We start from the raw sequence: 56,750 nt of genomic DNA on the forward strand, positions 1-56,750 counted from the left end.
AGACGACAACCGTGCCCTCCCCTTCGGCCTTGATGTCGGCGATCGGTGCCTTGCTCAGAAGTCCGGCCTTGTCCTTGGCGATCTTCAGTGCTGCGACAACCGCTTCGGCCGTCAGCGCGGTGCCATCCTGGAACTTGACGCCCGGCTGCAGCTCGAAGCGCCAGGTCAGGCCGTCCTCGCTGACCGTCCAGCTCTGGGCGAGTGCGGGAACCGGATTGCCATCCTTGTCCGCCTCGACCAGGGTTTCGACGATCCCCATGCGCAGAAATATGTCGCCTGACTTGGACGGATCGAGACCGCCGATCTCGAAGGGAGCGACGATGTCGACGACACCATCGTCCGCCATGGTGGGTGCGGCACCGGCAAGCAGAAGCGCGAGTGAGGCTGCGAAGATATTCCTGAACATGAGGACCACCTATAATGTTATAAAGTTACGCTCCTCTACTCAAAGCTTTTCGCGCTGTCCAGTGCTGCAACGCACCAACCCACAAGCGGGCAGTGACTTGACGATTTTCAAACTTGCCTGCGCGCACGGAAATCCGTTGCACAGCAAGGGCCGAGGGGGTATTTCGCAGACCATGACCGAACACACTTCAGCCCCCCACCCTGAGACAACCGGCGCCTTTTGCGTCGCCGCCCTCTATCACTTTGCCAAGTTCCCGCGCTTCGAAAGCTTCCAGGAGCCACTCGAGACCCTTTGCAAAACAGAAGGCGTCAAGGGCACGCTGCTGATTGCCCATGAAGGCATCAACGGCACCATCGCCGGCACAGACGCCGCGATCGCCAAGGTGCTTGCCTACATTCGTAGCCAGCCGGAATTCTCGAACCTGGAGCACAAGGAAAGCCGGGCCTCCAAGATGCCCTTCCTGCGCATGAAGGTTCGGCTGAAAAAGGAAATCGTCACCATGGGCGTCGAGGACATCGACCCCAACGAGATCGTCGGTACCTATGTCGATCCGAAGGACTGGAACGATCTGATCTCCGATCCCGAGACCATCGTCATCGACACCCGCAACGATTACGAGACGGCGATCGGCATCTTCCGCGGCGCCGTCGACCCGAACACCAAGACGTTTCGCGAGTTTCCAGACTGGGTGAAGAACAATCCCGGCCTGCACAACAAGCCGAAGATCGCCATGTATTGCACCGGCGGCATCCGCTGCGAGAAGGCGACGGCCTTCATGAAGCAGCAGGGTTTTGAGGAGGTCTACCACCTCAAGGGCGGCATCCTGAAATATCTGGAGGAAGTGCCGGAAGAACAGAGCCTCTGGGACGGCGCCTGCTTCGTTTTTGACGAGCGGGTCTCTGTGACCCATGGCCTGAAAGAGGGCGATCACAGGCTCTGCCATGCCTGCCGCAGCCCGATCACGGCAGAGGAACTCACCCATCCGCATTACGAGGAAGGCGTCTCCTGCAGCCATTGCTATCCCGAACGCAGCGAAGCCGACCGGGACCGCTATCGTCAGCGTCAATTGCAGATCGCGCTCGCACGGAAGCGTGGCGAAAAGCACATCGGCGGCTGAAAGCCGCCGATGGAATGTTTGGCCTGATCAGCCGGAGATCGTATCTCCGCGCTTCCAGTCTTTGCGGCCCCAGTTTCTGAGCCGCATGCGCGGTGCGACCACCAGCGCGAAGAAGGGGGCAGCGGCAAAGGCGGCGATGACCACCAGCGGCAGCAGGACCTTGGCGTGAGCAGCCAAAGCCGGGATCGACAGCACGAGAATGGCGCCGGCTCCGAAGATCACGGCATTGATCATCATGCTGCAGACAATTCTGAGCCAGGTGTCTGTGGTGAACATGGAATGTCTCCTTTCTGCAAGGAGAAGGCGCAAGCCCGGCAATCGGTTCCCAAAGGCGTTTACGGCGCTCAGGCCGAAGCACCGCCATCGCGGCCGCCGGCAAAGGCGAGTTCGGCAGCCTTGGCCCGCAATTCCATCGGTCTCAGCATCAGCGACGCGATCTCTTCGGGCGACTGCGGACGCCCGAAGAGATAGCCCTGCAACTGGTCACAGCCGGCAATCCGGAGGATGACGGCCTGCTGCTCGGTTTCGACGCCTTCGGCCGTAACGGGGATGCCAAGTGAGCGGGCCAACGCCACGGTCGCCTGCAGCATTTCGACCGCCCGATGGCCGCGATCGAGCGATTGAACGAGCGACCGGTCAATCTTCATCCGGTCGAAGCCGAACTGCCTAAGATAACCAACACTAGAGAAGCCCGCGCCGAAATCATCAAGCGCGATCCTGAGGCCGAGCGACCGTAGCCGGTCCATGGCGAGCCGTGCCCGCTCGGGGCTCTGGATGAAATAGGTCTCAGTCATTTCCAGGACGACACGACCAGGTTCGATGCGCGCCTCCTCGAAGGTCGCGGCGACATGATCGACAAAGGCCGGATCGCGGAACTGGCCGGGAGAAACGTTGACCGAAAGCTTCAGCTCCGGCCAGTGGCCGAGCTGGCGCAGCGCCTGGCTGAGAACGCAGAGGCCGAGCTGGTCGATCAGGCCGCTGGTCTCGGCGATCGGAATGAAGACATCCGGCGACACCGGCCCATGTCCCCTGCGCGTCCAGCGCGCCAGCGCCTCGACGCTGACAAGGGCAAAGGTCTTGGCATCGACGACCGGTTGGTAGACGACCTCGATCTCGCCGCGAGCAATCGCCTCGCGCAGATCGATTTCCATCTGATTGCGGCTCTGCCGCTCCTCGTCCATGCGAGGATCGTAAACCGTCCAGCGGCCCCGGCCACCATCCTTTGACGAATACATGGCCATGTCGGCGCGCCGGGTCAGTTCACCGCCATCGACAAGACCGCCCTCGGAAACGCAGATGCCGATGCTGCATCCGACAACGACAGTGCGTTCGCCCAGAAGCACCGGCTCGTCGAAGAAGGCGATGATCGAGCTTGCGAGTGAAAGGGCTCGCTCCTGCGCATTGTTGCCCGTCAGCACGATGCCGAACTCGTCGCCGCCGATCCGGGCAAGTGCCGAAGCATCCCCGACAAGAACCGAGAGGCCGGCTGCGACCGCGCGGATGAGCCGGTCCCCCGTCGCATGGCCATAGGCGTCGTTCACCTCCTTGAAGCCATCCAGATCGAGATAGAGCAGGACGACGTCTTCGTTGGCGTCGCGCCCGCGTCGCACCTGATCCTCGAGCAACTGGGTGAGGCCGGCTCGGTTGAGAAGTCCGCTGAGGCGGTCGGTCTGGGCGAGTTTGACGGCATTGGCTTCATCCGCCCGCACACGGCGCAACTCGGCATTGCCGATGATCACAAGCAGAACAGCATAGATGGTGACAATGATAAGCGCTGCCTTGATCAGGGGCGCGACCTGCTCGCGGCTCTGGTCACCCGGCGCACGCGGCTTCCAGGCCAGCGCAGCGATGTTTTCGCCGGACGGAGCAGCGATGGTGACTGCAGTGGTCGCGGAGGATGGCGGCGTCAGCACAAGACCGGGCAGCACGTAGGCCTCCGAGAGGCGTTCTACGGTCGCGGGTGTCAAATGCCGAATGAAGGCAAGATAGACATAGTCCGCACGAGGCCTATCGATCTCGCCGGATTTCGGCCGGATCAGCGCCACACCCGCCGAACCGATGCCCTTCTGCGTACGGATGAACCCAAGCGCCTGCGGCACACGTCCACTCAGACCGTAGTGAACCTTTTCGAAGAGCCCCATCAGCGCCGGCGTCAGATAGCCGCTGCCATCTCCCTCGACGGGGTGCCCATCGGAATAGGCCATCATCGGACGACCCTCGGCATCGAGCACGATCGCGACGTCGAACAGGTCGCTGTCGAAGGTCATGTCGCCGAAATTGCTGATCATCCAGGCCATGTCCTTGTGGACATAGGCATTGGTCGCGGCATCATCCCAGGCGGTGTAGTCGAGCAGTGTCGCGCCCAGTTGATGTTCGAAGGTCTGGACGGCGCCGACGAGCGTTTCGCGCGAGCGTTCCTCGTCCAGATGATTGGCGTAGCTCGCGACGCGATCGAGCGCGGTCATCACGATCGAGGCTACCATCATCGCCAAGGTCGCGAATACGACAAGCAAGACTGCGACCGCCACCCGTCGGGTGGCAAGTGGCCGTAGCCGTCTGTCGAAATGGTGAAGCCGCATACGATTTACCCAAGGCTGAAGCCACACCTTGCGTCGAAATGTGTTCAATTTGACTTAACACACTGAAGAGCATGCAGAATAACCAACCACCTGAATATCCTGATATGCAATGAAAAAGGACCCCGGTTTCCCGGAGCCCTTTGAAGGTCGGCCTGGAGGTACCGACACGGATAGACGGATGGTCAGTCGACGACGGACACGAACTCATCCCTCGGACGACGCACCTTCTTCAGTCCGGCAAGCCAGTCGCCTTCGGCGGCGCGATAGCCGAGCGGCAAGATTGTCACCGAGCGCAGACCCTTTTCACGCAAGCCCAGGATCTCGTCGAGCTTGGCCGCATCGAAACCTTCCATCGGGGTGGCATCGACGCCTTCGAAGGCGGCAGCAGCAACGGACATGCCAAAGCCGATATAGACCTGGCGGGCGGCATGCTCGAAGTTCACGTCCGCATCGCGGCCCGGATACATGCCGAGCAGCATCTGGCGATAGTTTTCGAAGCCCTCGTTCTTGAAGCCGCGCTCGTCATTGGTGAGGTCGAACATGTGGTTGATACGCTCGACCGTGTAGTTGTCCCAGGCGGCGAAGACGAGAAGATGCGAACCTTCGGTCACCTGTGCCTGGTTCCAGGCGATTTCCTGGATCTTGGCACGGACGTCCTTGTTGGTGACGACGATGACTTCGAAGGGCTGCAACCCGCTGGAGGTCGGTGCGAGACGCGCCGCCTCGACAATGCGCTCGACCTTGTCCTCGGACACGGACTTGGACGGGTCCATCTTCTTGGTGGCGTAACGCCAGTTCAGCTTTTCAATCAATGCGGACATCGTGTCGCTCCTGTTTCAACCCTCAAGGCGCCACGGGAGTAGGCACGGCCGATCGGGTCTGGTATAAATTCGTAACCAGGCCTAGATATGGAACCGGAAAATTTGTGCAAGAAGGCACATGTTTGATACCAGGTTACACCGATGGAACGATTGGAACCGCCATGTGCGACAATTATGATCCGAACAAGTGCCAGACCGTCAGCGAAATGCTGGCGAGGCTAGGCGACAAATGGACGGTTCTGGTCATCATGATGCTCGGCGACGGGCCGCAACGCTTTTCCGACCTCAAGCGTTCAGTGGTCGGCATATCGCAGCGCATGCTGACATTGACACTGCGTGCCCTGGAACGCGACGGCATCGTCGAGCGCACGGTGCACCCAACCGTGCCGCCAAAGGTCGAATATGCGCTGACCGATCTCGGCCGCTCTTTCGGCGAGCCGATCCGGGCACTCGGCGGCTGGGTCTTCACCCATCACGAGCGCATCCAGACGGCCCGGGCCGAGTTCGACCTGCGCAACGAGGTGGATGCCGGCAACAAGCTGATCAAGCTCGGCTGATCACCTAGACGTGCGGGGGCGAAAAGCCCCCCTGCCCGGTCAATCCGCCTTAAAGTTCCCCTTCGGAAACTCGAGCGCCAGATCCCGATACCACTTGCCGCTCTTCTTGATCGTGCGGACCTGGGTGTCGTAATCCACATGCACGAGGCCGAAGCGCATCTTGTAGCCTTCCGCCCATTCGAAATTGTCCATCAGCGACCAGGCGAAATAACCCTGCATCGGATATCCCCCAGCGATCAGGTCGGCGACCTTGTCGAGATGTTCGGCATAGTAATCGAGGCGCGGCTGATCTTCGACCTCACCACCCTCGACCTCCATGTTGTAGCAGGCGCCGTTCTCGGTGATGTAGCAGGGTGGCAGTTCGTAACGGGCATAGAGCCGCTCAACGAGCGACTTCAGCGCCGGCGCGTAGACCTCCCAGCCGATATCAGTCTTGACCTTGGAAACCGGCGGCGCGCCCACCGTGGCCGGGAATTCCGCACCCGGCGTCGGATCATTGGCCACACGCATCGGCGTGTAGTAGTTGAGCCCCCACCAGTCGAGCTTCTGGTTGATGATGGCGAGATCGCCGTCCTCGATCTTGGGCATGCGATGGCCAAGCGCCGAGAGGAACTCGGCCGGGTATTCGCCCTTGAAGACCGGATCGAAGAAGACGCCGTTGTGGAACTGATGCGCCCGCTCGGCCGCAGCGCGGTCTTCAGCGCTGTCGGAACCCGGCAGCGTCTCATGCGCGTTCAAGACCAGCCCGACCGGCACTTTCGGCGCCACTTCGCGGATCGCCTGGACGGAAAGCCCATGGGCGAGATTGGTATAATGCAGTGCATGAAGGGCTGCATCCATGCAGCGCTCGCCGGGGGCGTGAATGCCGTAGAGATGGCTGAGCCAGACCGAGCACCAGGGCTCGTTGAAGGTTGCGACCGCATCCAGTCGATCGCCGAGCCGTTCCATGACGACCTTGGTGTAGCGCTGAAACGCCTGCGCCGTCGACCGCGCTGTCCAGCCACCCTCGCCCATCAGCGCGAGCGGTAGATCCCAATGGTAAAGCGTCGCATAAGCCTTGATGCCGCGTGCCTTCAGCCCGTCGACGAGCTTGTCGTAGAAATCGAGTCCCTTCTCGTTGATCGGACCGGTGCCTTCGGGAATGATGCGCGGCCAGGCGATCGAGAAGCGATAGCCGGTCACGCCCATGTCCTTGATCAGGTCGAGATCGCTTTCCCACCTGTTGTAGTGATCGCAGGCGACATCGCCATTATGCCGCCCGAACACCCGACCCGGCATGTTGGAGAAGGCATCCCAGATCGAGGGCTTACGCCCATCCGCCTTCGACGCCCCTTCGATCTGGAAGGAGGCGGTGGCGACACCGAACAGGAAATCACCAGGAAAACGGGCGGCAAGCGTCTTGGGATCGATCATCGACAGGTCCTTCGTCTCGGTCCGGGCGGGCGTGCCGCCTTCGGAAATATCGCAAGCGGTTTAGAACAAAGCCGAGACCGGGTGAAGACGGTGCGGCGAAAAAACTGAAACGTTGCAGTTCTCCGAGCCTCCTCGCGGCGGCGAGACATACCAGCGCTGGGTCTGCAGAAGGACTGCGTCACTTCCTCTCCCCTCAGGGAGAGGGTCGCCGAGCGAAGCGGAGGTGGGGTGAGGGGCCCGATTGGCAAGGCGTTCGATGCAAAACCATACGCTTCGCACCCCCTCATCCGGCGCTACGCGCCACCTTCTACCCGCTGGGGAGAAGAGGGAGAAACCCGCAAACGCCTCCCCCACCGCTCGCCTCAAGGGGGAAGGTGAACCTTACACCTTCACCCAACCACCATTCTTCTTCGAAGACTCGATGCACGCCTCGACAAAGGCGACACCCTTCACGCCGTCATCCACGGTCGGATAGACCACCGCCGCATCGACCGCAGTCCCGGCCTTTGCCGCATTGATGGCGTGAGCCGCTTCCGTGTAGATCGTCGCGAACGCTTCGAGATAGCCTTCCGGATGCCCGGACGGGATCCGGGTGACGCGGGCCGCAGCCGCATTCGCCCCTGCCCCGCCGCGCGTGATCAGCTGCTTCGGTTCGCCGAGACGCGTGAACCACAGATAGTTCGGATCGGCCTGCGTCCATTCGATGCCGGCCTTGGTGCCGTAGATGCGAACCTTCAGCCCGTTTTCATTGCCGGTCGCCACCTGGCTGCACCACAGCATGCCCTTGGCGCCACCCTTGAAGCGCAGCATCACATGGGCGTTGTCATCGAGACGTCGGCCCTCGACGAAGGTGTGCACGTCGGCGGCCAGCTCGTCGAGTTCGAGGCCCGAGATGAAGGAGCCGAGGTTGTAGGCATGGGTGCCGATGTCCCCGGTCGAACCGCCAGCACCGGACTGTGCCGGATCAGTGCGCCAGACGGCCTGTTTCGCACCGGTCTGTTCGACGGGTTCCGCCAGCCAATCCTGCGGATATTCCATCTGCACCAGTCTGATGTCGCCGAGCTCGCCGGACGCGACGAGTTCACGCGCATGGCGAACCATCGGATAGCCAGTATAGTTATGCGTCAGGATAAACAGGGCCTTGGCCTGGTCGGCAATGGCCTTGAGCGCCTTGGCGTCTTCGAGATTGGATGTCAGCGGCTTGTCGCAGATGACATGGATACCCTTTTCGAGAAAAGCCTTGGCGGCGGCGAAATGCACGTGGTTCGGCGTCACGATCGACACCGCCTGGATGCCGTCTTCCCGCGCTGCTTCCTTCTCAGCCATCTCCTGGAAGGAGCCATAGCACCGCTCCGGATCAAGCCCGAGATCACGGCCCGAAGCGAGTGACTTTTCCGGCGTCGACGACAGAGCGCCGGCAACCAGATCATAGTGGTCGTCCAGCCGGGCCGCCATTCTGTGCACCGCGCCGATAAAGGCGCCTTGCCCGCCGCCGACCATGCCCAACCGGATCTTCGGTGTCCGCTCGCCCGTTTTGCTCGCTTCGATCGCCATGATGCGTCCTCCTTCTTTAAGCTGCGTCTGGAGTTCACGCTCCAGATCCGTTAGACTGACATCCGTAAAGAAGGATGCCCTGACAGTGAACAACTGAGATCCGCCTCTTCTGAGGCAAAGCATTTGAAGCCGGTGTCAGCGATTGACGCGACGCCGAAGCCAAGCTTTTTCAAGGATCTCAACCATGCCTTTTCTCGACCCGAGACAACCCCATCCCATCACGCTCGCCGATGGCACGCCTTATCGCGAGACCGTCCAGCTTGCCGCCGTCATCGATCATCCGCGCATGGAGGTCGGCGACTTCAGCTACTTCACCCATTCCGGCAGAGCGGAAGAAACGGCGCAAATTCTTGCGCCCTACCTCTATCCCTTCAGCCAGGAACGGCTGGTCATCGGCCGCTTCGTGCAGATCGCCCGGGAGGCGATCATCATCACCAGTTCGGCCAACCACGCCATGACGGGTATCACGACTTATCCCTTCCGCGTCTTCAGCCCCGAGACCATTGATGGCTATCAGGACCTGCCCTTCCATGACACCGTTGTCGGCCACGACGTCTGGATTGGCCATGGCGCAACGATCATGCCGGGGGTCACAATCGGTTCTGGCGCGATCATTGCCGCCCGCGCCGTCGTCACCCGCGATGTGCCGCCCTACGCCATCGTCGGCGGCAATCCGGCAACCGTGATCCGCATGCGCTTCACGGATGAAGAGATCACCGATCTGCTCACCCTCGCTTGGTGGGACTGGCCGCTCGACAGGATCGAACGCGCCCTGCCCCACCTCGAGAGCGGCGACATCGCCGCCCTCAAGAAGGTCTAATCTCAGAGACCCAGCATCCGGCGGTTTGCGGCATCGTCCGTGCCGCCGGAGGCGAAGTCGTCGAAGGCCTTCTCGGTGACGCGGATGATATGCGCCCGGACGAAATCCGCACCCTCGCGGGCGCCGTCTTCCGGATGCTTCAGCGCGCATTCCCATTCGACAACGGCCCAGCCGTCGAAATCGTTCGCGGCCATCTTCGAGAAGATCGCACCGAAATCGACCTGACCGTCACCGAGCGAGCGGAAGCGCCCTGCCCTGTTGACCCAGCCCTGGTAGCCGCCATAGACGCCTTGTCGGCCGGTCGGATTGAATTCCGCGTCCTTGACGTGGAACATCTTGATCCGGTCCTTGTAGATGTCGATGTTGTCGAGATAGTCGAGGCACTGCAGCACATAGTGCGAGGGGTCATAGAGCATGTTGGCGCGAGAATGGTTCTTCACCCGCTCGAGGAACATCTCGAAGGTGACCCCGTCATGCAGGTCTTCACCCGGATGGATCTCGTAGCAAACGTCGACACCCTGCTCCTCGGCATAATCGAGGATCGGCAGCCAGCGGCGCGCCAGTTCGTCAAACGCTGTCTCGACGAGACCGGCCGGGCGCTGCGGCCACGGGTAGATATAGGGCCAGGCGAGCGCGCCCGAGAAGGTCGCATGCGCCTTGATGCCGAGATTGCGGGAGGCTTTCAGCGCATATTTGACCTGCTGCACGGCCCATTCCTGGCGCGCCTTCGGATTGCCGCGCACTTCCGGTGCCGCAAAGCCGTCAAAGGCTTCGTCATAGGCCGGATGAACCGCAACCAGCTGGCCCTGAAGGTGGGTGGAGAGTTCGGTGATTTCGACGCCGTTCGCCCGCGCCACACCGGAAAGCTCGTCGCAATAATCCTTGGATTCGGCGGCCTTTTTCAGGTCCATCAGCTGGCCGGCCCAGGTTGGCACCTGCACGCCTTCATAGCCCTTGTCAGCGGCCCATTTGGTAATCCCATCCCAGGTATTGAATGGCGCGGCATCACCCGCAAACTGACCGAGAAAGATCGCCGGTCCCTTGATCGTCTTCATGAATTCTCCTCCCTGAGATCCCTGCAACGTTTCCGTAAACGATTACAGGAGATGGATTTTCGACACAACCGCAATGATGCCTGTGGTGAAAAGTCTGCCCGGGAAAAACCCGGGCAGACCGATTGCGCTTAAATCTTCCGGGATCAGAACGGCGAATCCGGGAAGTAGTAGCCTTCCGCGTTTTCAGGTGTGATCAGCGTCGCATCCAGCGTGTAGGTGCCATGCACCGGAACGCTGTCGTAGAGGGCGGCAGCCGTCATTTCCAGCGCAGTACCGACCATCGACGGCGGGTAGAGAACGTTGACCGGGACCATCTTGTCGCCGTCCATAACCTTCTTGATCATGTCCTTCGAACCGGCACCACCGATGATATACTGGATATCGGTACGGCCGGCCTGTTCGATCGCCTGCAACACGCCGACGGCCATGTCGTCGTCCTGGCACCAGACCACATCGATCTTCGGATACTTGGTCAGATAGTCCTGCATGACCTTGAAGGCATCGTCGCGGTTCCAGTTGCCGAACTGGCGGTCGAGGATCTTGACGTTGGAGCCTTCGATACCCTTGTCGAAACCGTCCTGGCGCTGCTGATCGATCGGGATCGGCATGCCGCGGATGACGACGACTTCGGCGTCCGGCGTCGTCTCGGCGATGTACTTGCCGGCGACTTCACCGAGAGCCGGGTTGTTGCCGGCGACATAGAGATCGCGGACGGTGTTGTCGTTGACCGACGGTGCGCGGTCGACGAGCGCGACGAACTTGCCGCTGTCCTTGATCTGCCGGATGGCGTTGACCAGCGGATCCGGATCCGTCGGCAGGATGACGAGCGCATCGATGCCCTGCGTCGCAAGATCCTGCACGGCATTCGCCTGGCTGGACGGATCGGCAGAGGTCTTGACGACGACGTTGAGGCCCGGATGACGCTCCATCAGCTGCTTGGCGATACGTTCGGCATGATAGATCACACCCGATGTCCAGCCGTGTGTTGCAGCCGGGATCGAGACGCCGATCGTCTTGGTGTCCTGGGCCTGCGCCACGCCGAAGATCGACACGAGCGCGGTCATGGCGACAGCCATGCCCATAAGTTTCTTATGCATTGGTTTCCTCCCAAAGTGACGAGGGTCGAGTTCGAACGGACCGGGCGACCCTCCTGCCCGGCCGTTTCCTTACGCCTTGCGCGCCAGCGATCGCTGGACGAGCATCGCGATGATGATGATCGTGCCCTGGATGGCGCCGATCAGATATTCGGAGATGAAATTCGAGAGCAGCATGATGTTGCCGACAAGCTCGAGAATGAAGGCGCCGCAGATCGTGCCCCAGACACGCCCCGCCCCGCCTTTCAGCGCCGTACCGCCGACGACAACCGCAGTGATCGCCTGCAACTCCCAGAGAATGCCCGTTGTCGCCGAGGTAGAGCCGAGGCGCGGAACGTAGAGGAGCACGGCGATGGCGACGCAAAGCCCCTGGATGACAAAGGCGATTGTGCGCACCCGGTCGACAGCGATGCCCGAATAGCGGGCCACATCCCGGTTCGACCCGACGGCCACCACATGACGACCGTAGCGCGTGCGATAGAGAACGACGGCAGCAATCGCGGTCACGACAAGGATGATGACGATCGGTACGGGAATACCGAGGATCGAGCCGAAATACACGGGGCGATACAACGCCTGTTGCTCGGCATCGCGCAGCGTGATCGCGCCGCCCTGGGAGAGCCACGTCGTCAGACCGCGATAGATGCCCATGGTCCCGAGAGTGGCGATGAAGGGCTCGATCTTGCCGACAGTGGTGATCAACCCGTTTGCGAGACCGCAGAGCGAACCGATGATGATGGCAAGCGCCATGGCCGCGGCGATCATCAGGCCAGGATCGGCAATCGCGCCGGAATTCATGAAGAGGATCATGAGACTGGCGACAAAGGCCACCATCGAACCGACGGAGAGATCGAGGTCGCCCGAGGAGATGACGAAAGTCGCGCCAACGGCGATGATCGCAATGAAGGCAGAGCGGGTTGCGACATTGGCGAGATTGGTGAGGCCAATGAAGTTCGGGTTCACCAGCGCACCGATGATCAGAAGGATCAGCAGCGCAGCAAAGGGTGCGACGGCACGCAGGTCCACATCGCGAAAGGTGCGGCGTGGACGGCCAGGTGTGTTCGTTTCAGTCTCGGCAGTCATGGTCTTCCCGTCTCCTCCCACGCACCCCAGCCTAGAGGTCGCGCACCCTGAAGTCTTCGTTTTCAAGCCCGGTCTTGCCGCCAGGCTGTTGCATTTACCTAGCTCGCCATCTGCCGTTTCAGGCCGGCGGCGTAGCGCATGATCGTTTGTTCGTTGATGTCCTCGCCCTCGAGCAGACCGACCATGTGTCCCTCGCGCATCACGGCCACCCGCGTGCAAAGACCGATCACCTCGGGCATCTCAGAGGAGATGACGATGATCGAGCGTCCCTCGCGGGCGAGCGCTGCGATGAAATGATAGATCTGCTGCTTGGTGCCGACATCGATGCCGCGTGTCGGCTCATCAATGATGATGATCTGGGGCTCGACTTCCATGATCTTGGCAAGCAGCAGCTTCTGCTGGTTGCCGCCTGACATGCGCCCCACTCTCACCTTGTCGTCGCGCACGCGGATATCGAAGCGGCGCTTTGCACGCGCCATCGCCTTCGCCTCGCTGCCGGGATCGAGGTAGCCGTGGCGCACATGATTGTCCATCGACTGCAGCGTCAGGTTGGCCGTCATGCCCTCGCCAAGCAACAGGCCCTTGCCCTTGCGGTCTTTGGTCATGTAGGCGAGCCCGCGCCGGTTCGCTTCGCGGAAATCACCGGCGTTAAGCACGGCACCCTTGAGCCTGACCTCGCCGGACAGACGCGGACGCAGACCCGCCACCGCCTCCATCAGCTCGGTGCGGCCTGACCCGATCAGGCCGGAAAAGCCGAGCACTTCGCCACGCTTCAGCTCGAAGCTGGCGTTCTTCACAAACCCTGTCGTTAAATCCCGCACGGAAAGCACGATCTCTTCGTCGACATTGGGTTCATGCTTGGTCGGATAGAGGCTCGACAATTCACGACCAACCATCAGCTGGGCAATCGCCTCGCTGTCGAGCGCTGACGTCGGGGCGGTCTTGACCCACTGGCCGTCGCGCAGCACCGTCACCCTGTCGGTGAGCTCCATCACTTCGTCCAGCTTGTGGGAAACGAAGACGAAGCTCGTTCCACGCGCCCGCAGTTTGCGCACCTGATCGAACAACACTTCGGTTTCGTCACGCGACAGAACGGCCGTCGGCTCGTCCATGAAGACAATGCGCGCCTTGCGGCTGATCGCCTTGGCAATCTCGACCATCTGCTTGTCGGCAACCGCCAACGAACTGATCAGTGCATTCTCGTCGATCCTGGAGCCGAGCTGGTCGAGCACACGCCGCGCCTCCGCCCGCATTGTTGCGCGGTCGAGCAGACCGAAGCGCGTGACTTCGCGACCGAGAAACAGGCTCTCCGTGACGGTCAGATGGTCGGCAAGATTGAATTCCTGGTGGATGAGCACGATGCCGAGTGCCTCAGCCGCTCCATTGGCTGGCAGCGTCACGGGCTCGCCGTCCAGCAGGATGCGACCGGCAGTTGCCTGCTCGAAACCTGAGAGTATTTTCACCAGCGTCGATTTGCCAGCACCATTCTCGCCCATGAGCGCGTGAACCTCGCCCGGCAAGACGTCGAAGTCCACGCTGAACAGCACCTGGACTTCGCCAAATGATTTGGAAATTCGCTCCGCCACGAGCACGGGTGTCCGCGCCTCGCCCCCAGCCAATGTCATGCAATCCTCCCCAGCGGCTCCTCAACCGCCATGCCATTTGTGTAAACCTTTACATGCCCGATGTAAAGGTTTACATCATCACATCACGGAGAGTTTTTGTTCCCTTTCCGCTTTCGCAGCTGAGGCTGGGAATGTAAGGTCTCCAACGATTCCAGACGGATAGGGGATAAGGGCGCGTGCCGGACACAGCACCAGCGACGATCGAGGACGTGGCGCGCATCGCGGAAGTGTCGATCGCGACGGTCAGTCGTGCGATCCACACCCCCGACAAGGTGGCGAAATCGACCCGCCAGCGGGTGAACCAAGCGATTGCCATCACCGGCTACACGACCAATGCCATGGCGCGCTCGCTGCGCATGGGCCGGTCGAACATGATCCTGATCCTCGCCCCCGATATCGGTGATCCGAACTTTTCCTCGACCCTCATCGGGCTGGAAAACGAGGCGCGTGCCCATGGCTTCGGCGTCCTGATCGGTCACACCCAGAACGACCCCGAACGCGGGCTGGAATATCTGAAATTCTTAAGCTCCGGCCAGGCGACGGGCCTGGTACTCTTCACCGGCCACGAACCCTTCGGCCATCAGGTGGTCGGCCAGCGGCTTCCCCCCTCCGTCGCCGTCTTCGAACCGGTGTTCGGCTCGAAGATCTCCTATGTCGGCGTCGATGATGTGGCCGGCGCCCGCAAGGCGGCTGAACATCTGCTGTCAGCTGGCCACCGCGCAATCGCCTTCATCGGCGACAGCAAGACGCGGCTTGGCCACCAGCGCCGCCGCCAGGGGTTCGACAAGGCGCTCGATGCCGCCCGCATCCCGCCGAACCAGCGCTTCGTGCTGGAAGGCGAAGGCACGATCGAAAGCGGACGACTTGCCGTCGAGCAGCTCTTCATGCGCGATCAGCTTCCGACAGCCTTCATGTGCGTCAATGATGCGACCGCCGTCGGAGTGATCAACGGCCTGACCGCCCGCGGCTACGACCTGCCGCATGATTTCTCCGTCATCGGCTTCGACGACGTGCCCCAGGCGACCTATGTGAACCCCGCGCTCACGACCATCCGCCAGCCCCGCACGGCGATTGGCCGCCAGGCCATGTCGCTGCTCATCAAGTCACTCGCCGAGCGACCGACAGAGCGCCAGGAAATCCTGCTGATGCCGGACCTGATCGTGCGCGGCTCGGTGACCGGACCGGCCAAACGCTAGCCTCGCCGTCTCGCGTCACCTGGTGCCGATGGACCCATCTTCGGTCTGGGCCGTTGACCGACATACCCCTATATTGGCAGTTCGAAAGCCCGCCTCTGCCTCAGCAACCGGAAACCCCAGATGAGTGTCGCCTTCACCAAGGAAGAAAGTTCGGAAACCGCCGCAGAAACCCATCTGCCGGACCGCCCGATCTCGCCCCATCCGAACCTGGTGACGGCGACAGGCCTGAAGCTCCTGCAGGCTCAGGCGGATGAGGCCCGCGCCGCCTATCTGGCGGCACAGGTGGTCGAGGACATCAACGAGCGTCGACGCCAGTCGGCCGTGCCCTATCGTGATCTCAAATACCTGACGGAGCGGCTGCACACCGCCCAGGTGATCCCGGATCCGGTCGACAACACGGTCGTTGCCTTTGGTAGCAAGGTCACCTTCGAACGCGATGACGGCCGCGTGCAGACATACCGGATCGTCGGTGAGGACGAGGCGGACCCAAAGACGGGCTCGATCTCCTTTGTCTCGCCGGTCGCAAGCCAGCTGATGGGAAAGAGTGTGGGCGATGTGGTGACGGTCGGCGACCAGGAGCTAGAGATCACGGCAATCGCTTGAAGGCCGGCCGTCGAGCGACGTGTTCACCATCGTCATCCTCGGGCTCGTCCCGAGGATCTATTGCCGCCTGCCGGAACCTCGACTCTTCGGGCAACTGCCGAGCCCGCCCGGCCTTCCTGAATCGTCCAAGGCGCGACCACCCTTGGTAGATCCTCGGGACAAGCACGAGGATGACGGCCGTGCAGGAATGCAAAAGGCCGGGACGCTTTCGCGCCCCGGCCCCAATCGCACTTAAACCCTCAGATCAAACGTAGCGATTGACCACGTTTTCCAGCAGTTCCTGCTTGCCGGACACAGGCTGCGGGTTGACGTTCTGGGCTTCGACGCGGGCAGCGATGGCGTCGAGGCTTTCTTCGCCGCGCAGCATCTTCTGGTTCTCGGCCTTGTCCCAACCGGCATAACGCGAGCCAAGCGGGCCGGACAGCGCCTTGTCTTCCACCATCTTGGCAGCAGCCTTCAGGCCGCGGGCGCAGCAGTCCATACCGCCGATATGGCCGATCAGCAGGTCTTCGGCGTCGAGCGACTGACGGCGCAGCTTGGCGTCGAAGTTGGTGCCACCCGTCGTGAAGCCGCCGGCCTGCAGGACCTGGTAATAGGCCAGCGCCATTTCCGGGACATTGTTCGGGAACTGGTCGGTATCCCAGCCGGACTGGTAGTCGTTGCGGTTCATGTCGATCGAACCGAAGATGCCGAGCGCATTGGCGAGCGCCAGCTCGTGCTCGAAGGAGTGGCCGGCGAGGATCGCGTGGCCCTGCTCGATGTTGACCTTCACTTCGTTTTCGAGGCCGTAACGCTTCAGGAAGCCATAAACGGTCGCGACGTCGTAGTCATACTGGTGCTTCGACGGCTCCTGCGGCTTCGGCTCGATCAGGATCGCGCCCTTGAAGCCGATCTTGTGCTTGTATTCGACGACGAGGTTGAGGAAACGGCCCATCTGGTCGAGTTCGCGTCCGAGGTCGGTGTTGAGCAGTGTCTCATAGCCTTCGCGGCCGCCCCACAGCACATAGTTCTCGCCGCCGAGCTTCAGCGTCGCGTCCATGCAGGTCTTTACGGTCGCAGCAGCGAAGGCAAAGACGTCAGGATCCGGGTTGGTGGCTGCACCCGACATATAGCGGCGATGCGAGAACATGTTCGCCGTGCCCCAGAGAAGCTTGACGCCGGTCTCTTCCTGCTTCCCAGCAAAGTAGTCGACGATCTCGTTGAGGTTCTTCGTGTTCTCGGCGAAGCTATTGCCTTCGGGGCGAACATCGGCGTCGTGGAAGCAGTAATAGGGCGTGCCGAGCAGCTGGAAGAATTCGAAGGCAACATCGGCCTTCATCTTCGCCGCAGCCATCGTATCTTCGAACCACGGACGCTCAAACGTGTTGCCGCCGAACGGGTCGGTGCCCGGCCAGACGAAGGTGTGCCAATAGGCAACCGCAAACCGCAGATGGTCTTCCATGCGCTTGCCAAGGACGACTTCGTCCGGATTGTAGTGGCGGAAGGCCAGCGGGTTTGCGCTGCCTTCGCCTTCATATTTGATCTTCTGGATATTGCCGAAGAAACCTGTGCTCATGGGTAGTCCTCCTTGGTGTGTTTGTGTTTCCACCCTCCCCTTGAGGGGGAGGGTCGGACCGTAAGGTCCGGGGTGGGTTGATTGCCGTGCAGCCCCTCATCCCCGGCGCAATGGCATTGCGCCTGACCTGCCGGCACCTTCTCCCCGTGAACGGGGAGAAGGACATGCGCCGCCGCTGTTACCGTCCCCTCTCCCCGCCTGCGGGGAGAGGGTCAGGGTGAGGGGCAAATCTTTCAAATCCCCCGGATCGCCGGATAAAGCGCCCGGTAGCGTCCATAGGCTGCCTCGTAAGCAGAGCTGAGCGCCTTGACCGGCTCGACCGTCTCCGCCGTCTCCGGCGCGGTGCAAACCGACAGCGGGTCCGCACCCGTGGCCGCAATCAGTCCGAGCCTTGCCGCCCCGAAGGCAGCACCGAAATCGCCGTCGGCGGGAATGTCGACCGGCATATCAAGCGCGGTGGCGATCGAAGACAGCCAGTAGCGGGAACGCGAGCCGCCGCCGATCGCCGTCACCCGGTCGATCTTCGTGCCGGCAGACTTCAGCGCCTCCAAGCTGTCGCGGATGGCGAAGGTCACGCCTTCCAGCACGGCCTGGGTCAGCACGACGCGATCGCTTTCATGGCCGAGCCCGATAAAGGCGCCCCGGATCTTCGCGTCATTATGCGGTGTGCGTTCACCCGAGAGATAGGGCAGGAAGGTGACGCCCGTCGGCGCCTTGAGTGCGTCGCCGAGTTCGCTGGTAAGCTCCCCGGCCGACTTGCCGGTCACGCCGGAATGCCAGTTGAGAGCGTCGGTCGCCGACAGGATGACACCCATCTGGTGCCAGGTCTTGGGCAGCGCATGGCAGAACGCATGCACGGCACTTTCCGGCTTCGGCAGATAGGAGCCGTTGGCGGCAAAAAGGACACCCGACGTGCCAAGCGAGACAAAGGCCTGACCTTCGGCGACGGTACCCATGCCGCAGGCTGACGCCGCGTTGTCCCCTGCCCCGCCGGCAACCACCACGTCAGAGCCGAGGCCCCATTTCTCAGCCAGTTCGGCGCGCAATGTGCCAGCGCGATCGGTGCCCTCGACGAGACCCGGCATCTGCTCGACGGTCAACCCCGTTGCCTCCAGCAGTTCCGGAGACCAGGCACGCTTGCCGGTATCGAGCCAGCTGGTGCCGGCCGAATCCGACATGTCGGAGAGATATTCCCCCGTCAGCCAGAGACGCAGGTAATCCTTCGGCAGAAGAACCTTGGCGACCTTGGCAAAGGTCTCAGGTTCGTTGTTCTTCACCCAGGCGAGTTTCGGGGCTGTAAAGCCTGGGAAAACGATATTGCCGGTGAGCGCCCGGAAGCGCGGATCGGCATCGAGGCTTGCCGCTTCCGCATGGCTTCGGGTGTCGTTCCAGAGAATGCAGGGCCTGAGCACCCGATCCTTGGCGTCGATGAGCGTTGCACCATGCATATGGCCGGATAGGCCGATGCCCTTCACCGCGGCAAGTTCTTGTGGATGCGAGGCCTTCAGCGCCGCAACAGCCTCTTCGGTCGCACGCAGCCAGTCGCCCGGCGCCTGCTCCGACCAACCGGGATGCGGCCGCTGCACGGTGAGACCGGCATGGCCGACACCGACCACCTTCTGGTCGCCGTCGATCAGCATCGCCTTGACGCTGGATGTGCCGAGATCCAAACCAAGATACATGGGTGTCCTCCATTCCTCTGCCTTCAGGGCAGATTGTCCTTCAAGAATATGTCGATACGAATGCGCTCCTGGGCGGCCACGACAGGCAGACCGTCGGCCTTGGCCTTCAGCACACGAATGGCGCTGCGCACCTCGTGGCCGGCATCCTGGTTGAGCACGGCATCGATGAGGCCCGATTGCAGCGCCCCGCGCGTCGTCTCCGTCAGTTCATGGGCGATGACCACCGGACGGCTTCCCGCCGGCTGCCGTTCCAGCGCCCTGACGAGCCCGCGATTGCCGGCACCGAGACTGTAGAGTGCGACGATGTCACTTCGGTTCGCAAAGAGCGCGGAGACCTGGCGCTCGACAACCACGGGATCGTCACGCCCTTCGATGACGGGCAAGACTGCAAGCCCAGGGAAATCCTGCGCTATGACGGAAGCGAAGGCCTCGCAGCGCTCGCGATGGTCGCGCACCAGCATGGAGCCAGCGAGCACGGCAACCTTGCCATCACGTCCGGCCGCGAAGCGCCCGAGCAGGCTCGCTGCGGTTCGCCCGGCAGCGGCATTGTCGATGCCGGCATAATGATCCCGCTCTGCGCCAGAGAGATCGGAAACGAGGGTGACGAGCGGAATGCCGGCAGACACGATCTCCAAGGCAGCGGCCGCCACCTCGGGCGCATCGACGGCGACAAAGGCGATCCCGGACGGCTGCTCGGCTGCGGCATGCCGCAGCGCTTTCGCCAGAGCATCGGCATCGAAGGCCGGGACGTCGATAAGCCGGATCGTGATCCGCTCGACGCCTGCGCGTTCCCGCGCCTCGTCGATCGAAAGCCTCAAGCCCCTCATGAAGGAATTGTCGTTCGAGGGAATGATGAAGGTCAGCGGATAGATCCGCCCCTTGGCAAGGTTCGCCGCTGCCACGTCGCGCACGAAACCGAGCTCGCTGACAGCCTGATCCACCTTCTCGCGCGTGCGCGCGCTGACCCCCGGCCGCCGGTTCAACACCCGGTCGACGGTGGCAAGGCTGACGCCCGCGCGGCTGGCAATGTCGTGGACAGTCGGCTTCATTCTCTCCTCCGGCGCCTGTCCTACACGGGCGAATGAGGTACGTAAATCAGAATTTGACGTACGTACCTCTTTTGCTCGAAAAAAAGACCGCCTCAACATGTGAGGCGGTCTGAGCCTTGGAGATCAACGGAGAGCCTGGACCCGCAAGCTTACCCAGGCATGGTGGTGTCAGTGGCCGGCGCCAGCGGGTGCCGCACCCTTCGGCTTCTTCAGCAGCAGCACCATGAACACCAGCGCAACGAAGAGTATCGTCAGCCCCATGAACACATCCATGAAGGACAGCAGCCAGGCCTGCTGCGTCACCACACCCGAGAGCTTCTTGATCGCCACCGCCGTGCCATCGAGGCCATAGCTGTCGTAGTTAGCACCGACGCTGGCGAGCCAATCGAGCGCTGCCTGGTTGCTCCAGGAAAGCTGCTCGGAAAGACGCGCATAATGGTCGTCCGAGCGCTGTGTCAGCATCGTGTTGATGATCGCGAGCCCCACCGCCCCGCCTAGGTTGCGGGTCAGATTGAACAGGCCGGACGCATTCTTGATACGATCAGGCGGCAGCGTGCCGAGCGCCAGGTTGTTGATCGGCACCATGCAGATCATCAGCGAGCAACCACGCAGGATCTGCGGCACCAGCAGTTCGTAGAAGTCCCAGTCTGCCGTGATCCCGGTCATCATGTAGGTGCCAAGCGCGAAGCCGGAAAAACCGATCATCATCATCACGCGCGGATCGAGCTTGTTCGACAGCGCACCCGCCACCGGCGCGGTGAGGAACATCGCAGCGCCCGAGACGAACATGGTCTCCCCGATCATCAGCGAGTCGTAACCTCTGATACGCCCGAGATAGAGGGGATAGAGATAGGTAAGACCATAGAGGCCGACACCCATGACAAAGGAGAACAGCGAGCCGAAGGCGAAATTGACGTTGGAAAAGGCCCTGAGGTCCACGACCGGCAATTCGACCTTGAACACGCGCCAGAAGAAGATCGCCCCACCGATGACCATCGCAACGGTCCCGAGCACGATGTGGTGGTCGTTGAACCAGTCCTTGTTGTTGCCCTCTTCCAGCACGAATTCCATCGTGCCGAGGAAGACGGCCATTGAGGCCAGTCCCCACCAGTCGAACTTCTTCAGAAGCTTGAGGTCCGGCTTGTCGAAATCGATCAGGCTCCAGGCGGCAGCAGCTACCAGGATCCCCGGGATCACATTGATGAGGAACAGCCAGTGCCACGACATCGCATGGCTGATATAGCCGCCGATCGTCGGGCCGATAGTGGGCGCCAGCGTCGCGACGAGACCGACCATCGGCGAGACGATGTTGCGCTTGGACGGCGGGAAGATGGTGAAGGCAGCCGCGAAGACGGACGGGATCATGCCGCCGCCGATAAAGCCCTGGATCGCGCGGTAGACGATCATCTGCTCGATATTGGTGGCCGTCGCGCAGAGCGCACTGGCGAGCGTGAATCCCGCCGCGCAGAACGTGAAGAGCACGCGGGTGGAGACGATCCGGGCCAGTACACCAGAGAGCGGGATCATGATCACTTCGGCGATCAGATAGGAGGTCTGCACCCAAGCCACCTCGTCGGATCCGGCCCCGAGACCGGCCTGGATTTCGGCAAGCGAGGCCGAGACAATCTGGATGTCGAGGATCGACATGAACATGCCGAACACCATCGCCAGGAAGGCGAAGACGCGTTTCGGATCCATCCGCTCCTCGGCAGGTGCCGAGGGCGCGATGGCTGTTGAGGTGATTGCGGCCATGACACGGCCCTTTCGATAACGTCAGCCGGTGGTGTTACTTCGCGGCAAGCGCCTGGCCCTCGGGGGCCGTGCGGGTGTCGACGTCGACGATAACGCTGAGGCCGGCGCGCAGATGGCCGCCGGCAAGCGCTTCCTTGGGCAGCGCGATCCGGACAGGCACGCGCTGGACAACCTTGGTGAAGTTGCCGGTGGCGTTTTCCGCCGGCAGCATGGAGAAGATGGCGCCGGAGGCCGGAGCGATCGAGGTCACCGTGCCTTCGAGCGGATCGTCGCCATAGGCGTCGACATGGATTGAGACCTTGGAACCGGGAACCAGATGCGCGATCTGCGTTTCCTTGAAGTTCGCCTCGATATAGAGCTCGCTGGTCGGCACCAGAGCCGCCAGACGTTTGCCGGCCGAGACGAGATCTCCCGATTGAACCGAGAGATTGCCGATCACGCCATCATAGGGCGCTTTCAGCACGGTAAAATCGAGATCACGCTTGGCTTTCGCCACCACCTGATCCTGCACCTTCACGGCGTTCACCGCCTCGTCGCGCTGCGCCTTGAGGATCGAGAGATTGGCTTCCGCCGAAGCGACTGCGGCCTGTCCCGCCACCAGATTGGCGCGGGCCTGGTCGAGCGCGACCTTGGCATTGTCGAGATCCGCAGTCGTACCGACACTCTTGGCTGCAAGCTCGCTCGCACGCTTCTCCGTAATTTCGGCGCCCCGAACCGCAGCCTCCAGAGAGCCGAGCTGCGCTTGAGCCTGCGCGACGCTCGCCTCACCGCCAACGATCTGCGCATCGATGCGGGCGATCGCGAGCTCGGAGCTTTGCTTGCCGGCCATGGCCTGATCATAGGCGATCTGATAGTCGCCGCCATCGAGGGTCACCAGCGGATCGCCAGCGCGGACGACCTGGTTACTGGCAACGTTGACCTTCTCGACATAACCGGAAACCTTCGGCGAGATGATCGCGATGTCACCTTCGATATAGGCGTCTTCAGTCGACACCATGAAGCGACCATCGGTCCACCAGGTATAGCCATACCAGGCTCCGCCTGCGAGCAGCGCAGCGAGGATGACCGGCAGCACAGGGCTGCGGCGTTTCGGCTTGGAGGCAGCTGCTTCCTGCGGCGGGTGGGGCTCCCCTGCATCCGTTTCCGTCAGGGGCGCAGCCTCATTCCGGTCGACTGGAGTGGAAGTGGAACGAAGGGCGGTGGATCTTGGCGTCGCTGACATGATAAGGACCGGGGATGGGTTGAACTTGCTCGAACTGAACCGTTCGGTTCGATTGACATAGAGCCTTTTTTGCCCCATATCAAGAGGCAGAAACGGGCCTTGGAGACGAGGCCACGCAACGCAGTTAATTTTTGTCGGACAGGAAATGTCGAAACAAGAGCAGGAAATCGCCATGACGCCGCCCTCCTATCCCGTCGCCGGGGTGGGTCGCTTTGCAGCGGGCGCGGATCCGGTCAAGCGGGGACAGATCCTGGATGGGGCCAAGCGGGTCTTTATGAAGCTTGGCTACGATGCTGCAAGCATGAATGACGTTACCCGCGAGGCAGGCGTCTCGAAGGGCACCATATACGTCTATTTCCAAAGCAAGGAAGATCTGTTCGGCGCCTTGGTCGAGCGTGAGAAAAGCGCCTTCGATGCCGCGATCCGACAAATCCTCGAAGAAAGCGCCCATGTCGAGGAAGGCCTGCGGCGCTACGCGCTCGCCCACGCGCATTTCATTCTCGACACGGAGATGATCCCGACGATGCGTATCCTGATGGGTGTGCTCGACCGAATGCCGACGCTCTGTCAGCGTTTCTTTGCTTCGTCGCCCACCAATATCAAGGTGCTGTTGCAGGACTATATTGCTGCTGCCAATGAGAAGGGCGAACTCTCGGTCGAGGACAGCGATCTGGCCGCACGCCAGTTCATCGACATGTCAACGGCAGGCTATTTCAAGAAGCGGCTGTTCAATGACCTCCCCGTGCGACCGGACGACAAAGAGATCGAACGCGTGGTGGAATCAGGCCTTCGTATGTTCATGAACTTCTACGGCCCCAAAAGCCCCGAATCCCAAGGCTGATCTGCGACGGAACTTTGTTCCGCGCACAGACTTTATCTGGCTGCTTGCCAACCCCACGGATATGACTCATGTCCTTGGGAACATAATCCGTTTGATCAGCACGGAAGACACTCATGGACAATATCAGCGCACTCCTCCAGGACCCCGCAGCCTGGGTCGCACTCGTGACGCTCGTCGTCATGGAGATCGTGCTCGGCATCGACAACCTCATCTTCATCTCGATCTTGACCAACAAGCTGCCCGCCGAGATGCGCGAAAAGGCCCGCCGCATCGGGATCGGGCTTGCGCTGGTCATGCGACTGGCCTTGCTCGGCACGGTCGCCTGGATCGTTCAGTTGACCACCCCCGTCTTCGAGCTCTTCGGCCAAGGCTTCTCTTGGAAGGATATGATCCTGATAGCCGGTGGCCTCTTCCTCGTCTGGAAGGCAACGAAGGAAATCCACCATGCCGTAGACCCGGTTGACAAGGAAGAGGACTTCATCGCCTCTACCGCAGCGACGACCTTCACCAGCGCCATCGGCCAGATCCTGCTGCTCGACCTCGTCTTCTCGATCGACAGTATTATTACTGCCGTCGGCATGACGCCGCATGTCCCGATCATGGTCGTCGCAGTGGTTGCGGCTGTGACCGTCATGCTGGTTGCCGCGACCCCGCTTGCCAACTTCATCGAGAAGAACCCGACCATCGTCATGCTGGCGCTCGCCTTCCTGATGATGATCGGCATGACCTTGATCGCAGAGGGCATGGGTTTCCATGTGCCCAAGGGTTATGTCTATGCTGCCATGGCTTTCTCGGCACTCGTCGAGGTGCTGAACATGTTTGCGAGGCGCAAGCGCGAGCGGGACAAGTTGGCCAAGGCGGTTTCGCACTGAGCTGTCGCTGAATTGATAAGAAGGCCTGTCGTGAGATGGGCCTTCTTTCCCTGCGCCGATATACTCGACCGGACCACCTCCTGCGTACATGGCAGCATGAGCCCCACCGGCAGCAGCAACGCCTGAAAACCGCGCAAAGAAAAACCTGCGTCGGCGGGACGCAGGTTTTCCTTGGGGGCGGGGACTTGGGGAGAGCGCAGGCCGGACGGTTAAGGGGCTCGTCTGCCAATTCGTTGGCCAGGGAGAGAAACCGGAAAAACCTCCCTGTTCCCCATATCCCGTCGCGTCCGGTTGGCACGGCCTGCGCTCTGCCATAAGAACGCGGCATATGACGTCCGGTTCCGCGCTTTGCAGAAAAATTTCGAAATTTTCCGCAACGGCCTCCGAAGCGCCTGTTTCCGTGGTTTTTCTTGACGCACGGCCATGAATATGGCCTTAAGGCCTCGCGGTGGAACAGGCGGCCTCTGGGCCCTACCCTGTCCCTCGCAGGCCATCATCGGCAGTCTCACAATTTTTCGATCCAGCGCCAAGGCGCCAGGTCCCCCGCACGCACCACGAGCTGAATTTCATGACCACATCAGGCGTCCGCGTCCGCATCGCACCCTCCCCGACCGGCGAACCCCATGTCGGCACCGCGTATATCGCGCTGTTCAACTACCTCTTCGCCAAGAAATTCGGCGGTGAGTTCATCCTGCGCATCGAGGACACCGATGCGACGCGTTCGACAGCCGAATTCGAGCAGAAGGTGCTGGACGCCTTGAAGTGGACCGGCCTCACCTGGTCGGAAGGCCCTGATGTCGGCGGCCCCTACGGCCCCTATCGCCAGTCCGAGCGCAAGGACCTTTACCGCCCCTTCGTCGACAAGATGCTCGACAATGGCGGCGCCTTCCATTGTTTCTGCACACCGGAACGGCTGGAGAGCATGCGCGAAGCCCAGCGCGCCGCCGGCAAGCCGCCGGGTTACGACGGCCACTGCCTTCACCTGAAGGCCGAGGAAGTCACGAGCCGCGTTGCCGCAGGTGAGCCGCATGTCGTGCGCCTGAAGGTACCGACCGAAGGCTCTTGCGATTTCCACGACGGCGTCTATGGCGATGTGTCGATCCCGTGGGAAAGCGTCGACATGCAGGTGCTGCTGAAGGCGGACGGCATGCCGACCTACCACATGGCAAACGTCGTCGACGACCACATGATGAAGATCACCCACGTCGCCCGTGGCGAGGAGTGGCTGGCCTCCGTGCCGAAGCACATCCTGATCTACAAACATCTCGGCCTTGAGCCGCCTGTCTTCATGCACCTGTCGCTGATGCGCAATCACGACAAGTCGAAGCTGTCGAAGCGCAAGAACCCGACCTCGATCTCCTACTACTCGGCCCTCGGCTACCTGCCGGAAGCCCTGATGAACTTCCTCGGCCTGTTCTTCATCCAGATCGCCGAAGGCGAAGAGCTTCTGACCATGGAAGAGCTGATCGAGAAGTTCGATCCGGACAACCTCTCCAAGGCTGGCGCGATCTTCGACATCCAGAAGCTCGACTGGCTGAACGGCCGCTGGCTGCGCGAGAAGCTGACCCCGGAAGATTTCGTTGCCCGCGTGCTCGACTGGGCGCAGGAAAACGACCGTCTCGTCGAAGGCCTGAAGCTTGCCCAGAGCCGCGTTACCAAGCTCGGCGAACTGCCGCCGCTCGCCGGCTTCCTGCTCGCCAACGACGTCGGCCTGACGCCCGCCTCCTTCGGCGGCCTGAAGACCAGCCCGGCCGAGACGCTCGAAATCGTCACCACCGTTCAGGCGGATCTCGAAAAGATCCTCGAATGGAATGTGACGACCATCGAGGAAGAGCTGCGCGCGATCTCCGACCGCATGGGCAAGAAACTCCGCGTCGTCACCCCGCCCCTCTTCGTCGCCGTCTCCGGCAGCCAGCGCTCGCTGCCGTTGTTTGACAGTATGGCGCTGCTCGGCCGCTCGGTCGTGCGCCAGCGCTTGAAGGTTGCGATCCAGGCGCTGACCGCGATGGCGGGTGCGCAGAACTAACGACTGAGTGCCGCCTCAAGGGGCGGTGCAGAAACGACCCCCCTCTGCCCTGCCGGGCACCTCCCCCACACAGGGGGAGAGCGGGCAAGCCCGAACCGGCGGAGACCAGTCTCCCCCCTTGTGGGGGAGATGTCACGAAGTGACAGAGGGGGGTGAAACACACTCCAGGCCGATCCGAGGCGATACCCGATGACCGAACAGACCACCGAAACCGCCCTTTCCTCAGACCCGACGGAAGTCCGCCGCCAGAAGCTTGCGCTGTTGCGCGAACAGGTCGGCGACGTCTATCCGGCGCATTTCCACCGCACGATGACCAATGCGGAATTTGCCGAGAAATACGCGAGCCTCGAGCTGGACGAAACCTCTGAGGATATCATCACGGTCGCCGGCCGCGTCTATTCCTCGCGCAATTCCGGCATGTTCATGGATATCCATGACGCCTCGGGCAAGATCCAGATCTTCTCCCACAAGGATACGACGCCGGAAGAAGCCCGCGCGCTTCTGCCGATGATCGACCTCGGCGACATCATCGGCGTGAAGGGTCAGGTCCGCCGGACCAAGCGTGGCGAGCTGACGATCAACGCCCATGAAATCACCATGCTGACCAAGACGCTCCTCCCCATGCCGGAGAAGTATCACGGCCTCGCCGACATCGAGCTGCGCTACCGCAAGCGCCACCTCGACATCCTCACCAATGAGGAATCCAAGCTCCGCTTCCAGCAGCGCTCGAAGATCGTCTCCGGTATCCGCCGCTTCCTCGAGGGCGAGGGCTTCCTCGAAGTCGAGACGCCGATGCTGCAGACAGTCTATGGCGGCGCAACGGCCGAGCCCTTCAAGACGCACCACAACACGCTGAAGATGGACATGTTCCTGCGCATCGCGCCGGAACTGTTTCTCAAGCGCACGCTGGTATCGGGCCTTGCCGACAAGGTGTTCGAGGTCAACCGCAACTTCCGCAATGAAGGTGTGTCGACCCGCCACAATCCCGAATTCACAATGATGGAATGCTACTGGGCCTATGCCGATTACGAGGACATGATGGGCCTCGTCGAGCGCATGTTCGAGACGCTCGCCATCGGCATCCACGGCACGACCGACCTCACCTTCGGTGACAAGCAGCTCTCCTTCAAGGGCCCGTTCAAGCGCGTGCCCATGCCCGACGCCGTCAAGGAAGCAACCGGCATCGACTTCCTGGCCATGAAGACCGATGAGGAAGCCCGCACCGCCGCCAAGGCCGGCGGCTTTGAGGTCGAGAAGGACTGGACCTGGGGCGAATGCCTCGCTTTCATCTTCGAGGAGAAGGTCGAGGGCACTCTGATCCAGCCGTCTCACGTCACGCATTTCCCGAAGGACATCTCGCCCTTTGCCAAGGAAGTGCCGGGCGAACCGCGCCTCGTCGAGCGTTTCGAGACCTATTGCAACGCCTGGGAAGTCGGCAACGCCTTCTCCGAACTCAATGACCCGGAAGAGCAGCGCCGCCGCATGGAAGAGCAGCTCGAACAGGCCCATTCGCGCGGCGAAAAGGACAAGCAGCTTGACGACGAGTTCCTCGACGCCATCGACCAGGGCATGCCGCCCGCCGGCGGTCTTGGCATCGGCGTCGACCGCCTGATCATGCTGCTTACCAACGCCCCGTCGATCCGCGACGTCATCCTCTTCCCGGCGCGCCGCAACCGCAACGACTGAGCGCTGTACCAACTTCAAACGCAAAAGCCCCGATCTTGATGACCGGGGCTTTCGTATTTGTTGGCTGGGATTTGGAGACTAGCTGAACAGGCGATGTCAGCGATCAATGATCGGCCTTGGCGTGCTCGTCAGCCTTGGGCTTGGCCTTTGGCGGCAGGGTCGCCTCGTCTTCGGCTGGAGCACCATGGCCATCCGATTTGTGGCTGTCGCCAGACTTGGCTGCATGCTGTTCGGTCGGCGCATGACCATCGGCCGCAGCCCCATGTTCTTCTGGCTTGGCGGCCGGCGCCGCACCATCAGGCGTGATGGGCTGAGCACGCATCTTTTCCAGCCAGGCGGCGCCATGATCCGTGGTCGCAGCAGCGTCTGAACCGCCGGTCGGCTCGACCTTCGCGATTGCATCCTCGACAGGAGGCTCTTCTTCGGCGCCACCGAGACCGACCATGCTCTTGATCGATGCGAACCAGCCCTCACCTTCGGCGGGCGCCTCTTCGGCAACCGGCGTCTGACCGGCGGGCTTCTCTTCGGTATGCGCGACCTGCTCTTCGGCATGCTCGGGCGCAACCGCATGAGCCGCATCGGCAGCCGGCTTCGTATGATCTTCTGCCGGCGCCTCGTGTCCGTCCGCAACGGCCTCGTGGCCCTCGCCGGGCGCGGCGTGATCCTCGGCCGGTGCGTCATCGCCACCGAGACCGACCATGCCCATCAGTGAAGCCATCCAGCCCTTGCTCTCTTCGGCGCCATGTTTGGCAACGGGCGTTTCCTCGGAATGTTCACCGTCAGGCGCATCGCCATGGCCCTCGGCTTCGCCATGCCCTTCAGCGGCGCCGTGACCATCCGCCGCCTTTTCGCCATGGGCATCGCCAGCACCATGGGCGGCCTTGCCACCGTGGTCGTCAGCCTTCGCCCCGTGCCCCTCACTCTCCGGCATCAGTCCCTCGGGCTTCACGCAGTCCGTCTGGTCGTTGAGCTTGGCAAGGAGCGCCTGAATATCGGCCTCGAGCATGTCGACACGCTCACCGAAGAACTCCCCGTTCGGCGCGGCCAGACCATCCGCATAACGTGCCGTCAGAACACGCGCTGAGACTTCCTCCGGCACATGGCTCGGATCCGGCACATAGATGACATCGGCACCCACGGCGCGGCCGCGCATGCCTGACCGATCCTTCGGACCGCTCGCATCGAGCACCACGACCTGCACCAGATCGGCCTTCTTCGTTTCCTGCAGGGTTTTCGCCACGCGCAGCGCTGTCTTGACGCGCGCCAGTCCGTCGCCGGGCTTGTCGGTGGTGATGAACTTGCGCACCCAGAAGCGATCCTTTTTGTGGATCTCGACGGTTTTCACCTCGGTGCATTCGAGCCCGTTGAGCTCAGCATAGGACGGCCCGAGCAGCTTATCCGCACCGATATAGACGGCGGCGGCACCGGTGCCCCCGAGGGTGACCAGCACCCCGCCCAAAATCAGCATGAGCTTTCGTGAAAGGTGGATCTTGGGCACCTTCACGCTTGGAACTCCGCCATGACACCGTCCCGACTGTTTACGCAATACTGAGGACCATCATACGGCCCTCTCCTTGCGGAACCTTTAACCCCGCCTTTCCAGTTACGGCACACCTGACGCACGACTCTTTTTGCGAATGATTTGCAAAAGCGTTGACATCGGCGGGAAGCGCGATAGATTTTAATGCGAATGACTTGCAAGAACAGGAATGGACTATGGTCTTAAAGCTTGCCTGCCGTCTTCTCGCCCTGGCGCTGCTGCTGCCGGGGACAGCCCTTGCCGACGACAAGCCGAAGGTCGTCACGACCTTCACCGTGATTGCCGACATCGCCCAGAACGTCGCCGGCGACGCGGCAACCGTCGAAAGCATCACCAAGCCCGGCGCCGAAATTCACGGCTACCAGCCCACGCCGCGCGACATCCTGAAGGCCCGCGACGCCGATCTCGTCTTGCGCAACGGGCTGAACCTCGAAGCCTGGTTTGAAAAATTCCTCGCCAATCTCGGCGATGTGCCGACCGTGACCGTCAGCGACGGCATCGAGCCGATCGGCATTGCCGGCGGCGCCTACGAAGGCAAACCCAATCCGCATGCCTGGATGTCGCCGGAAAATGCGCTCATCTATGTCGAGAACATCCGCAAGGCGCTGACGGATATCGACCCCGCCAATGCTGCGATCTACGAAGCCAATGCCCGGACCTACTCGGAGAAGATCAGCGCCGAGATCGAGCCGATGAAGGCGGAAATTGCCAGGATCCCGGAGAATGAGCGCTTCCTCGTCACCAGCGAAGGCGCCTTCTCCTACCTCGCCCGCGACCTCGGCATGCAGGAACTCTATCTCTGGCCGATCAATGCCGACAGCCAGGGCACGCCACAGCAGGTCAGGGCCGTTGTCGACCAGGTGATCGAAAACAAGATTCCCGTCGTATTCTCCGAGAGCACCGTCTCCGACAAGCCGGCCCAGCAGGTGGCGGCGGAGACCGGCGCCCGCTACGGCGGGATCCTCTATGTGGATTCGCTGAGCGAAGCGGATGGTCCGGTCCCGACCTATCTGGATCTCTTGAAGGTGACGGTTTCGACCATCGTGAAGGGTTTTGCCGGATGATCATGGGATCGGGCACGAGACGCAGCCGCGAAGGCATCGCCGCAGATGATGTGACGGTGACCTACCGCAACGGCCACACGGCACTGCGCCATGCCAGCTTCGCCATCCCGCCCGGAACCATCACCGCTCTTGTCGGCGTCAACGGCGCCGGCAAGTCAACGCTTTTCAAGGCGATCATGGGCTTCGTGCCGGTTGCCTCAGGCGAAATCCGCGTGCTCGGCATGAGCGTGCGCGAAGCCCTGAAGAAGAACTTGGTCGCCTACGTCCCCCAGGCGGAAGAAGTCGACTGGAACTTCCCCGTCCTCGTCGAAGACGTCGTGATGATGGGCCGCTACGGCCACATGAATTTCCTGCGCATCCCCTCGAAGCGTGATCACCAACTGGTTGACGAGGCACTTTCCCGCGTCGGTATGGGCGACTACCGCAAGCGCCAGATCGGCGAACTCTCCGGCGGCCAGCGCAAGCGCGTCTTTTTGGCCCGGGCGCTTGCCCAGGAAGGTCAGGTGATCCTGCTCGACGAACCCTTCACCGGCGTCGACGTCACCACAGAAGAACAGATCATCGGTCTGATGAAGGATCTGCGCGACGAAGGCCGGGTGATGCTGGTCTCCACCCACAATCTCGGCAGCGTCCCCGATTTCTGCGACCGCACCATTTTCGTTAAGGGCACGGTCATCGCCTCGGGCAAGACCGAGGACACCTTCACCGAGGACAATCTGAAGACGGCCTTTGGCGGCGCGCTGCGCCATTTCGTGCTCGCCGGCCGCGATCTGCACGACGACGATGACGGCCGCGAGGTCACCGTCATCACCGACGACGAACGCCCCTTCGTGATCTATGGGCAGCCGAAACCAGGAGCATCAGATGCTCGCGACCCTGGTTGAGCCCTTCACCTACGACTACATGCGCAACGCCATTCTGGTGAGCGCACTCGTCGGTGGCGTCTGCGGCTTCCTCTCGGCCTATCTGATGCTGAAGGGCTGGTCTCTGATCGGCGATGCACTCTCCCATGCCATCGTGCCCGGCGTCGCCGGCGCCTATATGCTGGGTCTGCCTTTCGCCTTCGGCGCGTTCCTATCCGGCGGGCTCGCAGCGCTCACTATCCTCTTCCTCAACCAGCGAACCAAGCTGAAGGAGGATGCGATCATCGGGCTGATCTTCACGTCCTTCTTCGGCCTCGGCCTGTTCATGGTCTCGATCTCACCCGTCTCGATCGACATCAAAACCATCGTTCTCGGCAATATTCTGGCCATCTCGCCCGCCGACACGCTGCAGCTGATCCTGATCGGCGGCATCAGCCTCCTCGTCCTGGCGCTCAAGTGGAAGGACCTGATGGTCACCTTCTTCGACGAGAACCACGCCCGCTCGATCGGCCTGAAACCCGAGCGGCTGAAAGTGATCTTCTTCACCCTGCTCGCCGCCTCCACCGTCGCCGCCATGCAGACCGTCGGCGCCTTCCTCGTCATCGCCATGGTAGTGACCCCCGGCGCCACCGCCTATCTGCTTACCGACCGCTTCCAGCGCCTGATCCTGCTGGCGCTCGGAATCGGTGCCGGCACCAGCTTCATTGGCGCCTATGCCAGCTACTTCCTCGACGGTGCGACCGGCGGCATCATCGTCGTCCTGCAGACGGTGATCTTCCTGCTGGCGTTCCTGTTTGCGCCCAAGCACGGCGTTCTCGCCGCCCGCAGCCGCGCCCGTGAAGCGTTGGAGCCCTTGCCTCCCGCATCGACGGCAGAGCCGCATCGTTTAGCCGAGGAGCACCCTGCATGAGCGAAACCCTCGAACTCGCCATCCTCCCCTTCCAGCTGCCCTTCATGCAGACTGCTTTCCTGGTCACGGTGATGATTGCCATTCCGATGGCGCTTCTCTCCTGCCTGCTGGTGCTCAAAGGCTGGTCACTGATGGGCGATGCTGTCTCGCATGCTGTGCTGCCCGGCGTCGTTATCGCCTATATCGCCGGTATTCCGCTTGCGATCGGTGCCTTTGTCGCCGGCCTCTTCTGCGCGCTGCTCACGGGTTTCATCAAGGAAAACAGCCGCATTAAGGAAGACACGGTGCTCGGCATTGTCTTTTCCGGCATGTTCGGCCTCGGCCTCGTGCTCTATGTCAAGGTCCAGAGCTCCGTGCACCTCGACCACATCCTCTTCGGCGACATGCTGGGCCTGCTGACCTCCGACCTCATAGAAACCGGCCTGATCGCCCTCTTCGCCACCGCATTCCTCGTCGTCTTGCGCAAGGATCTGCTGGCGCATGCCTTCGACCCGCAACATACCCAGGCGATCGGTCTTTCCGTGCGCCTGCTTCATTACGGCCAGCTTGCGGTGCTATCACTGGTCGTCGTCGGCGCCTTGAAGGCTGTCGGCATCATCCTCTCGGTCGCCATGCTCGTTGCCCCCGGCGCCATCGCCTTTCTGATCACAAAACGCTACGCCATGATGCTTGTCACCGCCGTGACTGTCGCAGTCGTCTCGTCACTCACAGGCATCTATCTCAGCTTCTTCATCGACAGCGCGCCCGCCCCGACAATCGTCCTGATCATGAGCGGCATCTTCATCCTCGCCTTCTTCCGCACGCTCTGGCAGGCCCGCAGCGTCAACCGGATCGCCGCAGCAGAAGACATCTGATCGTCTCCCACTTGGCATGGATCAAGTCGGTAGCGACGATCCCGGGCTAGGCTCCTCCTATCAACACGAGGATGAATTCCCATGGCGATGCTGAAACTGCTGAACAAGCCCACGCGACACCTGTTCTTCACCGGCAAAGGCGGTGTCGGCAAGACCTCGCTCAGCTGCGCGACGGCCATAGCGCTTGCGGATCAGGGACTGAAGATCCTGCTCGTCAGCACCGATCCCGCCTCCAATCTCGACGAAATGCTCGGCGTGTCTCTGGGCAGCGATCCGGCGCCGGTCCCCGGTGTCCCCGGCCTGTTTGCGATGAACATCGATCCCGAGAGCGCCGCCGAGGATTATCGCCGGCGCGTGCTTGGCCAGATGGGACCTGAAACCACGGACAAGGATCGCGCCACCGTGCGCGAACAGCTCTCCGGCGCCTGCACCACCGAGATCGCCGCCTTCGACGAGTTCGTGGGCCTGCTCGCCGATGACAACCCGCGTTTCGACCACATCATCTTCGACACCGCGCCGACCGGCCATACTCTCCGGCTCCTCAGCCTGCCCAAGGCCTGGACCGGCTTTCTGGAGGCGAACGAACGCGGCGCCTCCTGCCTTGGCCCTCATTCCGGGCTAAAGATGCAGGAAGACCGTTTCCGCATAGCGCTCGAATGCCTAGGCGATCCCGCCCGCACCACCATCGTGCTCGTGACGCGAGCCGACCGTGGCGCGATCCGCGAAGCTGCAAGGACCGCGGGCGAACTCTCCGAACTCGGTCTCTCCAACCAGATGCTCGCCGTCAATGGCCGCTTCGTGCCGACGGATCCGAACGACCCTGTGGCCACGGCCTTTGCAGCCGAGCAGACGAAGGCGCTCGCCGAACTTCCGCCCGCGCTTCAATCGCTGCCTCGCGACGAAGTCGGTCTGAAACCCTTTGACATGGTGGGACTTGCCGCTCTGCGCGGACTGCTGTCCGATACGGCCCTCACGCCTCCTTCCGACACCGCAGAGGACACCTTCGAAAAGCCAGACCTCCCCCACCTCTCGAGACTGGTCGACGAAATCGCGGCAAGCGGCAAGGGCCTTGTCATGGTCATGGGCAAGGGCGGCGTCGGCAAGACGACGGTGGCGGCAGCGGCCGCGGTCGGACTTGCCGCGCGCGGCCACACGGTCCATCTGACGACCACCGACCCGGCGGCGCATCTGTCCTTTGTCGTGGGTGCCGCCGTCATGCCCGGCCTGACCGTCGATCGCATCGATCCTGAGGCGGAAACAACCCGCTACATCGGCAAGATCATGTCGACCAAAGGCCGGGATCTCGATGACGCCGGCCAGGCCCTGCTGCGCGAGGATCTCGCCTCGCCCTGCACCGAGGAAGTCGCCGTCTTCCATGCCTTCTCCCGCGTCGTCGGCGAAGCGCGGTCGAGCTTTGTCGTCATCGACACAGCCCCGACAGGCCATACGCTTCTGCTCCTCGATGCGACGGGCGCCTATCACCGTCAGATGACCCGCCATCTCGACGACACAGCGCCCGGCCGCATGGTGACCCCGCTGATGCGCCTGCAGGATCCTGCCTATACGCGCGTCCTGCTGGTCACGCTGCCCGAGACGACACCGGTCTCGGAAGCATCAGCCCTGCAGGACGACCTGCGCCGCGCCGGCATCGCGCCCTATGGCTGGGTGGTCAACAAGTCGATGGCGATCACAGGCACCCGCGATCCGCTGCTGCGCGCCCGCATCCGGGGCGAAAAGGCACAGATCGAACGGGTGAAACGCGATTGCGCAAGCCGTGTCTATGGCCTGGACTTCCGCCCAGTTGCCCCGGTGGGGCTGGAAGAACTGCGAAGGATCGCGCTCGAGGAATGATGGCGTCGGGAGGTCTTACACCCGTCCCACTTCCTCGGCCCGGCGCGCACGACGCGACACCACCCATTCCCGCCAGACGGTGAAAAGCCCGGCACCGACGACGATGACGGCGCCCACCACCGTGTTCCAGCGCAACACTTCGCCAAAGACGGTGACGGCGATCATCGCGCCCAGCACCAGCTGCCAATAGGATATCGGCTGGACGATGACCGCATCGAGGTTTTCATAGGCCTTGATCAGCGCAAGATGCCCGATGATCCCCGTGCAGCAGAGGCCGATCATCAGGCCCCATCCCACCGGCGTGAACGGCGTCCAGAAGAAAGGACCGAGCAGATTGGAGCCGATAAAGCCGACGATCGCGAGATAGAAGAAGCTGGTCGACGGCTGGTCGTCGCGGCTGACGAGACGCGTGACGATGCCGTAGACCGCGCCGAGCACCGCGCAGATCAGCGGCAGCCAGATATAAGAATTGAACCCGTCTCCATCAGGCGCAAGCATGATGACGACCCCGACGAGGCCGAAGAGGATCGCGGTCCAGCGCCGCCAGCCGACCTTTTCGCCAAGGATCGGCATGGAAAGAAGCGCGACGAAGATCGGCCCGGCTGCGAAGATCGCCTGGCTCTGCGCCAGCCCGACCTGGGTGAAGGCGACGATCGAGATCAGGATCTGTGAAAACAGGATGAGACCGCGCAGCAGTTGCAGGACAGGCCGCTGGGTATTCACCGCCGCTCGCAGCCCGCCGGACGAGCGCATGGCGAGTACCAGTGCAAAGGCGACGAAAGCCCAGTAGCGCACCATCGCCACCTGCACCGGCGAATGGGTCTCGCCGAGGTGCTTCGAAAGACCGTCCTGAATGGCGAAGACGGAAAAGGCGAGAAAGGTGAAGAGATAGCCGAGCGGCGTCGATTTCATGGGACGAAAATGCTTTGCACGAGGAGGGATCCGTGGGCGAACCAACGGCGCGGGCATGCTGATCCTACACCTTGACCACGTCTTGCCTAGTGCAGTTTTGCAAAGCTGCCATGTAACCTGACAACCTATCGCCTGATAAAGGTCGATCAGCTTGCCTCGGACCGGGCGCCGTGCTTCATAAGGCCATGGCCTTCACCCTCCGTCAGTTGCAGTATTTCGTCGCCGTTGCCGAACAGGGGTCGGTGACGCGCGCCGCCCAAAACCTGTTGATCTCCCAGTCATCCGTCACCGAGGCAATCAAGGAACTCGAGGGCGATCTCGGCGTCGAACTCTTCGAGCGCCACCCACGCGGCCTGACGATCACCTATAACGGCCACCAGTTTCTCCGCCACGCAACGAAGATTTTGGCCGATGTCTCGGACGCCCGCAACGTTTTCACCGAGACCCAGAACAGCACCGGCGGCACGCTGAACATCGGCGTGACATCCCTCGTCGCCGGCTATGTTCTCTCCGATCTGCTGGCCCGCTATCGCCGCGCTTGCCCGGGCGTCGAGGTCTCGGCCATCGAAGACAACGGCTCCTATCTCGAACACCTCTTGATCGGCGGCGAGCTGGATGTCGCCGTCATGGTGATCTCCAACCTGCGCGACCGCATGGCGCTGCAGGCCGAGATCCTGGAAACCTCGCCCTACCGCCTCTGGCTGCCCATCGGCCACCCGCTGGTTTCGGCGGATATCATCTCGGTCCAGGACATTGCCCGCGAACCGCTGATCATGTTGACGGTGGACGAAATCGAAGAGAATACCGGCAAGCTCCTATCGGCTCTCGGCGCCCGCCCGCATGTCGCCTTCCGCACCCGTTCGGTGGAGGCCGTCCGCAGCCTGGTCGCAACCGGCGCCGGCGTGGCGCTGCTGCCCGACCTCGTTTACCGCCCCTGGTCGCTGGAAGGCGACCGTATCGAAAGCCGCGACGTCTCCGGCGCGCTTCCGGTGGTGCAGGTCGGCATGGTCTGGCGCAAGGGCTCGAGCCTGCCGCAATCGGCAAGGGATTTTGTTGGGATCGCCGAGGCAAGCCGAAGTGGACGGGTAAGGTAATCACGCGCACCCATTGCCCCTCATCCCCGGCGCAACTCGTTGCGCCGGGGATGAGGGGCATTCAGCAAACACTGTCGCAGACGCCCTCCCATCGGAAAAACCGATACCGGCATTCTGACGAATGAATTTGCGAATGCGGTTAATCCGCGGCAACCTTTCACCCGGGAACAATAATGGGCACGCAAAGCGGCCCTCACAACCGGGAGACCTCGCGATGAAATCTCTTCTGAAGTCTTGTACTGTCCTCGCCTCTGTATTGAGCATGACCACCGCCGCTGTCGCCCAGGAGCCCTTGCAGGCACTCGGAGCCGGCGAAGGCGCTCTCTCCATCGTCGCCTGGGCCGGCTATATCGAGCGCGGCGAAACCGACAAGAATTTCGACTGGGTCACCGAATTCGAAAAGAAGACCGGCTGCATGGTCTCGGTGAAGACAGCCGCCACCTCGGATGAAATGGTCGCCCTGATGAACGAAGGCGGCTTCGACCTCGTCACCGCCTCGGGCGATGCGTCGCTGCGCCTCGTCGCCGGCAAGCGCGTCCAGCCGATCAACACGGCCCTCATCCCCTCTTGGAGCACCATCGACGAGCGCCTGCAGAATGCCCCCTGGCACACCAAGGACGGCGTCCATTACGGCACGCCTTACGTCTGGGGCCCGAACGTCCTGATGTACAACACCACTGCTTTCGGTGACAAAGCGCCCGACAGCTGGAGTGTGGTCTTCGAAGAGACGACGCTTGCCGACGGCAAGTCGAACAAGGGCCGCGTCCAGGCTTATGACGGACCGATCCATGTGGCTGACGCTGCCAACTACCTGATGTTCCACAAGCCGGAACTCGGCATCAAGGACCCCTACGAGCTGAACGAAGACCAGTACAAGGCAGCCCTCGACTTGCTGCGCGGCCAGCGCCAGCTCGTGAGCCGCTACTGGCATGACGCCTTCATCCAGATCGACGACTTCAAGAACGAAGGCGTGGTTGCCTCCGGCTCCTGGCCCTTCCAGGTCAACCTGCTGAAGGCCGACCAGCCGATCGCCTCGGTCTTCCCGAAGGAGGGCGTCACCGGCTGGGCCGACACGACCATGCTGCATGCCGAGAGCGAACACCCGAACTGCGCCTATATGTGGATGGAGCATTCGCTGTCGCCCAAGGTTCAGGGTGATGTTTCCGCCTGGTTCGGCACGGTTCCCTCCGTCCCCGCCGCCTGCAAGGGCAATGCGCTCCTGACCGACGAAGGCTGCAAGAACAACGGCTACGAGAACTTCGAACAGATCAAGTTCTGGAAGACCCCGGTCTCCAAGTGCGAAAGCCAGGGCGAATGCGTCCCCTACCACCGCTGGGTTTCCGACTACATCGGCGTGATCGGCGGACGTTAACATCCCACCTCCCCCTTGAGGGGGGAGGTCGCGCGGAACGCGCGGGTGGGGGTGATCTACGGTTCAACTGAACTCTGATGGTCACCCCACCCCGGACCTTCGGTCCGACCCTCCCCCTCAAGGGGAGGGTGTAGACCCCCGCTGGCCTTCTGCCGGCACCCTACTGAAATTCTGGAGCCACCATGACCGCAGCCGTCTCCTTCTCGAAGGTCTCGCGCCATTTCGGCAGCGTCAAAGCCGTCGATGCCGTCGACCTGACGGTCGAGCCAGGCGAATTCTTCGCCATGCTCGGTCCATCAGGTTCCGGCAAGACGACCTGCCTGCGCCTGATTGCCGGCTTCGAACAGCCGACTTCAGGCCATATCGAGATCTTCGGTGAAACCGCAGAAGGCGTGCCGCCCTATCGCCGCAACGTCAACACGGTGTTCCAGGACTACGCCCTCTTCCCGCACTTGAACATTCTCGACAATGTCGCCTATGGCCTGATGGTCAAAGGCGTCGGGAAAGCGGAGCGCCACCGCGAGGCCGAACAGGCGCTCGAGATGGTGAAGCTCCCCGACTACGGCGCCCGCAAGCCCGGCCAACTCTCCGGCGGCCAGCGCCAGCGCGTGGCCCTCGCCCGGGCGCTGGTCAACAAGCCCAAGGTCCTGCTGCTCGACGAGCCGCTCGGCGCACTGGATCTGAAGCTGCGCGAACAGATGCAGGAAGAGCTGAAAAGCCTGCAGCGTTCGCTCGGCATCACCTTCGTCTTCGTCACCCACGACCAGGGCGAAGCGCTCTCGATGGCCGACCGCGTCGCTGTCTTCAATGACGGCAAGATCGTTCAGGCCGGCACGCCGCACGAGATCTACAACCGCCCCCGTACCCGCTTCGTTGCCGATTTCGTCGGCTCGTCGAATGTGATTGCACCGGAAGCGATGAAGGCGCTCGGCGGCGAAGCCCGCTGGACGAGCCTGCGCCCCGAAGCCATCCGCATCGTCTCGGATGGCGGCGTAGAGGCGACCGTGCGCTCGACCAGCTTCCTCGGCGCCTCGACCAAGCTCTTCGTCGAGACCGCACTGACCGCCCTTACCGTCTCGCTACCCGCAGGTCAGACCGCTCCGCAGGCCGGCGAAAGCATCCGCATCGCCTGGTCTGCATCAGACCCACATTACATGGAGGCCGGCGCATGACGGCGATCTCCACATCTGCCATCACCCCTGGCCGTCAGGGCCTGATGGGGCGGCTCTCGGATCTGTTCTGGCGGAGGCCCAACCTGCTGCTGGTTCTGATGCTGGTGCCGCCCCTGCTCTGGCTCGGCATCATCTATGTCGGCTCCCTGGTGGCACTGCTTCTGCAGAGCTTCTTCTCGATCGACGAGTTCTCCGGCCTGATCAATTACGAATTCACGCTCGCGACCTATGGAGAACTCTTCCGACCAGCCAATTTCGACATCATCCTGCGCACGCTGCTGATGTCGGCCGCCGTCACCCTCGCCTCTGCCGTCATCGCTTTCCCGATCGCCTACTACGCCGCGCGCTATGCCCGGGGGCGCTGGAAAGCCGTCTTCTATCTCGGCATCATGCTGCCGCTCTGGTCGAGTTATCTCGTCAAGGTCTATGCCTGGAAGCTGATCCTCGCCAAGGAAGGCATCCTCACCTGGATCTTCGCCAAGCTGCATCTGACCTGGCTTCTCGAAGGCTTGCTCGCCATACCCGTCATCGGCGGCAACTCCCTGTCGATCAGCTATCTCGGCACCTTCATCGTCTTCGTCTATGTCTGGCTGCCCTTCATGATCCTGCCCACCCAGGCGGCCCTGGAACGCGTACCCGGCAACCTGATCGAAGCTTCGGGCGATCTCGGCGCGGATAGCCGCCAGACCTTTCGCCATGTGCTCTTTCCCTTGGCGCTGCCCGGCATTGTCGCCGGCTCGATCTTCACCTTTTCGCTGACCATGGGCGATTACATCATTCCACAGATCGTCGGCACCTCGCGCCTCTTCATCGGCCAGGCCGTCTATGCCCAGCAGGGCACGGCGGGCAACATTCCGCTCGCTGCCGCCTTCTCGGTCGTCCCGATCGTCATCATGGGCATCTACCTCACCATCGCCAAACGCATGGGGGCTTTCGATGCGCTCTGATCGCTCCCAGTCCGCCGGTCTGTCCTTGAAGATGGCCGCCGCTGCAGGCCTTGCCTTCCTGCATCTGCCGATCCTGCTGATCTTCGTCTATGCTTTCACCACGGAGGAAAAAAGTTTTCAGTGGCCGCCACCGGGCTTCACCACAAAATGGTTCGCCGTCGCCTGGAACCGCCCAGACATCTGGCAAGCCCTGACGCTCTCGGTGAAGGTGGCGAGCATCGCCACCGTGATTGCGCTCGTTCTCGGCACGCTCGCAGCCGCCGCCGTCGCCCGCACGAAATTCTTCGGCCGGGAAGTCATTTCGCTGCTGGTCATCCTGCCGATCGCGCTGCCCGGCATCATCACCGGCATTGCGCTGCGCTCGGCCTTTTCGCTGGCGGAGATTCCCTTCTCCTTCTGGACGATCATCCTCGGCCACGCGACCTTCTGCGTCGTCGTCGTTTACAATAACGCCGTCGCCCGCTTCCGCCGCACCTCCGGCTCGCTGATCGAGGCCTCGATGGATCTCGGCGCCGATGGCTTCCAGACCTTCCGCCATGTGATCCTGCCGAACATCGCAACCGCCCTGCTGGCCGGCGGCATGCTTGCCTTCGCGCTGTCCTTCGACGAGGTCATCGTCACCACATTTACCGCCGGCCAGCAGTCGACCCTGCCGATCTGGATGCTGGAAGAACTGATCCGCCCGCGCCAACGTCCGGTCACCAATGTGGTCGCGATGATCGTCGTGATCGTCACGTTCCTGCCGATCCTGGCAGCCTACTATCTGACCCGCGACACCGACCAGATCGCCGGCAGCGGCAAATGAACCACCGGCGACGCCTCTTCTTCAAGGGCAATGCCGAAAATGAAGTCTGATAAAAGGGAGAACGACATGGACACCCAGATGCTGATCGGCGCCAAGTTCGAAGCCGGCACGGAAACGGACGAGAAGATCCTGAACCCCAAGACAGGGGACGTGATTGTCGATCTCCCCGAGGCTTCCCTCGCCCAGGTCGATGAAGCCGTGGATGCAGCAGAAGGCGCCTTCGTCTCTTGGTCGCAGACCACGCCCGGCCAGCGCGCCGGCTACCTGCTCGCCATTGCCGATGCGATCGAAAAGGACGCAGCCGCTTTTGCAGCGCTCGAAAGTCTCAACTGCGGCAAGCCGATCAACGCCGTGCTCAATGATGAAATCCCAGCGATCGTCGATTGCTACCGCTTCTTCGCCGGTGCGATCCGCACGCTGCAGGCACCGGTCTCCGGCGAATACCTGCCGGGCTTCACCTCGATGATCCGCCGTGATGCCGTCGGCGTCATCGGCTCGATCGCGCCCTGGAACTATCCGCTGATGATGATGGCCTGGAAGCTCGCACCGGCCCTTGCCGGGGGCAACACAATCGTCTTCAAACCCTCCGAGCAGACGCCGCTGACGGCGCTGAAACTCGCCAAGGTCATGGCCGACATCCTGCCGGAAGGCGTGGTCAATGTCGTGCTCGGCCGTGGTGAAAGCGTCGGCAATGCGCTGATCAACAACCCGAAAATCCAGATGCTGTCGATCACCGGCGATATCGCGACGGGCAAGAAGGTGATGACCGCCGCTGCCAAGACCGTAAAGCGCACGCATCTCGAACTCGGCGGCAAGGCCCCGGTCATCATTCATGACGACGCCGATATCGACGCCGCCGTCGCTGCCATCCGCACCTTCGGCTATTACAATGCCGGCCAGGACTGCACCGCGGCCTGCCGCATCTATGCGGCCGACAAGATCTACGACCGCTTCGTCGCCGATCTCGCGTCAGCCGTCTCGACGATCAAGTTCAACCAGGCCGACGATTCGGAAAACGAGATCGGCCCGCTGATCTCGAAGCGCCAGCGCGACCGCGTCGAAAGCTTCGTCACCCGGGCCGCCGAACACAAGCACATGGAAGTCGTCACCGGCGGCAAGCTCGGCTCGGACGAGGGCTTCTTCTACACCCCGACCGTCATTGCCGGCGCGACGCAAGACGACGAGATCGTCCGCCGCGAAGTCTTCGGGCCCGTGGTCTCCGTCACCCGCTTCACGGAAGCGGAACAGGCAGTCGCCTGGGCGAACGACAGCGACTACGGCCTCGCCTCCTCCGTCTGGACCAAGGACATCTCCCGCGCCATGCAGACCGCCGCCAAGCTGCGCTACGGCTGCACCTGGATCAACACCCACTTCATGCTCTGCAATGAAATGCCCCATGGCGGCATGAAGCAGTCGGGCTATGGCAAGGACATGTCGATGTATGCGCTGGAGGACTACACGACCGTCCGCCATGTGATGATCGCGCATTGAGCTGAGGGCTCTCGCAAGGAGAATGCCAGGCGGGCCGCGGGCCTCGCCTGGCAAATACCTGACCGCCTGTTTACCCTGACAGACCAAACCGGTGGCAGCCCGGCGCTCTCCTTCGTATCATGGAGCGGAATCAGGAGAGCCACATGCGCCGCCATCGGAAAGAGATCAGACACCGGAGCCGCAAGACCCTCATCGCGGTCGCGGTCCTTCTGTGTGTCGCGCCACTCTTTGCCACCCCGTCGGCTGCGCAGCAGCCCCAAGTCATTCCCGCGCCCGATCTCGGCGGCGGCGGCGGCTTGATGACAGACACCTATCTCTGGCATGTCCGCGGCCTGCCACCCGGCCAGCGCCTTCCCGTATACTCCGGCGCCGGTCCCAATTTCCGGATTATCCATGCCCTCGACGAGGGCACGCCGATCGAACGTCTTTCCTGCCGCGACAGCCGCGGCGGCTATTGGTGCCGTGTCGCCACCGTCGACCGCGTCCGCATATCCGGCTGGGTCGACGGCCGCTTCCTGCTCGAGGAACCCGGTTTCGCGCCGCCTGACGACGTGCGCAATCCCTCCTTCGAGCCTGAAATCCTCATCGATCCCTTCGCGAGACCCAGGCGGCCCTAAACGAGAAGACACGCCTCACTCGCCCCGCCCCTCGCCGGGACGGTCCCGCTCGTACCGATGCTCCACCGGAAACCCCGGCAGCCAGCGCTCCCGTCGGATTGTCCAGAGCTCGTAGCTCGGCTGGAAGAGGTTTGTGTCGTCGAAGGAGCCGATATTGAGTTCGACCTCGTCGCCGCTTCGATTGAAGACGCGCGATCCGCAGGTCGGGCAGAAGCAGCGACCGTCATACATCTGCGGCTCGCCGGTGACCTCCACTTGATTGTCCGCATAGATCGCCGCCGCATAAAAAAGCGCGCCGTGATATTTCCGGCAATCGAGGCAATGACAGATGCCGACCCGGTCGGGATCGCCTTTAGCCTCGAACCGCACCTTGCCGCAGGCGCAGCCGCCCGTCAGGATCGCCATATCCGTCCTCCCTTCAAGATTGCCACCACTCTGGCACAAACGAAAAATGGCCGCAGCTTTCGCTACGGCCATTTCCGAACTCTGGACTGCCGGATCGGTTTCCCGGGTCAGGCGGCAAGCGCCTTGGCGATCTGGCCGCGCAGCGTATCCATATCCTTGGCAAACCCGCGAATGCCTTCGGCCAACTTCTCGGTCGCCATCGCGTCCTGGTTCATCGCCCAGCGGAAGGCCTTTTCATCGAGCGAGACATGCGGCTCAGCCTTGACCGTGTCGGGCGACAGCGCCCTGGCAAGCGTGCCCTGGTCCGCATTCAGTTCGTCGAGCAGCTGCGGGCTGATGGTCAGGCGGTCGCAACCGGCCAAGGCTTCGATTTCGCCGGCATTGCGGAACGAGGCGCCCATGACGATGGTGCCGATGCCGTTTGCCTTGTAGTAATTGTAGATCGAGCGGACGGAGACGACGCCCGGATCGGTCTCGGACGTGTAGTCCTCACCGGTCGACTTCTTGTACCAGTCGAGGATACGGCCGACGAAGGGCGAAATCAGGAAGACCTTGGCTTCGGCACATGCAATCGCCTGGGCCTTGGAGAAGAGCAGCGTCAGATTGCAGTCGATGCCTTCCTTCTGCAGCACTTCGGCAGCCCGGATGCCTTCCCATGTGGAGGCGAGCTTGATCAGGATGCGATCCTTCTCGATGCCGCGCTCCTTGTAGCCAGCAATGATCTGATGCGCCTTGTCGACGGATGCCTTGGTGTCGAACGAGAGGTCTGCATCGACTTCGGTCGACACGCGGCCCGGAACGAGCTCAGCCAAGGCAGCACCGACAGAGATCGCCATGCGGTCGGCGATCGCGCCGATCACGGCATCATCCTTGCCACCCTTGGCCTTGCCCCAGGTGATGGCTTCCTGAAACGCATCCTGGAAGGCATCGGTGCCGAGCGCCTTCAAGACGATCGACGGGTTCGTGGTGCAATCGACCGGCTTCAGACGGCGGACGGCCTCGATGTCACCGGTATCGGCGACCACGGTTGTCATGGAACGAAGCTGTTCGAGTTTCGAGGTCATTGGGTCATCCTTCGGCTGCGCGAAAACGGGTGGCGGGCGGCAGGGTGAGCCGTCGCTGTTGCCGGGACTATCACCGCCAGAAGACGGCAAAGTCAAGACATATGTCCTTTGAATTTGACATAAGTACCAACCGAACGGATAGTGCGCATCGGAAGTTCCCAAAACGAGAGAAATCTTGGCCAAACTCAGACGCGAATACCACACGACCCTGTCGGATGCGAGCGGACTGCGCATCCGGGCTGCCTGGCTCTATTACAACGAGGGCCTGACGCAGAAGGACGTGGCAGATCGTCTCGGCATAAGCCGCTCGACCGTCATCCGGATGCTGGAGGAAGCCCGAAAGCGGGCGGAAGTGCAGATCTGGATCAGCGATGGCGTCGCCGATTGTGTCGACCTCGCGGTCAGGCTTGAAAAGGCCTACGGCCTCGACGAAGCCATCGTCGTGCCCTCGCCCGAGAGCAAGGACGCCGCTTCGATCGCCAAGGCCGTTGGGCTCGCGCTTGGCCAGTTCCTGACCGAGACCATCACCAATGACATGACCATCGGCGTCGGCTGGGGCCGCACCATGACCACCTCGCTTGCCGGTTTCCGCCCTCCGAACCGAGAGAATTGCAAGGTCGTCTCGCTGCTCGGCGGCATCGTTGCCGTGCGCCAGACCAACCCGATCGACTATACCTGGCGGCTGGCAAGCCAGCTCGGCGCGGAATGCTACATGTTCCTCGCCCCGCTGCTGGTCGATTCCATCGCGACCAAGCGCGCCCTGATCGAGGAATGCGGATTGAAGGCGATCTACGACCTTGCCGAAAACCTTGACCTTGCCATCGTCTCCTGCGGCGACATCGGCCCGCATTCCACTTCGCTCTCGGAAGGCTTCATCAGCCACCACACCTTGATGGAGCTGGTCGACGCAGGCTGCGTCTGCGACACCATGTTCAACTTCCTGGATACGGAGGGAAACTCCGTTGCCCACCCGATCAACGAGCGCGTGATGTCTGTCGATTTGGACACGCTGAAGAAGGCCAAGCACATCGTGTTGTCTTCAGGCGGCGCACATCGTGCGAAGGCCATCCGCGCCACGATCCGGCGGATTGGGTGCAATACGTTGATCACCGATGAGGCGGCAGCGAGGGAGTTGCTGGGGTTGGCGAGCTAGAGCTACTCTGGCCAGGCGCGGGCGCCATGCAGAACGAAGAGAACTTCGACACGATCGTCCCGCACTCGGTAGGCGACGATGTATTCAAGATCGGCCAACACCAGTTCTCGGTTGCCTTCAATCTCGCCGCAGCGTCCGAGAAAGGCATTCTGCATCAGTAGGCGCTGCGTGCGGGAGTGAGTCGAGCGCACGAGGCGGGCAGCCGCCGCGGGATTGCGCTCAAAGAGGTAATCGCCGATGGCCGCCAGTTCTCGAAGATAACGCCGCGTCCAGACGATACGTATGGCTTCACGAGGAGCCGTACCGGTTCAAGACGGCCTCGATCTCCGACTCGCTGGCAAATTCTCCACGGTCAGCCTTCCGCCAAACCTTCCGTCAAACCTGAGACGCACTGCTCCTGCCACGCAAGAGAACGCCCCTGAGAGAGCGCATCCTCGACGATCTGATCGCGGGATAGGTTGCTCCGCTCGACCAGACTGTCGATCCAGTGGCTCATGTCGTCAGGGAGTTGAACCGTGTTGCGCATGGTTCATTCTCTCACAGAAGCAACATTCAGAACAGCGCCGCGCTTCACCCCTTCCCCGCCTCCCAGCCGAGCATGGCCCGCTTGCGGGTCAGCCCCCAGTGATAACCGGTCAGGGCTCCGCTCTTGCCGAGCGCCCGGTGACACGGCACGACGAACGAGATCGGATTGCGTCCGACGGCCGCACCCACGGCGCGGCTGGCCGTCGGCTGGCCGATTTTCTGGGCGATGTCGGAATAGGTGACGGCCTTGCCGAGCGGGATCTGCAGAAGGCTTTCCCACACACGGATCTGGAAGTCGGAGCCGATCAGCACGACGCGCAAGGGTTCCTCCGCCGACCAGCGCTCGGGATGGAAGACACGGGCGGCATAAGGCGCCGTAGCCTCGATATCCTCGACATAGTGCGCATTTGGCCAGCGCTGTGCCATGTCGTCGAAACAGACGACCTCGCCGCCTTCATCAGCAAAGGCGAGCCCAGCCAGCCCGCGCTCGGTGATCATGACAAGCGCCAGTCCGAAGGGCGACGGGTGGTAGCCATAGCGGATGGTGAGACCTGCCCCACGCGCCTTCCATTCGCCAGGGCTCATGGCCTCATGCGTGACGAACAGATCATGGAGACGACCGGGGCCGGAGAGGCCGAGTTCAAGAGAGGTCTCGAGAAGCGGCAGTTCCTCGCGCCCCAGCAGCCGCTTGGCATGGTCGAGCGTCACAGCCTGCAGGAAGGCTTTGGGGCTAAGCCCCGCCCAGCGCGTAAACGTCTTCTGCAATTGTGTCGGGGACTGGCCGAGCCGCTCGGCGATGACCTCCAGCGATGGCTGGCTCTGATAGTCGAGCGTCAGCATCTCGATCACCCGCCGCACGGTCTCATAGTCAGAGCCATCAGGCGTGATGTCGGTAGAGCCGGAAAGGTCGATCTGTTGCGCAAGCGTCATGGCGAAATCCTCAATCTGAGCAGGACTTCATCACGGGCAAGCCTTGAGCGCCACCCGTTTCTTGCGCCGATGTCAGGCACTCAGATCCGCTGCTTGGCCGTCGCAAGTGCCCCAGTGAGGGCCTTGGCAAAGCTTTCGCGATCATCCGGGTTGAGGAAGGAGCCGACATCAGTACCTCGGCCCTCGCCGCTCACCACCATTGATGTGATGCCAAACTCATCATGGCGGTGCACGAAAAACCGCGCCCAGAGCGTCTTGAAGGTGTGTTCGGTCATCCGGCCCGCCGGCGTGAATTTGCGGATCGACAGGTTGGTGCGAGACACCGTCACCTCTTCACGGGCTCGGGCCGCACGGTAGTTCAGCCAGAAGGCACCATAGAGCAGCAGGAAGTCGAGCCCGAAGAACAATCCGATTGGCCATGCCCCGGTCGCCATGAAGAAGACCGCGTGGAGGAGGCACACGGTTCCGGTGACGGCGAAGAGGATGCGATACCCCTTGCGGCCAAGCGACCGGTAGGGTGTCAGTTCCGCTGCGAAAATCGGCTGATCTGCCGCCTGCTCGAGATTGCCTTCCATCACCGCGCCCGACTATAGGTTTTCCATGACTGAAGCGAAGCCGAAATCCAGCACCCAAACTTTGAAAAAGTCAAATCCTGCGACCCGTCGCAAGCCGGCGACACGCCGTCGCACAGCCTATTCGCGGGCCGAACTGGAGGAGATCTTTCGCCGCTTCTCGATCCAGAGGCCGGAGCCAAAGGGCGAGCTGGAACACGTCAACCCGTTCACGCTGGTCGTTGCCGTGGCACTGTCCGCTCAGGCGACCGACGCTGGCGTAAATAAGGCGACCCGCGCCCTCTTCAAGGTGGCCGACACGCCGGAAAAGATGCTGGCTTTGGGCGAGGAAAAGGTCCGCGAATACATTAAGACCATCGGGCTTTTCCGCAACAAGGCAAAAAACGTTATCGCGCTCTCTCAGAAGCTGGTGGACGACTTCGGAAGCGAAGTGCCACGCACACGCGAGGAACTGGTGACGCTGCCCGGGGTCGGGCGAAAGACGGCGAACGTCGTGATGTCCATGGCCTTCGGCATCCCGACCATGGCCGTCGATACGCATATTCTCAGGATCGGCAACCGCATCAAGCTCGCGCCCGGCAAGACTCCGGACGAGATCGAGGAGATCCTGATGCGGATCATCCCCGAAGAATACCTCTTCCACGCCCATCACTGGCTGATCCTGCACGGGCGCTACTGCTGTAAGGCACGGCGCCCCGAATGTGAAAAATGCGTGATCGCCGATATCTGCAAGTCGCCGGAAAAGACCTGTGACGTGCCTGCCCCGCTGGTCGAACTGCCGCCGCAGGTCTTCAACGCGGCCGAGGAGTAGCGCTCACCGAGCGAGCGCCATCCCGCGCGGCGAGCGCCTTGTGCAGATGCACCATCAGACCGGCGGCGAACAAAGGCGTGAGTAGGTTGACGATCGGCACGGCCAGGAAAAGCGCGATCACGAGGCCCGCCATGAACACCGTGCCGGAATGCCGCGAACGCAAGAGCTTCGCCTCTTCGACACTCCGGAAGCGCATGGCAGCGAACTCGAAGAATTCCCGACCGAGCAGGTAACCGTTCACCAGGAAGAAGGCGATGATGTTGATGCCCGGGATGAAGAGCAGCATCAGCGCGAAGAGATTGCCGACGATGACCACGCCGAAGAACTTGATCGAGGCGACGATCGCCTGGCCCATCGGCATCGCCGTGCCGGACGGATCGCTGGGGTAGTCGCGCTTCTCGACGACTTCTGCGACATCGTCGAGAAACAGACCGGCGATGATCGCGGTAACCGGCGATAGTAACAGCGCAAGACCAAGTGCCAGCCCGATGCTGGCCAGAATGCCGAAGATGAAGGTCAGCCAGCCCGCCCAATCCGGCAGTTCCGGGACGACGCCCTGGATGAGGGGCATGATGAAAGCGATGAAAGTCTCGCGCAGCCCGAACCAAAGGCCGATCAAAACAAGGATCGTGAGGCCGAGCGTCTTCCAGAAGACGGTGCGGGTCTCCGGGGCAAACAGATTGCGCAGCGACATCAGGGCAGCGTCGAAAATCATCGGAGACCTCCTTCATCAACAGCCGTGATGTAGGAGGCCGAAGCTGCCGCTGCAATGCGCAATCTCAGCCGAGGCGATAAAGGCCCGGCCGACGGTCGGTGAGATAGGGGTTTTGCGCCCGGGCGTCGTCATAGGCGGCGGGATCGATTTCCGCGACAAGTAGAGTTTCGCGCATGCCGGCCCGCGCCAGCTCGTCGCCATCCGGCCCGAGGATGACTGACCGACCGCCATAGGTGAGCCCATTTTCTTCTCCGCAGAGATCGGCATAGACGACGAAGACGCCATTCTCGAAGGCGCGTGTCGGCACAACCGTATCGGCCACCCGTCGGCTGATGATGCCTTCCGGCAACGCGGTCGGAACGAGGATCAATTCGGCACCGGCGAGCGCCAGCGTTCTCACATTCTCCGGGAATTCGACATCGTAGCAGATCAGCATGCCGGTCTTGATACCATTCAGATCGAAGACATGTGGCGCCTCCGAGCCTGGCACGAAAGCAGCCCGTTCGCCGTCGCCATAGAGATGGCTCTTGCGATAGAATTCCGTGCTGCCGTCAGGCCGAACGAGCACAGACGAGTTGAACACTTGGCTGCCGTCGCGCTCGGGGAAGCCTGCGCAGATCGCCAAACCGCAATCAACCGCAATTTCCGTGAGCGCCCCAACGATCGAACCGTCGCGCCCTTCCGCCAGCTCTTCGAACTGCGCACCGAGTGCATATCCACTGGTGCCGAGTTCGGGAGTGACCAGAAGCTCCGCGCCCATTTCCGCCGCCGCCATCGCAGCTTGCGCGATCTTGCCGATATTGCCCGGAACATCACCGGAAAGCGGCTGCATTTGATAGAGCGAAATCAGCATGATGCACCTGTCTGCGTCAGAGTCTGGATTGGAACGTTAGTGCTGCATGCCTAGCGGAGGCAAGCGGCAACTCCAAGGCACGCCGCGCAAGGTTGCCTTTCTTGTTTCGGACCTTATCTTTATGAGATGGAACATGTAATCGAAGCAGACTTGTCCTGATGGCTTTTGTCGTTACGGCCGCCGTAGCCTTGCTGCTGATAGAGCTATACCTCAGGCGCCGCCCCTGGGCGATCGCGCTGACCGGCGTAATCGCTGTCATCGGCACCGTGATTTGGATCTTCAGCGACGATCAGTCGCGCAGCCAGAGAAGTGCTGTGTCTGCCGTCACAGTGGATGTCGGAGCCGACGGCGAGACTTGTCTCGATCCGGCCCTGCCGCTGGCCGCAACACTCACCAATTCTTCTGGCGACATGGTCAACCGCATTGCCTTTGACCTGATCGGACAACAGGCGGAAAGAGCCGGTACCGCCTATCGCGGCACCCTCCGTCATGATCAGGTTCTGGCTCCGGGCGAAAGCATAACGCGGTGTTTCCCCCTGCTCCACCACGGCTTCGCCCACCCGCGTCCACAGATCATCGACGCGACAAAATATGAGTGGACGGCACACGTGACCCTTGTCGGCTTCGGCAACGCGCCCGCCCCGTAAGCACCCACCTCAGAGCATGGGAAAAAGGCAAGCAGGCAAAGTCTCTCACACCTGAACGAGATGCCCCTCGCTTACCTCCCGGTACTGGCGCGCCGGTGGTTGGTAACCCACGGGCCGAATGGGGCTCTTTATCTCGTCGGTCGACAGATTGCGCTTGAGCTTGCGTCGCGCCGGGTCCGGCACAGGCACCGCCGCCATCAGCTTTTTGGTATAGGGATGCTGCGGATTGTCGAAGACGGCCTGACGCGGACCGATTTCGACGATCTCGCCGAGATACATCACGGCGACCCGGTGGCTGACCCGCTCCACGACGGCCATATCATGGCTGATGAAGAGATAGGCGAGGTTGAAGCTCTGCTGCAGATCGAGCAGTAGATTGCAGACCTGCGCCTTGATCGAGACGTCAAGCGCCGAAACCGCTTCGTCCGCGACGATGATCTTCGGATCAAGCATCAGCGACCTGGCAATCGCGATGCGCTGGCGCTGACCGCCAGAGAACTCATGTGGATAACGCGGCATCATGTCGGCCGAGAGCCCCACCCGCTCCAGAAGGTCTGCGGCCTTTTCGCGTGCTTCGGCTTTCGAACCGAGCTTGTGTTCAACGAAAGGCTCCATCACCGCCTGCCCTACGCTCATGCGCGGATCGAGACTGGCGAAGGGATCCTGGAAGACCATCTGGATGCTGCGACGCATACGCCGGAGCGAAGCCTCGTCGAGGCTGCCAACATTGTAGCCGTCAACCGTGATCTGACCCGAAGTCGGCTCAACCAGCCGGGTGATCGAGCGGCCCGTTGTGGACTTGCCGCAACCCGATTCGCCGACCAGGGACAAGGTTTCGCCCGGCTTGAGGCTGAAGGAGACGTTTTCGACCGCATGAACCGCGCCGCTCTTGCGCCCGAACAGGCCCGACCGGATGTCGAAGCGGGTGGTGAGGTTTTTCACCTCCAGCAGTGGTTGGCTCGCCTTTTCCGGAACTCCGGCTTCCGCCTCCGGCACCAGCGTGGCCCCGGTCTTGATATCGATGACCGGGAAACGCATCGGCCGCTCCCGCCCGCCCATGGATCCGAGCTTAGGAACGGCGGACAGCAATGCGCGGGTATAGGGATGGTGGCCACGATTGAAGATGTCGTCCGTCGTCCCCGTTTCCACGGCCTCGCCGCGGAACATGACGATGGTCCGGTCCGACACTTCAGCCACCACTCCCATGTCATGGGTGATGAAGAGCACCGCCATGCCCTCCTCGTCCTGAAGCGTCTTGATCAGGTCGAGGATCTGACCCTGAATGGTGACATCAAGCGCGGTGGTCGGCTCGTCGGCGATCAGCAGCTTCGGCCGAGACGCAAGCGCCATGGCGATCATCACGCGCTGGCGCATGCCGCCGGAAAACTGGTGCGGATATTCATCGAAGCGGTTCTTCGCATTCGGAATACGGACGCGGTCGAGCAGCCGCAACACCTCGGTCTTCGCCTCGGAATTGGAGATGTCGCGATGGCACGTGATGGCCTCGGCGATCTGCTTGCCGATCGGAAAGATCGGGTTGAGCGAGGTCATCGGCTCCTGGAAGATCATCGAGATCTGGTTGCCGCGCACCTGGCGCATTTGCTCGGCATCGAGCGTCAGAAGCTCGCGCCCCTCCAGTTTGACGCTCCCCGCGATGCGGCTCGTCAATTCCGGCAGGAGCCGCATGATCGACAGCGAGGTCACGCTCTTGCCCGACCCCGATTCGCCGACGATCGCCACGGTCTCTCCCGAGGCGACGTCGAGATCCATGTTTCGCACCACAGACCTCCACTCGGTTCCGACCCTGAACGAGGTCGTCAGACCCCGCACCGAAAGCACCGGCGCCCTGCTTGCTTCTGTTGCCTGTTCCACTACAGCCATATCCCGTTCCCCTGTTTTTATCTGTGTCGAGATGTGGTCGTGTAATCAGGCGGCGAGTGCCGTTTCGGCAAGCGTCACCCAGTAGCTAATGCCGTAGGGAATCACCTCGTCGTTAAAGTCATAGGCCGAGTTGTGCAGGTTGGCCGTGTTGCCATTGCCGATAAAGACGAAAGAGCCGGGCCGCGCTTCGAGCATATAGGAGAAATCCTCCGCACCCATCGCCGGCGGGAAGGTATCGCTGACGGCATGATTGCCGGCCACCTTGCGCATGATATCGAGCGCGAACTCGGTCTCCGGTTCATGGTTGATGGTGACGGGATAGCCGCGGTGATAGCGCAGCGTCGCCTTGGCACCCATGGCCATGGCCACTCCGGTGGCGATTTCACCGATGCGAGCCTCGGCGATGTCGCGCATTTCCGGCATCAGCGTACGCACGGTACCGGACAAGGTGACGGCATCGGGAATGACGTTATACGCATCGCCGCCATGGATCTTGGTCACGGTGACCACCACGGAACCGAGTGGATCCGTCTCGCGGGCGGCAATCGACTGCAGCGCCACCACCACCTGTGCTGCGGCAAGCACCGGGTCGACGCTCTTGTGCGGCTGCGCGGCATGGCCGCTGCGACCTTCCACCACGATGTCAAACTGATCGGCAGCGGCCATGACCGCGCCCTTCTTGGTGGCAAATGTGCCGACCGCCATGCCAGGGTGATTGTGCATGCCATAGACCTGGCGAATGCCGAATTTCTCCATCATGCCATCGGCGACCATCTCGCGGGCACCGCCACCTCCTTCTTCGGCCGGCTGGAAGATCACGGCAATCGAACCGCGGAAATTGCGGGTCTCGGCAAGATACTTGGCCGCACCCAGCAGCATGGCCGTGTGGCCGTCATGGCCGCAGGCATGCATCTTGCCGGGCGTCTTGGAGGCCCAGGGCTTGCCGGACATTTCGTGGATCGGCAGGGCGTCCATATCGGCACGGAAGCCGACGACCGGCCCCTCGCCGCGATTGCCCTTGATGATCGCGACCACGCCGGTGCGACCGATCCCCGTTTCGATGACGTCGCAGCCGAATTCCTTGAGCTTCTCCGCCACGAAGGCAGCTGTGCCATGCACGTCGAACAGGAGTTCCGGATTCTGGTGCAGATGGCGGCGCCACTCAGCGACTTCTGGCTGGAGTTCGCTGGCGCGGTTGAGCACTGGCATGAAGTAACCTCTTTTTGTCGTTGTTCCCCGCAGGATTTCGCGCATACTGTGCCGCGATGCGTAGCTTTGGCAAGCCGCAAAATTCCGTCTTGCATGGAAAATAGGCTTGTGATTACATGGCCTAAATTTTAGCCAACCCGACAGAAACCAGGCTGTCCGGGAACGCATTTCGCGACTCTGCTGAGCGCTAAAAATTGAAAAACTTTCCTGCAATACCAAGAAGATAGGTGGTTGACATTTAACGAATGGGCTGGCCACATCGCTGGCCGGCAGATCGGTCTTCCATCATGCCTGCAAACAAAAATAATGGGGAATGAGCACATGAACACTCGCAAATTGATGCTGGCGGCGTCGGCTGCCGCTTTCGCGCTGACGGCAGCGCCGGCAATGGCCGAACGCGGCACGGACGGCGACCTGAAGATCATCTTCTGGCAGGCCGTTTCGACGATGAACCCGTATCTGTCGGGGGGCACCAAGGAAGTTTACGCCGCCTCGATGGTCATCGAGCCGCTCGCCCGCTACGACGAGACCGGCGCACTGGTGCCGATGCTCGCCACCGAAATTCCGACCGTCGAAAATGGCGGCGTGGCCGAAGACCTCAAGAGCATCACCTGGAAGCTGAAGCCCGATCTGAAATGGTCTGACGGCTCGGCCGTTACGGCCGAAGACGCAATCTTCACCTGGAAATATTGCACGGCGCCGGACGGCGGCTGCGCCCAGGGCGCCTATTTCGAAGGCGTGACCAATGTGGAAGCCGTTGATGCCTCCACCATCAAGGTCTCCTTCTCCGAAGCCAAGCCCTATCCTTACAGCGCCTTTGTCGGCGCCCAGTCGCCGATCATCCAGGCGGCCCAGTTCAAGGATTGCCTCGGCGCCAAGGCACCGGAATGCACCTCGGCCAACTTCGGCCCAATCGGCACCGGCCCCTTCGTCGTCAAGGAGTTCAAGCCGAACGACGTCGTGACCTTCGAAGCCAACAGCAATTACCGCGATGCCGCCAAGCCTGCATTCGCCTCGGTCACCCTGAAGGGTGGCGGTGACGCAGCATCCGCAGCGCGCTCGGTTCTCGAGACCGGCGAATTCGACTACGCCTGGAACATGCAGGTCGAGCCCGAGATCCTCGAGCAGATGATGGCCGCCGGCAAGGGCAAGATCGAAGTCGCCTTCGGCACGCAAGTCGAACGTATCGACATCAATCCTTACGGCGTCGATCCCTCGCTCGGCGACAAGCGCTCGACCAAGGAGGCTGGACCGCATCCGGCCCTGTCAGACCCGGCCGTTCGCCGCGCGCTCTCGATCGCCATCGACCGCGAGATCATCGATGAGGCTGGCTACGGCCCGAACGGTCAGCCGACCTGCAACATCCTGCCCGCTCCGGACATTTATGTCTCGACCGCCGTCGACTGGTGCCTGACGCAGGACATCGAGGGCGCCAACAAGCTGCTCGAAGATGCCGGCTGGAAGATGGGCTCGGATGGCATCCGCGAGAAGGACGGCGTCAAGCTCTCCTTCCTCTACCAGACCTCGACCAACTCCGTCCGCCAGGGCACCCAGGCGCTGGTCAAGGACATGTGGAGCCAGATCGGCGTGTCCGTCGAACTGCGCAACATCTCGGCTTCCGTCTTCTTCGGCGGTGACCCGGCCTCTCCGGACACCTTCCAGAAGTTCATGGCCGACATCCAGATGTACACCAACAACTTCGACGGCACCGACCCCGAGAAGTACATGGCCGGCTGGATGTGCGACAAGATCCCGAGCCCGGCCACCGGCTGGCAGGGTGAAAACATCGTCCGCTACTGCAACCCGGAATATGATGCGCTCGTGAAGGAGCTCGGCCAGACCGGCGAGCTTGAAAAGCGTGCCGAGATTGCCAAGAAGCTGAACG

Annotated in this window: 52 protein-coding genes (2 of these 52 running past the window's edge); 25 read left to right on the top strand and 27 right to left on the bottom strand. The window is 62.0% G+C overall.

Annotated elements, in window-relative coordinates:
* Nucleotides 1-406, bottom strand: partial view of an ABC transporter substrate-binding protein gene (locus D4A92_RS01435; RefSeq protein WP_203017631.1) — the beginning only. 1,112 nt of this gene lie to the left of the window's left edge; only the first 406 of its 1,518 coding nucleotides appear in the window; it begins with the start codon at nt 404-406; its stop codon lies off the left edge, out of view.
* A 172-nt stretch (nt 407-578) separates the two neighbouring features.
* On the opposite strand from D4A92_RS01435, the gene D4A92_RS01440 reads away from it, so the two are divergent.
* The gene (locus tag D4A92_RS01440; protein ID WP_203017633.1) at nt 579-1,523 is read left to right on the top strand and encodes a rhodanese-related sulfurtransferase; all 945 of its coding nucleotides are present in this window, start codon (nt 579-581) and stop codon (nt 1,521-1,523) included.
* Nucleotides 1,524-1,550: 27 nt separating this feature from the next.
* Here D4A92_RS01440 and D4A92_RS01445 read toward each other — a convergent pair whose 3' ends face one another.
* The 3 genes from D4A92_RS01445 to D4A92_RS01455 all read right to left on the bottom strand — a co-directional run bounded on the left by D4A92_RS01445 (nt 1,551) and on the right by D4A92_RS01455 (nt 4,923).
* The gene (locus D4A92_RS01445; protein WP_203017635.1) at nt 1,551-1,799 is read right to left on the bottom strand and encodes a hypothetical protein; all 249 of its coding nucleotides are present in this window, start codon (nt 1,797-1,799) and stop codon (nt 1,551-1,553) included.
* A 68-nt stretch (nt 1,800-1,867) separates the two neighbouring features.
* Nucleotides 1,868-4,102: a putative bifunctional diguanylate cyclase/phosphodiesterase gene (locus D4A92_RS01450; protein ID WP_246754004.1), complete on the bottom strand. Its 2,235-nt coding sequence runs from the start codon at nt 4,100-4,102 to the stop codon at nt 1,868-1,870.
* Nucleotides 4,103-4,284: 182 nt separating this feature from the next.
* Nucleotides 4,285-4,923: an NAD(P)H-dependent oxidoreductase gene (locus D4A92_RS01455; RefSeq protein ID WP_203017636.1), complete on the bottom strand. Its 639-nt coding sequence runs from the start codon at nt 4,921-4,923 to the stop codon at nt 4,285-4,287.
* Nucleotides 4,924-5,084: 161 nt separating this feature from the next.
* On the opposite strand from D4A92_RS01455, the gene D4A92_RS01460 reads away from it, so the two are divergent.
* On the top strand, nt 5,085-5,480 hold the full coding sequence (locus D4A92_RS01460; RefSeq protein ID WP_203017637.1) for a winged helix-turn-helix transcriptional regulator: 396 nt from the start codon (nt 5,085-5,087) through the stop codon (nt 5,478-5,480).
* A gap of 39 nt (nt 5,481-5,519) precedes the next feature.
* Here D4A92_RS01460 and D4A92_RS01465 read toward each other — a convergent pair whose 3' ends face one another.
* Both D4A92_RS01465 and D4A92_RS01470 read right to left on the bottom strand, forming a co-directional pair.
* Nucleotides 5,520-6,893, bottom strand: coding sequence for a GH1 family beta-glucosidase (locus D4A92_RS01465; protein ID WP_203017638.1), 1,374 nt, complete (start codon nt 6,891-6,893; stop codon nt 5,520-5,522).
* 381 nt (nt 6,894-7,274) lie between these two features.
* On the bottom strand, nt 7,275-8,447 hold the full coding sequence (locus D4A92_RS01470; RefSeq protein WP_203017639.1) for a Gfo/Idh/MocA family protein: 1,173 nt from the start codon (nt 8,445-8,447) through the stop codon (nt 7,275-7,277).
* 184 nt (nt 8,448-8,631) lie between these two features.
* On the opposite strand from D4A92_RS01470, the gene D4A92_RS01475 reads away from it, so the two are divergent.
* On the top strand, nt 8,632-9,267 hold the full coding sequence (locus tag D4A92_RS01475) for a CatB-related O-acetyltransferase (protein ID WP_203017640.1): 636 nt from the start codon (nt 8,632-8,634) through the stop codon (nt 9,265-9,267).
* Nucleotides 9,268-9,269: 2 nt separating this feature from the next.
* On the opposite strand, the gene D4A92_RS01480 is transcribed toward D4A92_RS01475, so the two are convergent.
* From D4A92_RS01480 to D4A92_RS01495, 4 genes are all read right to left on the bottom strand, one after another.
* The gene (locus D4A92_RS01480; RefSeq protein ID WP_203017641.1) at nt 9,270-10,322 is read right to left on the bottom strand and encodes a sugar phosphate isomerase/epimerase family protein; all 1,053 of its coding nucleotides are present in this window, start codon (nt 10,320-10,322) and stop codon (nt 9,270-9,272) included.
* 143 nt (nt 10,323-10,465) lie between these two features.
* Nucleotides 10,466-11,419 (bottom strand): substrate-binding domain-containing protein, encoded by a 954-nt coding sequence (locus tag D4A92_RS01485; protein ID WP_040300290.1) that lies wholly within the window; start codon nt 11,417-11,419, stop codon nt 10,466-10,468.
* Nucleotides 11,420-11,488: 69 nt separating this feature from the next.
* Complete coding sequence (locus D4A92_RS01490) at nt 11,489-12,499, bottom strand: ABC transporter permease (RefSeq protein WP_006726990.1); 1,011 nt, start codon at nt 12,497-12,499, stop codon at nt 11,489-11,491.
* A 98-nt stretch (nt 12,500-12,597) separates the two neighbouring features.
* The gene (locus D4A92_RS01495; protein ID WP_203017642.1) at nt 12,598-14,124 is read right to left on the bottom strand and encodes a sugar ABC transporter ATP-binding protein; all 1,527 of its coding nucleotides are present in this window, start codon (nt 14,122-14,124) and stop codon (nt 12,598-12,600) included.
* Nucleotides 14,125-14,300: 176 nt separating this feature from the next.
* On the opposite strand from D4A92_RS01495, the gene D4A92_RS01500 reads away from it, so the two are divergent.
* A complete protein-coding gene (locus tag D4A92_RS01500) occupies nt 14,301-15,320 on the top strand; it encodes a LacI family DNA-binding transcriptional regulator (RefSeq protein ID WP_006726992.1) in 1,020 nt (339 codons plus the stop codon).
* A gap of 120 nt (nt 15,321-15,440) precedes the next feature.
* A complete protein-coding gene (greA, locus tag D4A92_RS01505; protein WP_203017643.1) occupies nt 15,441-15,923 on the top strand; it encodes a transcription elongation factor GreA in 483 nt (160 codons plus the stop codon).
* A gap of 244 nt (nt 15,924-16,167) precedes the next feature.
* On the opposite strand, the gene xylA is transcribed toward greA, so the two are convergent.
* The 5 genes from xylA to D4A92_RS01530 form a co-directional block, all read right to left on the bottom strand.
* The gene (gene xylA / locus D4A92_RS01510) at nt 16,168-17,478 is read right to left on the bottom strand and encodes a xylose isomerase (RefSeq protein WP_203017644.1); all 1,311 of its coding nucleotides are present in this window, start codon (nt 17,476-17,478) and stop codon (nt 16,168-16,170) included.
* Nucleotides 17,479-17,711: 233 nt separating this feature from the next.
* Entirely contained in the window at nt 17,712-19,160 is a 1,449-nt protein-coding gene (gene xylB, locus D4A92_RS01515; protein ID WP_203017645.1) for a xylulokinase, read from the bottom strand.
* Nucleotides 19,161-19,183: 23 nt separating this feature from the next.
* A complete protein-coding gene (locus D4A92_RS01520; protein ID WP_203017646.1) occupies nt 19,184-20,209 on the bottom strand; it encodes a LacI family DNA-binding transcriptional regulator in 1,026 nt (341 codons plus the stop codon).
* Nucleotides 20,210-20,377: 168 nt separating this feature from the next.
* Entirely contained in the window at nt 20,378-21,961 is a 1,584-nt protein-coding gene (locus tag D4A92_RS01525; protein ID WP_203017647.1) for a DHA2 family efflux MFS transporter permease subunit, read from the bottom strand.
* A gap of 34 nt (nt 21,962-21,995) precedes the next feature.
* Nucleotides 21,996-23,183, bottom strand: coding sequence for an HlyD family secretion protein (locus D4A92_RS01530; protein ID WP_203017648.1), 1,188 nt, complete (start codon nt 23,181-23,183; stop codon nt 21,996-21,998).
* Nucleotides 23,184-23,328: 145 nt separating this feature from the next.
* On the opposite strand from D4A92_RS01530, the gene D4A92_RS01535 reads away from it, so the two are divergent.
* The 4 genes from D4A92_RS01535 (at nt 23,329) to lysS (ending at nt 28,608) form a co-directional block, all read left to right on the top strand.
* Entirely contained in the window at nt 23,329-24,024 is a 696-nt protein-coding gene (locus tag D4A92_RS01535; protein ID WP_246754005.1) for a TetR/AcrR family transcriptional regulator, read from the top strand.
* 113 nt (nt 24,025-24,137) lie between these two features.
* The gene (locus tag D4A92_RS01540) at nt 24,138-24,896 is read left to right on the top strand and encodes a TerC family protein (RefSeq protein ID WP_203017649.1); all 759 of its coding nucleotides are present in this window, start codon (nt 24,138-24,140) and stop codon (nt 24,894-24,896) included.
* A 568-nt stretch (nt 24,897-25,464) separates the two neighbouring features.
* Complete coding sequence (gene gltX / locus D4A92_RS01545) at nt 25,465-26,922, top strand: glutamate--tRNA ligase (RefSeq protein ID WP_203017650.1); 1,458 nt, start codon at nt 25,465-25,467, stop codon at nt 26,920-26,922.
* Nucleotides 26,923-27,111: 189 nt separating this feature from the next.
* The gene (lysS, locus tag D4A92_RS01550; protein ID WP_203017652.1) at nt 27,112-28,608 is read left to right on the top strand and encodes a lysine--tRNA ligase; all 1,497 of its coding nucleotides are present in this window, start codon (nt 27,112-27,114) and stop codon (nt 28,606-28,608) included.
* A 103-nt stretch (nt 28,609-28,711) separates the two neighbouring features.
* Here lysS and D4A92_RS01555 read toward each other — a convergent pair whose 3' ends face one another.
* Nucleotides 28,712-30,076, bottom strand: a complete 1,365-nt coding sequence (locus tag D4A92_RS01555; RefSeq protein ID WP_203017653.1) for a hypothetical protein — start codon at nt 30,074-30,076, stop codon at nt 28,712-28,714.
* A gap of 248 nt (nt 30,077-30,324) precedes the next feature.
* On the opposite strand from D4A92_RS01555, the gene D4A92_RS01560 reads away from it, so the two are divergent.
* The 5 genes from D4A92_RS01560 to arsA all read left to right on the top strand — a co-directional run bounded on the left by D4A92_RS01560 (nt 30,325) and on the right by arsA (nt 35,690).
* Nucleotides 30,325-31,212: a metal ABC transporter substrate-binding protein gene (locus tag D4A92_RS01560; protein WP_203017654.1), complete on the top strand. Its 888-nt coding sequence runs from the start codon at nt 30,325-30,327 to the stop codon at nt 31,210-31,212.
* On the top strand, nt 31,209-32,096 hold the full coding sequence (locus D4A92_RS01565) for a manganese/iron ABC transporter ATP-binding protein (RefSeq protein WP_281435257.1): 888 nt from the start codon (nt 31,209-31,211) through the stop codon (nt 32,094-32,096). Before D4A92_RS01560 ends, D4A92_RS01565 begins: the two co-directional genes overlap by 4 nt.
* Nucleotides 32,077-32,985 (top strand): metal ABC transporter permease, encoded by a 909-nt coding sequence (locus tag D4A92_RS01570; RefSeq protein WP_203017655.1) that lies wholly within the window; start codon nt 32,077-32,079, stop codon nt 32,983-32,985. The genes D4A92_RS01565 and D4A92_RS01570 overlap by 20 nt, the downstream gene beginning before the upstream one ends.
* Nucleotides 32,982-33,839, top strand: coding sequence for a metal ABC transporter permease (locus tag D4A92_RS01575; protein ID WP_203017656.1), 858 nt, complete (start codon nt 32,982-32,984; stop codon nt 33,837-33,839). Before D4A92_RS01570 ends, D4A92_RS01575 begins: the two co-directional genes overlap by 4 nt.
* Before the next feature lie 81 nt (nt 33,840-33,920).
* Nucleotides 33,921-35,690 carry an arsenical pump-driving ATPase gene (arsA, locus tag D4A92_RS01580; protein ID WP_203017657.1) on the top strand — a complete coding sequence of 590 codons (1,770 nt, stop codon included), beginning with the start codon at nt 33,921-33,923 and terminating at the stop codon, nt 35,688-35,690.
* 15 nt (nt 35,691-35,705) lie between these two features.
* Here arsA and D4A92_RS01585 read toward each other — a convergent pair whose 3' ends face one another.
* Entirely contained in the window at nt 35,706-36,602 is an 897-nt protein-coding gene (locus D4A92_RS01585; RefSeq protein WP_203017658.1) for a DMT family transporter, read from the bottom strand.
* A gap of 185 nt (nt 36,603-36,787) precedes the next feature.
* On the opposite strand from D4A92_RS01585, the gene D4A92_RS01590 reads away from it, so the two are divergent.
* The 7 genes from D4A92_RS01590 to D4A92_RS01620 all read left to right on the top strand — a co-directional run bounded on the left by D4A92_RS01590 (nt 36,788) and on the right by D4A92_RS01620 (nt 44,100).
* Nucleotides 36,788-37,696 carry a LysR family transcriptional regulator gene (locus tag D4A92_RS01590; RefSeq protein WP_203019793.1) on the top strand — a complete coding sequence of 303 codons (909 nt, stop codon included), beginning with the start codon at nt 36,788-36,790 and terminating at the stop codon, nt 37,694-37,696.
* A gap of 214 nt (nt 37,697-37,910) precedes the next feature.
* Entirely contained in the window at nt 37,911-39,068 is a 1,158-nt protein-coding gene (locus tag D4A92_RS01595) for an ABC transporter substrate-binding protein (RefSeq protein ID WP_203017659.1), read from the top strand.
* Between the two features lie 182 nt (nt 39,069-39,250).
* On the top strand, nt 39,251-40,240 hold the full coding sequence (locus D4A92_RS01600; RefSeq protein WP_203017660.1) for an ABC transporter ATP-binding protein: 990 nt from the start codon (nt 39,251-39,253) through the stop codon (nt 40,238-40,240).
* Entirely contained in the window at nt 40,237-41,187 is a 951-nt protein-coding gene (locus tag D4A92_RS01605; protein WP_203017661.1) for an ABC transporter permease, read from the top strand. Before D4A92_RS01600 ends, D4A92_RS01605 begins: the two co-directional genes overlap by 4 nt.
* Nucleotides 41,177-41,992, top strand: a complete 816-nt coding sequence (locus D4A92_RS01610) for an ABC transporter permease (RefSeq protein ID WP_203017662.1) — start codon at nt 41,177-41,179, stop codon at nt 41,990-41,992. The genes D4A92_RS01605 and D4A92_RS01610 overlap by 11 nt, the downstream gene beginning before the upstream one ends.
* 66 nt (nt 41,993-42,058) lie before the next feature.
* On the top strand, nt 42,059-43,483 hold the full coding sequence (locus D4A92_RS01615; protein ID WP_203017663.1) for a gamma-aminobutyraldehyde dehydrogenase: 1,425 nt from the start codon (nt 42,059-42,061) through the stop codon (nt 43,481-43,483).
* Nucleotides 43,484-43,626: 143 nt separating this feature from the next.
* The gene (locus D4A92_RS01620) at nt 43,627-44,100 is read left to right on the top strand and encodes an SH3 domain-containing protein (RefSeq protein WP_203017664.1); all 474 of its coding nucleotides are present in this window, start codon (nt 43,627-43,629) and stop codon (nt 44,098-44,100) included.
* Nucleotides 44,101-44,115: 15 nt separating this feature from the next.
* On the opposite strand, the gene D4A92_RS01625 is transcribed toward D4A92_RS01620, so the two are convergent.
* Both D4A92_RS01625 and tal read right to left on the bottom strand, forming a co-directional pair.
* Nucleotides 44,116-44,505, bottom strand: coding sequence for a GFA family protein (locus D4A92_RS01625; RefSeq protein WP_203017665.1), 390 nt, complete (start codon nt 44,503-44,505; stop codon nt 44,116-44,118).
* Nucleotides 44,506-44,612: 107 nt separating this feature from the next.
* Nucleotides 44,613-45,569 (bottom strand): transaldolase, encoded by a 957-nt coding sequence (gene tal, locus D4A92_RS01630; RefSeq protein ID WP_203017667.1) that lies wholly within the window; start codon nt 45,567-45,569, stop codon nt 44,613-44,615.
* A 175-nt stretch (nt 45,570-45,744) separates the two neighbouring features.
* Here tal and D4A92_RS01635 point away from each other — a divergent pair, with 175 nt between their 5' ends.
* Nucleotides 45,745-46,722, top strand: coding sequence for a sugar-binding transcriptional regulator (locus D4A92_RS01635; protein WP_203017669.1), 978 nt, complete (start codon nt 45,745-45,747; stop codon nt 46,720-46,722).
* A 2-nt stretch (nt 46,723-46,724) separates the two neighbouring features.
* Here D4A92_RS01635 and D4A92_RS01640 read toward each other — a convergent pair whose 3' ends face one another.
* The 4 genes from D4A92_RS01640 to D4A92_RS01655 all read right to left on the bottom strand — a co-directional run bounded on the left by D4A92_RS01640 (nt 46,725) and on the right by D4A92_RS01655 (nt 48,752).
* Nucleotides 46,725-47,006 carry a type II toxin-antitoxin system RelE/ParE family toxin gene (locus tag D4A92_RS01640; RefSeq protein ID WP_203019795.1) on the bottom strand — a complete coding sequence of 94 codons (282 nt, stop codon included), beginning with the start codon at nt 47,004-47,006 and terminating at the stop codon, nt 46,725-46,727.
* A gap of 68 nt (nt 47,007-47,074) precedes the next feature.
* On the bottom strand, nt 47,075-47,248 hold the full coding sequence (locus D4A92_RS01645; protein ID WP_348649886.1) for a ribbon-helix-helix domain-containing protein: 174 nt from the start codon (nt 47,246-47,248) through the stop codon (nt 47,075-47,077).
* A 44-nt stretch (nt 47,249-47,292) separates the two neighbouring features.
* Nucleotides 47,293-48,177, bottom strand: a complete 885-nt coding sequence (locus tag D4A92_RS01650; protein WP_203017670.1) for a methylated-DNA--[protein]-cysteine S-methyltransferase — start codon at nt 48,175-48,177, stop codon at nt 47,293-47,295.
* Between the two features lie 80 nt (nt 48,178-48,257).
* A complete protein-coding gene (locus D4A92_RS01655) occupies nt 48,258-48,752 on the bottom strand; it encodes a DUF2244 domain-containing protein (RefSeq protein ID WP_203017671.1) in 495 nt (164 codons plus the stop codon).
* A 25-nt stretch (nt 48,753-48,777) separates the two neighbouring features.
* Between D4A92_RS01655 and nth the strand changes: the two genes are divergently transcribed.
* Entirely contained in the window at nt 48,778-49,560 is a 783-nt protein-coding gene (gene nth / locus D4A92_RS01660; protein WP_203017673.1) for an endonuclease III, read from the top strand.
* Here nth and D4A92_RS01665 read toward each other — a convergent pair.
* Both D4A92_RS01665 and D4A92_RS01670 read right to left on the bottom strand, forming a co-directional pair.
* On the bottom strand, nt 49,541-50,275 hold the full coding sequence (locus tag D4A92_RS01665) for a sulfate transporter family protein (RefSeq protein WP_203017675.1): 735 nt from the start codon (nt 50,273-50,275) through the stop codon (nt 49,541-49,543). The two genes, nth and D4A92_RS01665, sit on opposite strands and share 20 nt — an antisense overlap.
* Before the next feature lie 64 nt (nt 50,276-50,339).
* A complete protein-coding gene (locus D4A92_RS01670) occupies nt 50,340-51,128 on the bottom strand; it encodes a carbon-nitrogen hydrolase family protein (RefSeq protein WP_203017676.1) in 789 nt (262 codons plus the stop codon).
* 158 nt (nt 51,129-51,286) lie between these two features.
* Between D4A92_RS01670 and D4A92_RS01675 the strand changes: the two genes are divergently transcribed.
* Nucleotides 51,287-51,775 (top strand): hypothetical protein, encoded by a 489-nt coding sequence (locus D4A92_RS01675; protein WP_203017677.1) that lies wholly within the window; start codon nt 51,287-51,289, stop codon nt 51,773-51,775.
* A gap of 45 nt (nt 51,776-51,820) precedes the next feature.
* Here the strand turns inward: D4A92_RS01675 and D4A92_RS01680 are convergent, their stop codons facing one another.
* On the bottom strand, nt 51,821-53,656 hold the full coding sequence (locus D4A92_RS01680; RefSeq protein ID WP_203017678.1) for an ABC transporter ATP-binding protein: 1,836 nt from the start codon (nt 53,654-53,656) through the stop codon (nt 51,821-51,823).
* 45 nt (nt 53,657-53,701) lie between these two features.
* On the bottom strand, nt 53,702-54,865 hold the full coding sequence (locus tag D4A92_RS01685) for a M20 aminoacylase family protein (protein ID WP_203017679.1): 1,164 nt from the start codon (nt 54,863-54,865) through the stop codon (nt 53,702-53,704).
* A 321-nt stretch (nt 54,866-55,186) separates the two neighbouring features.
* Between D4A92_RS01685 and D4A92_RS01690 the strand changes: the two genes are divergently transcribed.
* Nucleotides 55,187-56,750 carry the 5' portion of a peptide ABC transporter substrate-binding protein gene (locus D4A92_RS01690; protein WP_006727031.1) on the top strand. The gene runs 143 nt beyond the window's last position, so the window shows 1,564 of its 1,707 coding nt (coding positions 1-1,564); it begins with the start codon at nt 55,187-55,189; its stop codon lies off the right edge, out of view.

The organism is Rhizobium rosettiformans (genome assembly GCF_016806065.1).
Lineage (GTDB): Bacteria > Pseudomonadota > Alphaproteobacteria > Rhizobiales > Rhizobiaceae > Allorhizobium.

What these genes read in the sequence shown, in the direction of transcription:
- D4A92_RS01575 (WP_203017656.1), top strand. Translation starts at nt 32,982, where the DNA reads ATGAGCGAAACCCTCGAACTCGCCATCCTCCCCTTCCAGCTGCCCTTC.
- D4A92_RS01535 (WP_246754005.1), top strand. Translation starts at nt 23,329, where the DNA reads ATGTCGAAACAAGAGCAGGAAATCGCCATGACGCCGCCCTCCTATCCC.
- D4A92_RS01595 (WP_203017659.1), top strand. Translation starts at nt 37,911, where the DNA reads ATGAAATCTCTTCTGAAGTCTTGTACTGTCCTCGCCTCTGTATTGAGC.
- D4A92_RS01540 (WP_203017649.1), top strand. Translation starts at nt 24,138, where the DNA reads ATGGACAATATCAGCGCACTCCTCCAGGACCCCGCAGCCTGGGTCGCA.
- D4A92_RS01480 (WP_203017641.1), bottom strand. Translation starts at nt 10,322, where the DNA reads ATGAAGACGATCAAGGGACCGGCGATCTTTCTCGGTCAGTTTGCGGGT.
- nth (WP_203017673.1), top strand. Translation starts at nt 48,778, where the DNA reads ATGACTGAAGCGAAGCCGAAATCCAGCACCCAAACTTTGAAAAAGTCA.
- D4A92_RS01460 (WP_203017637.1), top strand. Translation starts at nt 5,085, where the DNA reads ATGTGCGACAATTATGATCCGAACAAGTGCCAGACCGTCAGCGAAATG.
- D4A92_RS01625 (WP_203017665.1), bottom strand. Translation starts at nt 44,505, where the DNA reads ATGGCGATCCTGACGGGCGGCTGCGCCTGCGGCAAGGTGCGGTTCGAG.
- D4A92_RS01680 (WP_203017678.1), bottom strand. Translation starts at nt 53,656, where the DNA reads ATGGCTGTAGTGGAACAGGCAACAGAAGCAAGCAGGGCGCCGGTGCTT.
- D4A92_RS01475 (WP_203017640.1), top strand. Translation starts at nt 8,632, where the DNA reads ATGCCTTTTCTCGACCCGAGACAACCCCATCCCATCACGCTCGCCGAT.
- xylA (WP_203017644.1), bottom strand. Translation starts at nt 17,478, where the DNA reads ATGAGCACAGGTTTCTTCGGCAATATCCAGAAGATCAAATATGAAGGC.
- D4A92_RS01450 (WP_246754004.1), bottom strand. Translation starts at nt 4,102, where the DNA reads ATGCGGCTTCACCATTTCGACAGACGGCTACGGCCACTTGCCACCCGA.
- D4A92_RS01495 (WP_203017642.1), bottom strand. Translation starts at nt 14,124, where the DNA reads ATGACATTGGCTGGGGGCGAGGCGCGGACACCCGTGCTCGTGGCGGAG.
- D4A92_RS01530 (WP_203017648.1), bottom strand. Translation starts at nt 23,183, where the DNA reads ATGTCAGCGACGCCAAGATCCACCGCCCTTCGTTCCACTTCCACTCCA.
- greA (WP_203017643.1), top strand. Translation starts at nt 15,441, where the DNA reads ATGAGTGTCGCCTTCACCAAGGAAGAAAGTTCGGAAACCGCCGCAGAA.
- D4A92_RS01585 (WP_203017658.1), bottom strand. Translation starts at nt 36,602, where the DNA reads ATGAAATCGACGCCGCTCGGCTATCTCTTCACCTTTCTCGCCTTTTCC.
- D4A92_RS01620 (WP_203017664.1), top strand. Translation starts at nt 43,627, where the DNA reads ATGCGCCGCCATCGGAAAGAGATCAGACACCGGAGCCGCAAGACCCTC.
- D4A92_RS01650 (WP_203017670.1), bottom strand. Translation starts at nt 48,177, where the DNA reads ATGACGCTTGCGCAACAGATCGACCTTTCCGGCTCTACCGACATCACG.
- D4A92_RS01485 (WP_040300290.1), bottom strand. Translation starts at nt 11,419, where the DNA reads ATGCATAAGAAACTTATGGGCATGGCTGTCGCCATGACCGCGCTCGTG.
- D4A92_RS01445 (WP_203017635.1), bottom strand. Translation starts at nt 1,799, where the DNA reads ATGTTCACCACAGACACCTGGCTCAGAATTGTCTGCAGCATGATGATC.
- D4A92_RS01605 (WP_203017661.1), top strand. Translation starts at nt 40,237, where the DNA reads ATGACGGCGATCTCCACATCTGCCATCACCCCTGGCCGTCAGGGCCTG.
- D4A92_RS01645 (WP_348649886.1), bottom strand. Translation starts at nt 47,248, where the DNA reads ATGCGCAACACGGTTCAACTCCCTGACGACATGAGCCACTGGATCGAC.
- D4A92_RS01520 (WP_203017646.1), bottom strand. Translation starts at nt 20,209, where the DNA reads ATGAAGCCGACTGTCCACGACATTGCCAGCCGCGCGGGCGTCAGCCTT.
- lysS (WP_203017652.1), top strand. Translation starts at nt 27,112, where the DNA reads ATGACCGAACAGACCACCGAAACCGCCCTTTCCTCAGACCCGACGGAA.
- arsA (WP_203017657.1), top strand. Translation starts at nt 33,921, where the DNA reads ATGGCGATGCTGAAACTGCTGAACAAGCCCACGCGACACCTGTTCTTC.
- D4A92_RS01525 (WP_203017647.1), bottom strand. Translation starts at nt 21,961, where the DNA reads ATGGCCGCAATCACCTCAACAGCCATCGCGCCCTCGGCACCTGCCGAG.
- D4A92_RS01615 (WP_203017663.1), top strand. Translation starts at nt 42,059, where the DNA reads ATGGACACCCAGATGCTGATCGGCGCCAAGTTCGAAGCCGGCACGGAA.
- D4A92_RS01675 (WP_203017677.1), top strand. Translation starts at nt 51,287, where the DNA reads ATGGCTTTTGTCGTTACGGCCGCCGTAGCCTTGCTGCTGATAGAGCTA.
- D4A92_RS01590 (WP_203019793.1), top strand. Translation starts at nt 36,788, where the DNA reads ATGGCCTTCACCCTCCGTCAGTTGCAGTATTTCGTCGCCGTTGCCGAA.
- D4A92_RS01455 (WP_203017636.1), bottom strand. Translation starts at nt 4,923, where the DNA reads ATGTCCGCATTGATTGAAAAGCTGAACTGGCGTTACGCCACCAAGAAG.
- D4A92_RS01470 (WP_203017639.1), bottom strand. Translation starts at nt 8,447, where the DNA reads ATGGCGATCGAAGCGAGCAAAACGGGCGAGCGGACACCGAAGATCCGG.
- D4A92_RS01570 (WP_203017655.1), top strand. Translation starts at nt 32,077, where the DNA reads ATGCTCGCGACCCTGGTTGAGCCCTTCACCTACGACTACATGCGCAAC.
- D4A92_RS01565 (WP_281435257.1), top strand. Translation starts at nt 31,209, where the DNA reads ATGATCATGGGATCGGGCACGAGACGCAGCCGCGAAGGCATCGCCGCA.
- D4A92_RS01610 (WP_203017662.1), top strand. Translation starts at nt 41,177, where the DNA reads ATGCGCTCTGATCGCTCCCAGTCCGCCGGTCTGTCCTTGAAGATGGCC.
- gltX (WP_203017650.1), top strand. Translation starts at nt 25,465, where the DNA reads ATGACCACATCAGGCGTCCGCGTCCGCATCGCACCCTCCCCGACCGGC.
- D4A92_RS01560 (WP_203017654.1), top strand. Translation starts at nt 30,325, where the DNA reads ATGGTCTTAAAGCTTGCCTGCCGTCTTCTCGCCCTGGCGCTGCTGCTG.
- D4A92_RS01670 (WP_203017676.1), bottom strand. Translation starts at nt 51,128, where the DNA reads ATGCTGATTTCGCTCTATCAAATGCAGCCGCTTTCCGGTGATGTTCCG.
- tal (WP_203017667.1), bottom strand. Translation starts at nt 45,569, where the DNA reads ATGACCTCGAAACTCGAACAGCTTCGTTCCATGACAACCGTGGTCGCC.
- D4A92_RS01655 (WP_203017671.1), bottom strand. Translation starts at nt 48,752, where the DNA reads ATGGAAGGCAATCTCGAGCAGGCGGCAGATCAGCCGATTTTCGCAGCG.
- D4A92_RS01555 (WP_203017653.1), bottom strand. Translation starts at nt 30,076, where the DNA reads ATGCTGATTTTGGGCGGGGTGCTGGTCACCCTCGGGGGCACCGGTGCC.
- D4A92_RS01465 (WP_203017638.1), bottom strand. Translation starts at nt 6,893, where the DNA reads ATGATCGATCCCAAGACGCTTGCCGCCCGTTTTCCTGGTGATTTCCTG.
- D4A92_RS01490 (WP_006726990.1), bottom strand. Translation starts at nt 12,499, where the DNA reads ATGACTGCCGAGACTGAAACGAACACACCTGGCCGTCCACGCCGCACC.
- D4A92_RS01685 (WP_203017679.1), bottom strand. Translation starts at nt 54,865, where the DNA reads ATGCCAGTGCTCAACCGCGCCAGCGAACTCCAGCCAGAAGTCGCTGAG.
- xylB (WP_203017645.1), bottom strand. Translation starts at nt 19,160, where the DNA reads ATGTATCTTGGTTTGGATCTCGGCACATCCAGCGTCAAGGCGATGCTG.
- D4A92_RS01600 (WP_203017660.1), top strand. Translation starts at nt 39,251, where the DNA reads ATGACCGCAGCCGTCTCCTTCTCGAAGGTCTCGCGCCATTTCGGCAGC.
- D4A92_RS01665 (WP_203017675.1), bottom strand. Translation starts at nt 50,275, where the DNA reads ATGATTTTCGACGCTGCCCTGATGTCGCTGCGCAATCTGTTTGCCCCG.
- D4A92_RS01440 (WP_203017633.1), top strand. Translation starts at nt 579, where the DNA reads ATGACCGAACACACTTCAGCCCCCCACCCTGAGACAACCGGCGCCTTT.